A 55,849-nucleotide genomic window follows, 5' to 3' on the forward strand; every position below is an offset into this window, starting at 1 on the left:
AGAATCCTCACCAACCACACAACCAAAGCAGCATAACCGACGGGTTAGAAAAGGCTAAAGACACAGTATTCAGGTACTTAAGTAACTCATCTTTTGGGCCGTCGGGAAGCGAGCGGTGTTTATATTCTCCGACTACAGCGAGAAAATCTTCCTCACTGTTGATGTGCTGTCTTATCGGGAAGTGCCCTGGGAAGGGAGTGTTGCGGCGAAGGGCAGCCCCGCATTGTTTCGGTAGACTACTTCAATTAGCCAGCAACCAGGTCTTGGTACTCCGCGTGCTTATTCACGAAGTGCTCAACGGCGGAGCAAGTTGGAGTGATTGTAAGTCCCTCGGCGCGGGTATCGTCTAGCGCCGCTTTAATGAGCGGGCTGGAAAGACCCTGGCCGCGGAAGTTTTCTTTAATCACTGTGTGGTTGAAGTCGCGGTTGCCTGGCTGCGGATCATAAGCGGCGAAGCCTGCAGTTTTCCCGTCGATGGTGATGACGAAGCGGTTGTTTTCTGGTTCGTGCGTGATTGTAGGGGTCGTGGACACGATGTTTCTCCTTAAGTTTGTATTTTCCCACCAGGGTACCTGTTGGATCGTCATGCTGGGTTTTGCTTAGGTGGTCACTATTATTGGATGGGTATATCTCGGCGGGGTTTAGGCCCGTAACGAACAATGAGGGTTTATAAGCTTATGACCAAACACTTCGAACTCACCGATGAAACTTTGCTGGTTGATGGGGTGACTCTGCGCCGGATTCGGGCAACCCGGGATCTACCGCATAAACATCGCGTTGTTAGAGCCGGTGATCTTGGGGGTTGGGTGGAATCGGAAGACAATCTTTCGGAAAACGCCTGGATTTATGACGAGGCGAAGGTCTACGGGTTTGGTAATGCCACAGGTACCGCCTTGGTATTCGGTCACGCCGAAGTGAACGGGCACGCGCAGGTAAGCGGAACCGCCCAGGTATCCGGGCACGCGAAGGTTTTTGATTTCGGGCACGTGTGCGACGGCATGGTGTATGGGAATGCCCAGGTATATGGGCATTCGGAAATCACGGACAACGCAAAGGTGTACGACGACGCCATTGTTCATGGCTTCGCGCAGGTCGCCGGGCAAGCGTGCGTGTACGGTTCCGCTAAGGTGTACGGACATGCGAGCGTCGAAAAGCAGGCAGAAGTATACGACAACGCTGAGGTTTTCGACTTCGTCAGCGTCTCCGGCTCCGCGCGGATTTGCAACAACGCGCGGGTGTTCGGGCATGTCGTGATAACCAATTGCGGCGGTGTGCGCGATGAAGCGGAAGTGTTCGGCTACGCCGAGGTGGACACCCGCATGCCTATCGGCGGAAAAGCGCTGGTATCGGGGCATGTGAGCATACCGGTAGCCGCCGTGATCGCAGGCGATGCGCGTATTTCCGGGCCACATCATGTTCGGGTCGCGCGGGTCGACGCGGGGCCGTGGGTGACCACGTATCGCACCGCGAACGGCCACCACATTCGACACGACTTGTGGGCGGGAACGTTGCCGCAGTTACGCGCGGCAACCGGGGCGGAGCTGGGCTGGGCTGCGGAATGCGACGCTATCGAAAAACTTATTGCCAGCTGGGACGAAGAATAGTGGCGTATTTCGAGCTCACCGACGAAACCTTGCAACTAGGTGCAAGGGTGCTCCATCGCATCCGCGCCACCACCGACATAGCTGGCCACATCCGGCGCGGCGAGCTCGGAGGCTGGGTGGAATCACCGCAAAACCTCACTGGCGCGGCATGGGTTGCGGAGGAAGCAAAGGTGTACGGCAATGCCTGGGTCACCGACGAAGCGCGCGTATCGGGTACCGCTGAGGTCTTCGGCTCCGCCAATATCTGCGGTTTAGCGCAGGTCGGCGGGAACGCCCGGGTTTTCGGAAGCGCGCGGATGTTCGACCAAACCTCGATCTCCGGCGCTGCCCAGCTATGCGGCAACGCCGAACTGCTTGTGGATTCTTGTGTCTCCGGCAATGCGAAGGTGTGCGAAACCGCCGTGCTCACCGATTCCGCACATGCCACCGACGACTGCCAGGTGGGTGGTTACGCCTGCTTACGCGGGGCAAGTGTCGTGGGCGGTAGCGCCACGATTTCCGGGCAGGTATCGCTTTTCGACGCCCCCACCGTCGGCGGTAACGCAACCATGTCCGGTTCCATCATCGTTTGCGGCGGGCCCACAATCGCAACCACCGCGCATATCACCGCCCCGGAAGACGTGCTCAGCATGGTCGTGGCGGCGGCCTCCGGCGAAACCATCACCGCCTATCGGTGCCGCACCGGGCACCGGATTCACTATGGCGATTGGGACGGCGGCCTTGACGAGTTCCGCGCCGAGATTTCCCGGCGCGCTGAAACAGAATGGCCGAAAGCACACGCTCATGCGGCGACACTGGATCGGTGGCGTTACGAATTCGACCAAATACTAAACCTGCTGGCCAGCCGGGTGGAATTCTGGGATAACTAAGACTAACACCCCAACACCAGTGATGATGTTGGGGTGTTAAAAGTGTGGCACGGACCAGGATCGAACTGGTGACCTTCCACTTTTCAGGCGGACGCTCTACCGACTGAGCTATCTGGCCAGAGTGCTACAACACACTCAGCGACCCTGACGGGGCTCGAACCCGCGACCTCCGCCGTGACAGGGCGGCGCGCTAACCAACTGCGCCACAGGGCCAAAATTGTGAAAGAAGGTTTCCCTTCAACGTTTGATAACAATACACAGCATCATCAAGACTAATCAAATCCGCAGGTAAAAGGCAATCTAGCCACTGTTCAAATTAGTGAAATACCACGCGAATTCCACACCCCTCAGCCGAGGCGGAGTACGGAGACCGCCACTCTTTTCAAACCGATTAAAAAGGATACGCGCTTTCGTTGTATTGGCCGCATTGGTTCGGAAGCGTTCCGGCACAGCAATCCAGCCTAAAAGCATTGTAATTAAGGGTCGCCTACCCTAAACTTTGACGAAACAAGAGGAGGCTCGCCATGAGTAAAGGAATTCAAGGAGCAGTACTCCGCGCCCTTGGTGCCAAGGAACATCTGGCAACCGTCACTGGCTCGTCATGGATTACCCCGCATGTGGTACGGGTTGATTTCCACTCCGCAGATCTACTTGATCCGGCAGGCGAGTCCCCCAGCTCCTGGGTACGCGGCTGGTTTCCGGATCCTGATGGCAAAAGCACGCTCCACCAGCGTGGATACACCTTCCTCGACTCTGATTCAGCGACTGGCACCTTTTCCATCGCATTCCTGATCCATGAGCCTGCCGGGCCCGCCTCTACCTGGGCGGTGAAGGCACAACCAGGCGATGTGGTGGTGTTTCAACGCTACGGTAGCGAGGGCTTTAGCCCATCTGACCCGCCTCCGGCTGGGTATCTATTGGTTGGCGACGCGGCTTCTTGGCCGGGAATTCGCTCTATCGTCGCATCGCTTCCCACCGGTGTCCCGATCAAGGTGATCATGGAACAGCATCATGAAGCCGATAACGAACTCCCCTTCCCCGAACACCCGGATCTCAGCGTTACGTGGGTTCCAACCAGTGGAGATTCCCGCACGTTGGTTAACGAGCTCAGTGGCGATGATTACCACGGTTGGCGCACGTGGGTTGCCGCAGAAACCGTAGCGACCCGGTTGGTGCGGCAGGCCCTTCAGATCGACCATGGCCAGAACAAGGGAACCATGCATGCCCAAGCCTACTGGGTGCGCGGTAAAGCGATGGGTAAAAAAGTCGAGGTGGAAACCACCGCGGAACAATCCACAGACCAGGAGGCACGGCCTGGCTCAACCGTCGAAAAGGCAGAACCCACCACTTCTATTCTGCGGCCAGCCCGAACTGTCCTCATCGCCAGCGGTATCGCGCAGGGCTTGTTGTCGCTACTGGAAGTCGCCCCGCTGATTCTGTTCGCGGAGCTTGCGCGTCGGTTGCTTACTAGCGCCGACCGTGACGTTTTGGTCTCCCTCGGCGTAACTGGAACGATCATTATGCTTTCTGGCGCTGCGGGAACCGCGTTGATGCTTTTGCTATTGCATCTTTACGACGTACGTTTCAGCGCTGCGTTACGGGAGCGGGTGTTGCGAAAACTAACGCGGGTGCCGTTGGGGTGGTTCCGACGGCGGCGCACCGCTGAGGTGAAGAAGCTCGTCCAGGACGACATCACCGCCCTGCACTACCTGGTCACGCACGCTGTACCGGATCTGGTTGCGGCGGCGGTGACTCCGCTGGCCATCATCATTTACCTGTTCGCCGTCGATTGGCGACTCGGCTTCGTGCTGCTGATACCAGTGATTATCTACATCGTCGTAATGCTACGGATGGCAACCGCAGACAAGCCACGAATGCGCCAGATGCTGCAATACAACGCCACGCTCTCGGGTGACGCAGAGCGGTTCATCTCTGGACAACCCGCAGCACGTATCTTCGGCGACGATGCCACCATCAATCTGCCCCGTCGGCTGTCCGAGCTGCGTGCATTCCTCACCGCGTGGCAATTGGAAACCATCAACGCTAAATCCGCAAGCATACAACTTAATCGCCCACTCACGGTGATGGTGTTGCTCAGTGTTGCCGGAACCGCGTTGATTACCACCGGGCTGATGCCTGCGGCTGACCTGCTACCGTTCCTTGTGCTTGGCACAAGCTTTGGCAATCGGCTCCTCTCAATTTCCTACGCCGCGAACGGGTTACAGGCTGGAATGACTGCCAAAACCGCACTGGAGTTAATGCTCGCTTCCCCGGAGCTCGCTACGCCGCCACCCGGCGCGCCTTCGATCCCCCATCACACCGGGCCTGCTGACATCCGGCTTCACGACGTCACCTTCGGCTACACTCCTGGGCAGCCGATTTTAGAGCACATCAGTCTTGCGGTGCCGCCTGGCAAAGTCACCGCGATTGTGGGCCCCTCGGGGGCCGGTAAGTCCACGGTCGCGGCATTGGTGGCGAGGTTTTGGGACCCGGATTCCGGCACCATCACCTTAGACGGCACTGACCTCACAGGCATTTCGGAGACACAGTTACACAGTCACATTGCGGCCGTGCTTCAAGATGTTCAGCTTATCCGTGGCACCATTCACGACAACATCGCTTTGGGATATCCTCATGCAACTCGTGCGCAGGTGGTAGCGGCCGCTGAGGCTGCCTTTGTCGATCAGGTTATCCGGCGCTTACCCGCAGGCTATGACACTCTGGTGGATCGGGACAGTCTTTCTGGTGGTCAGCGGCAGCGCATCGCTATCGCCCGGGCGCTATTGGGGAATCCTCGCGCGGTGATTTTGGATGAGGCCACCGCTGCGGCTGATCCGGACTCGGAGTGGGCAATCCGCCAGGGGCTTAATCGACTTCTTGAGGGCCGCACTGTGCTAATCATCGCGCATCGACTGCATACCATCGCGGATGCGGACACGATTGTCGTTCTTGACAAAGGTCGTGTCGTCGAACAAGGCACGGATAGTGCCCTGCGGAAACGGGGCGGTTTGTACGCCACTTTGACTGATAATGCCCGGAAGGCTCTCCAATGATGCTTAAAGATTTCACCGTAATCACCAGCACCGCTGGAAGCCGCTACCGGAAGGTTTTTATCGGCCTGACGCTTCTGTCAGCTGCGCTACAGGCGGCTGCTGTCATGATGCTCGTTCCTGTTCTTTCTGCGCTATTCAGCTCCAGTCCGGCTTCCGCTTGGCCGTGGCTTTCCGTGCAGGTGGTTGTCGTCGCTGCCGTGTGGGTCATTGATGGCCTAGCTATGCGGGCGGGTCTGCGGCTGGGGTTGATGATCATGCAGGAGATAGAAGATGCGGGTGTGGATGCCATTCGGCATCTTGACCCAAGTGACTTGCATGGTACCCGCGCGTCGAAGATACGCGACTTGGTGTCCACAGGCGGCAGCGAGTCCGTTTCCGCGGTGGTGTTGTTGATTGCTCCGATTGTGCATTCGCTTGTCTTCGTTCCGCTACTGAGTCTTATGCTGCTGACTGTTGCTTGGCAGCTGGCGGCGGTGGCCGTGCTCGGTGGCCTGTTGCTTGCCACCGCGTTTGTTCTCAGCAGACGTGCCATCGGCCGGGCAGATCGCGCTTATGCCGATTCTTCCCGGGAGCTTGACGATCACGCCCTTGACTTTGCATGGGCTCAGCCGACGCTGCGCTCCACCGGCGTTGCTGGTAGTGCCCTCGATAACGTTCTTCGCACGTCCCGCAAGCGCGGGCTTCAACTGCTTATGTGGCAAATTCCTGGCGATACGCTCTTTAGTATCGCCTTGCAGTTGATCCTCTTGGGATTCGGCGGAGTTACCGGCTGGCTTTATCTCAACGGGGCACTTAGTGGCGCTGCAGCCGCCGCAATGGTTGTTGTTTTGCTTCGCGTCGTCGAAACCGTCGGCTCCTTGTCGCTACTGGCCACGCCTATGGCGTCGATAAGCAGGCGTCTTGGCGAAGTACGAACACTGGTGGAGCAACGAAACGCGCGCGACGGATCCCAAAAACCACCGACAACCAACAATGACGAGCCACCCGCCGTCGGCGTTAACGGGGTAAGTTTTAGCTATCCGGACGGCACTCGCGCCCTTGACGAGGTGGATCTAACAGTGCCCGCTGGCAGCTTCACGGTGATCGTGGGCGGCTCCGGCTCCGGCAAGTCCACCCTCTTAGACATCCTCGCCGGCCTGCGCGAACCCACCGTCGGCGAGGTCCGGTGGAACGACGTTCCAACCCCGGCGGCCCAGCGGCGTGCGGGCACTTCCATGATGTTCCAAACCACGGACCTGCGGCCGGGCACACTGCGCGACAATGTTATGCCTAGTTCCGGTCCCGATGAGGCACCGCTTCTTGCCAGCATCGCGAAACAAGCACAGCTCAACGAGGTGCTGGCGGGGCTTCCGGATGGCTGGGATTCCCGCATCGGTGAGGGCGGCGGCACCCTATCCGGCGGCGAACGTCAGCGAGTCGGGCTCGCCCGCGCCTTGGCCAAACCCGCCGGGTTATTGCTTGTCGACGAGGCCACCTCGGCGCTTGACGCCATTACCGAACGTTCAGCCGTGGATGCATTAGGGGCGCTCCGGGGCAAACGCACCATCATCGCAGTGACCCACCGCCCCGCAATGATCCGGCTAGCAGACACAGTGGTGGTACTTGACGATGCCACGGTCGCGGAGCACGGTTCAGCCGATGAATTACTCGCCCGGCGTGGCGTATTCGCCGATCTGTGGGCCCGGTGGCGGGCCGTCGAAAAGTGGCAAGTTCACTCTTAGCCGCACTCCCCTGCCCAGCATTGTCCACACCGAAAAACCACGTGTGGGGTGAGAAGAACTTTCATTCTTCTCACCCCACACGTGTGAAAATGCGACCCTGACGGGGCTCGAACCCGCGACCTCCGCCGTGACAGGGCGGCGCGCTAACCAACTGCGCCACAGGGCCATATTCATTTAAAAACACCCTTATTAAATAAGGGTGTTAGTACTCCCAACGGGATTCGAACCCGTGTTGCCGCCGTGAAAGGGCGGAGTCCTAGGCCCCTAGACGATGGGAGCAAGCAGATAGTGCCGCACCAAGTTTTACCCCAGTGCTTTCCTAAGCAGCTGGAAGAAAACTATACTTCAGACACAACACTTTGGCAAAACCGCAGTTAAACCCACCAAAACCACCTTATTTAATAAGCCCCTGCAACACCTGGATCGCCACCGCCACAACAATCGCGTTATAGAAAAACGCCACGATGCTATGCAGCAACACCACCCGCCTACCCGACGGCCGCACCACCGTCGGATCCGATGTGGCAAAAGACGAACCAATGGTGAAGGCGAAATACAGATAGTCCATTAGTTCCGCCCGGCGCACATCGTCATCACCGGGAAACTGAAACACTCCACGTTTCTCGGACGCATCAATCATTTCATAAATCTGGGCGAACCCAATCTGCATCAACATCCAGGAAAGCACCACCCCAATAGCTGCAACCATTGCATCCACCGAGGAATCAGCATGAACCTCCTGCTTGGCAATCAGCGCTATAACCGCTGAGTTAATACCCGTAAGGCTCGCAAGCTGCGTAAACCACGAGGACATCCGCAAGATTCGCTTTCGATCTACTGGAAGCACATCCGGGGCTTCAATTCCACCCCAGGCCGCAACAAAAACCAGAACCACGTAGACGGCCGCGAGCAGTTCCCAGCCAACCAAGACCGCAAATTCGTCAACAATCAAGTAGGAAATGCTTGAGATGATAATAATCGTCTCGACAACGAGTTTTATCCACCAAAAATGATTGCGAAAGATTGTTTCCATGCATTTCACTGTGGCATGAAGCGGGGGCGGGTTCAAGGGTTTTTGATGGGGCACGAGACAGGAAAAACTGTCATCACTGTTGTATCACGCAGTTCGATCTGGAAAAATGAGCGTGATAAAATCGCAGTTTTTCAAGCTATAAAAAGCGGATGCGGAGTGTTTGATGACAATTCCAGTAACACCCCGGACGAACCGAAAGAGTCAGGTGATCGCGCACTCACGCGACGGTCGGGTAATTCGGACAGCCCGAATTCACGATCCGATGGAGAACGTGGAGAAGGGTTGGCAGCGAACCGGAAAGGCTATTCGGGAAGCAATGGACAGTTACAGAGTGACGAAGTATTAGAAGCAGAATTACTCGATCAATCCCCGGAACAGGTACACCAGATGATGAGGGTAACTCGAGTCGGACCTATTCCAGATCCCCGCGAGCTTAAAGAATATGAAGCAATTCAAGAAGGACTCGCGGACAGAATTGTACGAATGGCAGAAAAATCTTCGGAAGCCGCCAACTATGCAACATGTTCAAATGCTGAAGTAAACAACGCTTTAGCAGATTCGATTCGCGCTAAAGGGCGTTCAATAGCAAGGGGACAATGGATCTCATTCGCAGTTGCCATTGCGTTCTTAATTTGCGCTGTTGTTGTCCACCTTTTTGGAAAAACGCAGGCTTCCTACAACTGGATGAGCGCTCTAATGAGTATCTTTAGTGCCTTGAGTTTTATCGGGGCTATTTTAATCCCCAAATTGGGTACAGACTGGATGCCTGCAAGCAATGAAGATGCTGAAAAATAAGGCGAAAAAGCACTGCTAGCTGGGTTATCGTACGGGGATTGAGCGCAGTCTCAATCCCCGATCACACACAAATTATCCCTTCTCAAATCCTGAATTTTCAAATTTGAGTGCGTTGGAGTTTTCCTTGATCGTGCGTATTTCAGCTTCGTTGAAACCTTCCGGTTTTTCCGCCTGAATGTCAAGACTGATTGTGAGTTTCGCGCCAGCACCCACCAACCTGTCGATTATTTCTCGGGTTATTTGGCCCAAGTCGCGGCTGTACCGTTCTGGATCGATCTTCACCGATCCAAAGTAACGAACAATCGTGTCCCGAATTACAGCTTCAACCTGCGAACTGTCGGACGCTATCGAAACCTCACCGCCACCTAGGACTGGCGGAATAACACCAACTTTTTCGCTATCGGTCTCCGCCCCAGTCAATACATCAGCATTCAGACTCGCGGTTAACAGAGTTTCTTTTTCCCGCGCGATTCGATCTTCCTCTTGTTGGGCTACCGCTTTCTCCCATTTCACAATGAGGGTGCTATCAGTCACGTCTAGTAGTTGTGCATCACTAGTTGGCGGGACTATCAGGCCACGGTATCTCCCCGTTTCCTCGTCATAGCCACTTGCGAGCGCAAAGCGTTCATGGGACGCCATAATTGCGGTCGCTGCCTGCTGGATTGTTTCATCCAATACTGCCCTTCGCACAAGACGCGGCAAATAGATATACCTGGTGAAGTATTTCCAGAGTTCACCCACATAAACGTGATCCTGATTAGCCCACCACTTGCCCAGCGCAGCATGCAGGTTCATCGCAAGAATGTCTGGAGCAAAAACAGACACTATGATGTCGTCGCGTTTGAGTTTGTCACTCACCCGAACGGCAAGTGTCCCGCTTCCAGAATCGGCGATTTTTTCGCAATCGATTTCAAATGTTGAAGCAGGATCAAACTGCTCCGGAATTAACACTCGTGTGTACGCGCTACGAATGCGGTCACCAACGGTTTGATCACATTTCTTTACCCAGCCTTCAGCTTGGCGACGTTGCTGAGCTGTGAGGTTGAGCTCTTCAGCACCATCATGTACAACTTTCCACCCTAGATAGCTACGAGCTGCTGCTTCCAGCCCACTTAGTTCAGCGTCATCTACGGATAGAAAAATCAGAGCATTGCGGTGTACTCGTTGGCTCCCGCCTTTGTTTTCGATAGCCGAATATACCCAATCATAGGCGGTACTCCCAGCGCTAGTAGTTTTACCCCAGGTAAATTTGGGATGCATGATAACCAGGCGGGTTTCCTCAAAGTCGGGAATTTCACCACTATTAAGTGGCGCAATATGGACGCGATCGAATACTCCACGATTACTATCTTCCGACTGTAGTCGCCGAATGATTTCGTTCCACACGGCCTCAGGTTCTTCCCGAAGCCGTTCAGCATGATCCCGAGCGGTTTTGGACACGGAAGGTTGAGTATCAAACCAATAATGTCCTTGTTCCTCATAGAAGTAGGTGGATCGTTGCGAAAGATTTTCGATCGCACTGCTGAAATTGCCCAAGGCATCACCAGGAATGGCGGTTCCCAACCAGAGATACTGCTTATCTAAGCCTTTACGGTTGGTATTGTTCCGTGGTGCGGCACCAACGAAGATCGTGCGCGCTATCCGTTGTGTGATATGGCGTTTACCTAAGGCAGGTTTTTCTTTATCAATCCGACTCGCTGTGCAATCAGGACCGTCAATGTCAGAGTCAATGATTGGCTTCCATGCATCTTCTAAGTACTGCGTAAGGTCAGTATTTACGGATGAAGCTGATAACGGCACGTTGCCAGGTAGAATGAGCGGCGACGTATCATTTGATGCCCATAATTCGTGAATGATGGATGAAACCAGCTTGAGCACGCCCCGGGTGCGTTGGAAGCGCTCTAAAGTAGACCAGTCTTCATACAACCGATCTAATAGTTCTGGGTGAAGCGGGTAGGATGCGCGAATACGAGTTTCATATTCATTCGATGCGGTAACCGCATCACGTGGAAACGCGGACAAGTTTTCCCGATACATAGTAACAAAACTGCGTGAGACTGCAGCGATCATAGCCAAACTCTCAGCATCAGGAGTTTTAAATAGCCTGCGGCGCACAATTTCAAAGGATTCGTCGCGGGTTGAAGGGCGCCATTGATCCGCCACGCGTCGAATGACGTTTTGCAAACGTTCCAGTGCCCGTTGGCCTTTTTCGCCACCAATTTCAATATCAGTTCCTGCTTGTGCCGAACCGTCTGATGCGGGAATAGACACCACCAGCATGGTGCCCGGAATTGAACTGACCATTTCAGTTAGTGATTGTGCGAACGTAAATTGGGTATCAAATGACCCCGCTGGTAGCTCCTTGTCAGAAATAAGTTGCCGTGCGTAAGCGACCCATTCATCGACAAGGATCAAGGCGGGCCCATAAGTGCTCAGCAGCGTATGCAGCGCCTCACCAGGGTTCGTGCCCGTTTTATCTGCTTCGGCAACAATTTCGTACCCGGCACGGCCGCCCAGCTGCCAGGCTAATTCGCCCCACATGGTGCGTACTTCCGTGCCATCTTCTTTAATGCTGGGGGAACCGGCTTGAAGGTAGGTTCCAACCAGCGCGGCGCGGCGCACGCCGAGCTTTTCCAACTCTGTAACTCCGCTGACGTGGACCAGCTCTTGGACTTCTTGCGGAAAACGTTGCGCTGGCACACCACTGAATAAGTGATAGAGAGCCAGCATCGAGTGGGTTTTTCCGCCACCAAAATTGGTTTGCAAGTTCACCACTGGGCTAGCGTTCGCGTCACCGTTCAGCCTCCGTAGCGCCCGGCTTAATAAATCCCGCAAACCCTCGGTCAAGTACGTTCTGCTGAAAAATTCGACTGGATCGCCGTATTCAGGGCTTAGCGCCTGTTTCGTATGCACCAGATGCAAGTCGGCTGCAAACTCGGAAGCGGTAAACTCGCCTCGCGCGACGTCGTCATGGGGTTCGATAACTTCCCGCCAAGGTTTTAATCCCGCACCAGGTTCTAGCTTTACGACGTTCGCACGTTTTGCTTGGTGCCGAGCGCGATCCTCGTACACGTTGCGCTGAAGATCATCACGCAGCTTTAACACATCTTTCGCCGAATCTACCGAGTCGACTGCTTGCAGCAATCTTGCAATCGTATCGAGCGCGCGGAAAGCATCGTCTGAGCTAAAGGGTTCGTTATGTGCCCATAGGTTCCGCGTTTCTCGCAATTCAGAAGCGAAACCTTGTTGTGCCCGTGACAGTACTTCTTTAAACTCCCGACCATATTCAGTCAGTGCCCGAAGCTGTACTTGAACATCGCTTTTACTAATAGTCCGTTTCGAACTACCGTATTTTAAAGCATCTTTTTCCGCCCATTTGTCAGTCCACGAATTGGACTGAAATACCCGCGTCATTACCTCATCGACGACATCAAACAAGCCCTCTGCCAGAAGATCTAGCGCTTGCCCTACCCGATCCCGGTTACTGATTGCCACTTATTCCTCCTACCCGTTTTAAAACTCGAAAGCTTGTTGTTCCACTCGTGGTCGACTTGCATACTCGCGGGCTTGTTCGTTCAGTTCACCCCAGGAACTGACCAGTCCGTTAAACAAGACCGCGTCTTCGGTGTCTTTTTTCTTCTCCGCCTCATGGAACAGCAAGAAGCCCAATTCTTTGACCACCTCAAGACTCACTTTGTCCTGTACCGAAGGCAAAAGTTCCGCGACTTTATCTGCACCAATTTTGTCTAGCACCGCTGCCAATCGAACGGTAGCTTCCCACACGCTCACATGGTCATCCGTTAACGGGTCCCATTCGCCTTCAAGTTGGGTTGGCGATAACAATCGGGCTTTTCCACCCTTAGCTTCAAAAATACCGCCGCGTTCCAATGCCCCAATAGAGGTATCAGAACTACGCGCTAATTGGTCAGCGATACCGGCGCTGTCTGATTCCCAGCCGTACTGCCGGTACCATTTCACCGCAAATCGGGTATCAGAGTCGAAATCGGATTCTTGCTCGCCCAAGACTTCATCCAGTGTTGCGTTGATCAGTTGCAACGCATCTTTCACGCTCATATCCGCACCATTTGCTTCCCGCACCCGCGCAAACCGTGAGAACACCGAAATACCAGGGCCAATAGCCGCCTGCGCCAAATCCACCGGCGCAATCGCACCTTGCATCAACGTACGCAGTGATTCCGGTAATTCTGACTTCAGTAACCGCACAAAATCCCGGCGCGTAATCGTCCGCGCATCTTCTGAGCGGGGACGGCAAGCCAGCAGAATGGAAGATGCTAAGGCATTCGTTCCCACGCTCAGCATTCGACCACCACGTTCACTCCGAACAGGCCACGTAGCTGTAATTTCCCACCCAGCGTGAATCAAACCTTCTAATAATGTGTGCCAACCAGTCGAAGCTGTTCCGTCTTTTCCAGTATCTTGCTGTTTATAGGCGTAATACACAGTCATTGGCACAGATGAATTCACATCGTCTTCACGAATCCGATGAAATACCGTGTTGAATCCCTCAACGAAGAACTTTTCCGCACCCGCTTTTCCATTATGTCGATACGGATTAGCCACCAATTCATCCGCTTTCGGTGTCAGCATTGTCCCTACGGTTGCAGGTTGAATCTCCGAAAGACTCTTCCGTAGCCACACGTAAAAGTAATCGGAGAGATCCGAATACCCAATGTTGTCGTAATACGGCGGATCAGTTGAAATTACCAACTGACCATATGTGCGTTCAGTTGCACTTATTTGTTTTGCTTCGCCTATTGCCACAGCAGGTGTTTTAGCGATAGCTTTGCTCACCCATTCGATTTGTCCAAAGAAATTACCAGAAGAATCTGAAAAAGGATTCGCCTCTGCGAAGTCCCACACCATCGGAATAGCCTGTCGCGCAAAAACATTACGTAATCCATCACGGGCTGAATTCCAACTCGCTAGCGATGCGTTATAATCGGCAGATCGACTCACGCTTAATGCCAAATAGGTAGCAACTGCATCTGCATATGCTTCTGCACCTGTGCCGCCATCATCAAGGCGTTGACCAATGGGTAGACCCGCCGCGAGCGCGTCTTTGAGTACTTGTTCTCGGGCTTCTGAAACAAGATCGCTTAAAGTCGTGAGAGCTGTTAATTGGCGGGGAGTGAATAAATCCGAAAACTTTGTTAACCCATAAGCTGGTGGTGAAAACCAACGAGGATTTGAGGCAATTTCACCTTCGATTTCATCGCCTCCATAATTTACCTTTGCCGCTGCCACATGTTGTTCGTTCGGAGAAATATACAGTCTTCCCGGATTGCCTTCGGCAACTATCCCAATTAAGTGAGCACCGATTTCTCCACGATTGCCACATTCGCGAACGTAGTCATAGTTAAATGGAGTCCCATCTCCAACAGCTTTTCCACCTTTACCATGTTTAATTGTCCATTCTTCATCGCCTTTAGGACCATCAGCGTTGTGTTGGACTTCATAATGGACTTGTCCATCCTTGACTGTGGCTTGAACCCAGGCTTCTTTGCCTTTCTTTTTACTAAGCCACCAAGAATTAACGAGTGGGACTTCGATCGGGTTGGCTGGGTTGGGGCTTATAACTGTGCGTGCCCACTTCCAGGCGATGACTGTGTGTTCGGTTCCGCCAGGTGCTTTTACTTTCGGGTAAAGGTGACCGATTCGTTTCTCCGCTTCGTCACGCATCCACTCCCCATAATGGCGGACATCAGCGGCTAATCCTTCGGCACGATTCCAAGATGCTTGTTCACCAGCGGTTTTAGGAAATACAGGTTCTTGACCAGAAAACTTTGGCGGTATTTCGATGAGCGCTTTATTTATTAAAACAGCCAGCGGGTTCAGATCGCTAGCATGCGCTTCCAGCCCTAAGCGCTGAGCCTCGAGAGGAATCGACCCCCCCCCGCGAATGGATCAAGAACAGCGGGCATGGTGCCGTTATTGCTCTTTTTTATTTCCTCACGCGCCTGGACGAATAGGTTTTCATCGTTACTATTTTCCCACACAATGAGTTTTTCCATCAGGCTATGCAGCCGTGCGCGTTCCACGTCTTGCGCTTCCGGGGAGGGAAATTCTTCCGGGCGCGATGCGGGGTCGTCGACAAGCTGTGCAAAAAGCACGGCCCGCGCGGTTGCGAGCGGTTTTCTAGACCAATAAAGGTGCAGTGTGGAAGGATGACCATGTCGAATGGACTTCTCCCGCGCAGATGCCGCATTGATTGCTTCAAGGGGCAGAGACGTTTCGATCAGTTTCTTCTTCATGGTTACTTTCTATGATTGGGCTTGCGCTAGGAGTATGTAGCCTTTTTATGGCGTGTACATTTTTTACAAAATGCCTAGCCTAGTTTATTGCGGTGGGGTGCCCATATCCCAATACGCATCCCACTTCTCGGTGTAAGCGTGGGTAGTAATTGCGGATTCAATGTGGTCAAAGGCGTGGGTTATGTATCGCACTTGGTCATATTGGGGGCCATCAGGATGGACTTTAACCAAGGCCAGTATGTGGTGATCGCCTTGGGTTTGGGCGAAAGCCACCTCGTTTGCTGTGATGGTGAAAGAATCAGCCCCAGCGATCCGACCTTTCACCTCAATATAGAGGTTGCTTTGGGTGGGTGTAGTGGAACGAATATCAAAACCGGGATTATTATGCTGCATCTCCTCCGGGTTGCGGCCCAATTTGCGTTCAGCATTGAGGACGGCTTCGACGGCGCGGCGCTCTACTTCTTTCGTGTTGCGGGTTGGACTGGTTTCCAGCATTGCGCTGGGAATAACCAACGCAACGCCACGAATTTCCACTCGTTTGGGTACAAGTTTGGCGGATTCGTCCAATTCAGCCATGCGGTTTGTAAGCCGCTGTTCCAATTCCAGCACGCGGCTCTTGGCCGTCTCAGCGCGCAACCGGCCAGTTGTCCCTTGTTGCTCTAGCGCATAGAGGCGATTGTATTGTTCATCCCAGTGGTTGATTTCGGCATTGAGGCGTTCTAGAACCTGGGTGCGGGTACGTTCAATGTCAATATCCCGCCGAAATTTAACCTCAGCAAGGCGCGGCTGCATTCCGTATTGAAAACTCCACCCACGAACATCGCTATCGTGGTTAGTTTTCAGCCACGGTTGATTTAATATCTCTGTGATCTTGGTGTATTCCTGTTCCGTTGGTGGTTCGTAGTTCAAATACACAGGTGCAGAGGTATTGGTAATCTCACCAGATTCGGTCAGTTGTACGTAGTCGAAATGGTGGGATACCACATCCTCCTTAGCACCCGCCGTAATGCATTGTTCGAGGGTATAGAGCAATACCGGTTCGCTTAGCTGCTTATCACTTCGATCGACGAAAACCGTACCCTCACGTAAAACATCAGGAAGCCCAGCAATGGTTTGCTCAATAACCGCGTGAAGCAACGCATGACCCGGCGCAATCAAAGTCGCGTCAATTCGCGACGGGTGCTCAATGAACTTCGTATCGAAAGTCACTCGTTCATAGCGATCAGTTATGGGAGTTAGACCAGGAGTGTTGTGTACGGCTTGTTTCACTTGTGCAGGAACACGCGTTATTTCATAGCGTCCTTGTTCGCGTTTATGTATTGCTCCGCCTAACCTTTTGAACGCAGGGATGAAGAAAGCGCTAATAAAACCAGGTTGAAGTTTTCGCTCCCGGGCATTCTCCATTCGTTTACGCACTTCATCCAGGCAAAGGGGGTCAAACATGTCTTTATGTAGCGCTCGCTCAGTCATAATGTCCTCTAATCCCATGGAGACACTGGCATCAATGATGTGATCGAGTTTCTCTTTGGTTTGCGGTTTATCTCCGTATCGGATGGCCTCGATAAGCAAGTCCCGCAATGACCGGTTCTCAAATGCACCGTCTTCGCCTAGGACATTGAATAAGTTGCCATTGTAGGCTCGGTTCATATTGTCAATTTTGCTCAGCAACCGGCTAAATACTGCACCTTCGCGGGTATCTTCAGCCACGAGATTCCATAGGTGGCACACCTCCCGCTGTCCGATACGGTGAATCCGGCCAAACCGTTGCTCAATCCGATTAGGGTTCCACGGCAAGTCGTAATTCACCATCAAATGGGCACGTTGCAAGTTCAGCCCCTCCCCTGCCGCATCAGTAGCAAGTAACACTACCGCCTCTGGATCATGGGTGAACTTCTCTCGAACGCGGAGCCGTTCGTCCCTAGAAGTCGTGCCGTCAATGGTAAGAACAGCTTCTGCTCGGCCAAATTGCGTTCGGATCTTTTGTTCCAAGTAATTCAACGTATCCCGATGCTCCGTAAACACGATGATCTTGCGAGAATCACCGTCGTTTTTTGCTAGGAGTTGTTCATCAAGGATAGTGCGCAGTTCCACCCATTTTTTATCTTCATCGGTACTACGCACCTGACGTGCCAAACGAATAAGATTGCCGAGAACTGTAATTTCATATTCTAATTCTGGAATGGTCTTCGCAGCGGTAGAGCTTCCCACTAGGTCTTCAATAGCAAATTCCAATTGGACCTGTTCTTCAATACTGATATCAAATAGTGGAATATCTGCATCGAAAGCCCGGTCAACCGAATACACTACTGGTTTACCACCAGTTTGTCTCAGCTGCTTTAACTGCTCTGTGAGCTTCTCGCTACGACGCTCCAACGACCTCAAAATAGCTTCTGGGCTAGACGCTAACCTGCGCTGCAAAACCGTCAACGCAAAACCAACGTTATTTCCGCGCCTTCCATCACCAGATTGGATGATTTGGTCAGCCCGCCCCATTTCAGTGCGTACATAGTCAGAAACTTCTTCATAAAGTTTGCGTTCGCCGGGGCTGAGTTCATACGACACCGTGTAAGCGCGACGCTCTGGGAACAGCGGTTTGCCTTCAAAGGTTAATAATTCCTCTTTCACCATCCGTCGCATAAGCCCCTTAGTGTCCGTACGATGCACCCCATCCCGGAATTGGCCTTCAAACCTGTCCCTATCCAACAACGACATAAAAAGCTGAAAGTCTTCTTCCTTGCCCGCATGCGGAGTAGCTGTCATCAGCAAAAAGTGATGCGCGGTTTCCGACAGAAGTTGCCCTAGCTTGAAGCGTTTTGTTTGCTCAACATCCCCCGACCAGGTGGAATACCTAGCGGACATGCGGTGTGCCTCATCGACAATGGCAATATCCCACGTTACGGCGCGTAGCTGCGTTAGTAATTCTTCGTTACGTGACAGTTGATCCATCCGCACAATCAAGAACGGTTGATCCACAAACGGATTGGACATTTGTTCTTGGGCAAACTGCGGGTTGAAAATCTCGAACCGAACATCAAATTTCTGCGCCAGCTCGTCTCGCCATTGCTCCACCAGACCACCCGGCGCGACGATGATCGCGCGCTCGCAATCGGATCTCAAAATGAGCTCTTTGATATACAACCCAGCCATGATGGTTTTACCCGCGCCGGGGTCGTCGGCAAGCAAAAAGCGCAACGGGACTCGGGGCAATAACTCTTCATATACTGCGCGGATTTGATGTGGTAACGGGTCAACGTCTGAACTATTGACCGCAGCTATTGGGTCATATAACGCCGCGTATTTAATACGCAATGCTTCGGCGGCTAGGCGGAAATCATCTGGATCTCCTGTAAACTTCGGCGCGGCCTCAGCATCTGTAACAACAGAAATTTGGGCCAAGTCACTGCCCGTCACCATGCGGGCGTCAGTCTTTCCTTCACCGTCTTTGAACACTATTTCGGCAAGATCATCCGGCATTTCGATCACAGCGACCAGTTCCACGATCCCCTGCGAACTCACACCACGCAGCCGTTGCCCTGATTTCAAATCACTTATGCGCACTGGTTCGTCTCCTGGACGAGTGTGAAAATTGGCTTCCTGCATAGCATTTTCAAATACCTTAAGAGTGATAAATGGGAAAGTGCAGTTACTGCGGTTTTAGATTGCGTGTGCACCGCCGAAGCTCCCCATAAACCGTTATTGCACACAATAGAATACCGTAGCATTTAGCCGAATTTTAGGTTTTGGTAGCAGATGGTTACTTAAAATGCCTGCGGACACCACCCCATTACACAGGCCAGAGAAGCAATCCTGTGATGATGCTTTTATGACCTCCTATCCGGTTATTCCATGAAGTAGATCTGTAAAAACAAAGCTTTACAGTTATAAGTGAAACCCCTACGATGGTGATACATGCCTCTATGGGCTGGCAAAGGAATCAAAAATGGGGTGCATAACAACATGTCAATTACAGTTCACAACACTTGCTCCATACTGCTAGACGAAGACGAACAAAAGTCAATCGCTACGTTTATGGAAAAACTAAATGGCGATAGTTCATCAAAGGATGTCCGCGCAAGTAGCATCCCCCAAGAAGTTACAGCCTTGCTTTTAGACATCCGAGATGCTCTTGCACAAGGTGAAACCATCTCTATTTCCGCAATGCCTACGGAAGTGACAACCACGGCAGCCGCTTCCATGCTGAATGTTTCACGCCCTACGGTGATGAAGTTGATCCGCAGCGGCCGTTTGACTGCCCGAAAGGTGGGAAGCCACCATCGGCTTAACACCCACGAGGTATGTGCGCTTCGGGAGGAGATGAAGCACACAGAACGCGAAGCGATCTTTGAGCTGATCGACTTTGAGGAATCCTTAACGTAGAAATCCCTTGCTACATTGGGTGTCATGTCTTCGCAGCTGAATCGTCTTCTTAACTCCTTAGATGGCAAGGGATATGGTGCGTATAAAAGCATCAAAGGTTCTTATGATCTTCGGGTGGGGCGGTTATCGATTGATCGGGTACAAAGCGACCCTTATGCACCGCCGTCGTTGATGCAGGTGGCTATTCCCCGTGCGGCGGCTGGGATTTCTGACGAGCTCATCAGCGATGATGCTGGCCGGATTGCGGTCGCGGATTTCCTTATGCGCAGGGCTGCGGATAGAGCGGTGGATTCGGCGGTGAGTGTGGGGCGACCGATCCAAGCAGTGATGGAACGAACGAATGTTGTGATAACAAAGTCCGAGCTGATTATTCGCTGCACTGTGGCGCTTCCGGCGGCGGGGCGTCGGATTAAAGGCCGGTCGGCGGCACGATTGTTGTGCCACACGCTTCCAGACGTTATCGGCTATTGCCTTGATTTCGATACGGGCGAATTGGCGGCACATGTTGCGCTGGTAAGGGATCAGGAGTTCATTCGTGCGCAATTGGCCCGTCGGGGTTTGGTGGCTTTCGTGGGAAATGGTGCAATTTTGCCCCGGCGTTCCGGGGATAGTGACCTGCCGCTTAGCCTTGATGCGGTGCCGTTTGTTTCGCCGGAATCGTTGGCGGTATCGGTGACCGTTCCAAGTGGCGCAACGATTACGGGAATGGGAATCCCCGCTGGAGTTACGGTGATTGTTGGCGGCGGATACCACGGGAAATCCACGTTGCTGCGTTCCATTGAGCACGGGATATATAACCACATCCGTGGCGATGGTCGGGAATGGGTGATTAGCAGGGCGGATGCAACCGCTGTGCGTGCCGAAGATGGCCGCGCGGTGACGGGCGTTGATATCTCGCCGTTTATTTCCAATGTGCCGTCCGGGGTGGATACCAGGTGGTTTTCCACCGCGAATGCGTCGGGCTCAACGTCGCAGGCGGCGAATGTGGTGGAAGCTGTGTCCGCGGGTGCCACCACGTTGCTGATTGATGAGGATACTTCGGCGACGAATTTCATGATCCGCGACGCGTTGATGCAAGAGCTGATTCCGGCCAGCGACGAGCCAATCACCCCGTTTGTGCAGCGCGTTCGCCCGTTGTTTACTACATTGGGCGTATCCACAATCGTGGTTGCTGGTGGTTCCGGGGCGTTCTTTGAAAAGGCCGACGTGGTGATCGCCATGAATTCCTATGTTCCCCGCGACGTCACGGACCAGGCGCATGCAATCGCGGGTGGTTTGGTGGAGACGCAGGTGGCGTCGAAAAGCGATTTCGCCGCGCTCCCCCGAATTCCGGCGCGCGGCGGGTTGCAGGCTGCTGATAAGCGCAAACCGGCGAAGGCGTTGGGGCGCACTGAGATTCGGTACGGCAAGGACACGATCGACCTTTCGGGCTTGATTCAGCTCATTGATGCCTCGCAAACCACGGGTATCGCCCATGCGCTTGAGTGGGTGGCCGCGCGTACGGATGGAACTTTAAGTGTGACTGCCCTGGTAGATTCGCTTTTCGACGCCATTGCCGCCGATGGGCTTGCGGTTATCGCCCCTCATAACGGGCATCCGGGGTTATTTGCTAAGCCCCGTCGGCAGGACGTTATCGCAGCTGTAAATAGGTATCGAGGATTGAAGCTCGTGCGCTGAAAATAACCTGTTATTTACGCCTGTAATAGCTTTAATTTTTGTTAAAGTCTTGGGTATGCAGCCAGCTTTCCGGCGGGAAAATCCCGTCGCCGCCCGTTCCCGCGCGGCCCTTATCGCCGCAGCCGATACATTGTTAAGCCACTCGCCCGCCGCCGAGATTTCGGTTACGACCGTTGTGAGTACCGCTGGCATGAGTCGCCCCACGTTCTATCAGCATTTCACCGATTTAGGGTCTTTATTCGCTGCCGCAGGCAGCGCCAGGTTAGCTCAGGTTTTTGCCGCGATCTCCGGTGATTCCGGCGACCAGATTGCTGAGTTGATCGCAGCTGTTGAGAGCGATGCTCAGTTCTATTGGCATATTTACGATGGCCCCAGTGGGATGGAATTTCACGCCCATGCAGTAAAACTCACCGCCGGTTGGTTGTACAGCCGGTCGGGTGCTGTCGAATACGACGATAACCTGTGGGATTTTCTTGCCGCGGGTGTCGTATGGACGTTAACGAAACATGTGGCAGCTGTTGCTAATAATCCGCAGGCTCACATAGTAAGCCCCGCTGATGATCTTAACCGGATTCTTGACAGCGTTTCAGCATTTCCCGCCCACAACGTTTCCTAGAAGTTTTACAAAAGGAAAAAGTTTTACATCTGTTAAATTAGCATGCTGGCCCGCTCAGGGGTGCTCAGGCAGGCCAGCATGTGACGTGCGGCGGTGGTGCGTCGAAAAGCCCAAAACTTATGGACGACGCGGCCAGTTTTTACACACCTGCGCATCGCGGGCAGGAGCAGTGAACGTCTCGGTGTGGGTGGTACTAAACCACTGCACGGAGGAATTCTCCGGGAATATCGAACGAGTAATCGTCAGCGTCGCTTCGATTTCCCCAACACCAGTAAATATGTCATATCCTGAGATATTTCGGCCAACCGAATGAACGGTCTTCGTGCCTTCCTGCCCGGTAGCTTTGTTCTTCCAATGAACCGTCGCCGTGTTGTATGGCAGGATTTTATTGAGATCGAAATCGCCCGAACCGATCACCGGCGAATCATCGTCTTCGATGCTGAAGTACAGCGATTGCTCGAATGGCACATAGCCCTTGCCGCCGGGTGGCACACACTTAGTACCAGCTTCAAAATCGACTTCCCGTAACCCGATAAGCGGATACGGCATTAATACATCCCTAGCAATTGCCGCTGGTTGGCTGGCGAAAGCAAGGCCAACCGCCACCGCAACGGCTATTAGCTTACGTCCGAAAGACATGGTGTTCTCCTCCTTAACTCTGTTAAAAAATACGAAAACCAAAGCTGGCGCGACAAAACCGTCAAGCGGACGAATTAACGCCCCTTCTACAAACCGCACGCTGCGCGACTAGCAGCTGGCAATACGAACGTTTCGCTGTGCGTGCCCGACACAAACGGGACGGACGATCCTGGATGGAGTGTCGGAAGCAAGGAGCGCGTGAGCGTTACCGTCGTCTCAATCTCGCCGATACCGGTTTTGATATGCCCAGACATCGCGCTACTTCCCAGGGTGCGGCCTGTAAACGTGCCCTCCTGACCTGTGGTTCTATTCTTCCACTTCACGGTATACGAGTTATGCGTTAGAAAATGTGAACTAGCCGCATCGATGACGTTTTCGTGGAACTCATCCTTATCGTAGATGTAATGCGAGATCGATTGATCGATCGGTCCTTGCGGGTTGTTTTTGTCCCAATTGCAGATGGTCCCCATAACGAATCTCATCGTGTGTTCACCGCCACGTGGGTAAAACATCCGCACATTCCGCTCTTCTTGAGCCATCATTTTGTTAGCCTCATCCGCCTGCGCAATCCCCACTGCTGAACCAGCAAACACAACGCTAGCGGTTAGCACAGCTGCCATTATTCTGCGCCCTATAGACATGATGCTGTCTCCTTCCTGAAATTAACTTTTACTTATCGAAGTCCGTTACTTCATATTTTAATGCTGCCTCGCTGACCGGCACCGACAGCGTTAAAAACCATAAACAAAAGTGGCCCACCCCTTACCGAAGCAGGCCACTTTATGAACCCAAGGGAAATTCTGGCTGAATGTACAACAAACATTCCACCCAGCCATGACGACAATTAACCCGGAGCTTTCTCACACGCCACTGGATCAATAGCAGGCGCGGTGATGTTCTCCGTATGTGTTGCCGAGAACAATGGGAAAGAGGAGCTCGGGTTGAGGGTTGGGAATAGCGAACGAGTCACCGTGTAGGTTGCCTCAATCTCACCCACGCCAGTGTCGATGTCCCCGATCGCAATTTCCTTACCGATCGAACGAACAGTCTGCGAACCTTCCTTACCAGTAGTCTTGTTCTTCCAGTTCACTGTTGCTGAGTTGAATGGCAAGAAGTTACCGATATAGAAGATAATCTTGCCGTTGTTGTTCATGTCCTTGTCGTATGCACTGACGAAGAAGCGCTGTTGAACCGGACTGTTTCCCTTTCCGCCTGGCCAGTGGCAAACCGCGCCACCATGGAAATCAACAGTATGTACGCCACCGAGTGGGAACGGCATCTTGACATCCCTAGCCATTGCCGCTGGCTGACCTGCGATTGCAATTCCAGCTGCCATCGCGATTGCTGCGATCTTACGACCCAAAGCCATAGCAATATCCTTTCTTTGAGATTGCCTTTTCCTTTAATAAATCGCCAGAACCCAGCCTTGTGTTACTTCGCACTGCGTACAGCCGCATCGTCACTGACGGTTGTTGGTATCTCCGCCCGCTTTTCGACGCCCACCGAAACCAGTTACCTTTATTCAGGTCGGGTGGAAGCTTCTGTCAGATGACCTGTAAGTCCGTGTTTAATGGCGAGGCGTTTCGTAATCGCGCGGCTGATGATATTTGCAACCGTTATCACCAGCGCAATCAGCCCCATCGCCATAGCTCCCATCAGCGCGAAGGCATATCCGAAGTTCATGCCATTTTCACCAGAATCGATGGCCCGCAGAACCAAAGCAAGCACAACCAACCCAAGTGTTAAACCCCAGCTGACCAGCGTGGCTATAGTGATAGGCTTCATTTCCTGGCCCCTTTCGCGATAAAAATTTTTGTCCGTCGTGCCACGAAGCTCCATAAAGCACCAGTTTGTTTTGCCAAACATGGTTGCGCTTTTCATCGTAACCCGAATCGCGCAAGTGGTTAGCCGCCACGGTCGACTGCAACTGTCCACGAAACATCAACCAGACACACTTTTTGTCCCTTAAATCCCAACCCCCTGCCAAAAACCACAACCAGAAGAGCTAGTTTAGCTGTAGCCAGTCTGCTACAGACTTTTCAAGTTCTGCAATTAAGGCGTCGAGATGTTCTTCCAATATCTCCCAAACAATTTCCATATCCACCTCACCGTAACCATGGGAGATGATGTTGCGTAGACCAATGAGCTTATTCCAACTACCTGAATGTACTCGTTAGAAATAGTCGGGGAAATTTCGACGGATTTTCGACAGATTCTCGCCCATTTCCTGGAGCCGCATGCATACTGCGTCTTGAATAATTGGAGCAGCCAAAAATTTATCCAATGTAGCTGGTTTGTATGACGATGCTCGACGTCCCGCGTCTATCGTCATCATTAGATAAGGGGTAACGGACTTCACAGTGGCAGTTCCACAAGTTCGGGCTCAATATAGGGGCGAAAAACTTCTTTAATAGAAGTAAGGACGTCAAAACGCCTACCGGTGGCTACCTCTAACTCCTCAGAGAGAAGCAAAAGTTTGCCATAATCCACCTTTCCATCTAATTCAACGAGCAAATCAATGTCACTATTTGGCCCAAGCTCACCGCGCGCAGCGCTACCAAACAGCTGTGCCCGCACCACACCAAATCTGCGCAAAATAGCTAAAACGATCTGCTCTTTGGGCAGGTCATAGTTTTGCGTTGAGGTTGATGGAGTGATCATATGTTCGCATTATACCGCGCGAAAAACCGCAGGTGAATGACTAGATTAATGGCTCGCCCCGATGCACCTCTTCACCCCATCTTTTCCCAACGATCACGAGGTGAAGCTACACCAACACACCCAAAACCCTCATCACGAAAAAATCTCCATGATGAGGGTTCGAGTAAAACACTAATGGTGGGCCCTCCGGGGCTCGAACCCGGGACCTGCGGATTAAAAGTCCGTAGCTCTACCAGCTGAGCTAAAGGCCCATGGTTGAAATGAATGCAACCAACAGAGAGCTATTTTAGCGGTTTCTACGGAAGTTTGGAAATCGCAGTTTTACCTGCCCCGATACGTAACGTGGGCGGGTGCGTGGGGCGTCGAAAAGCAAAAGGCGTGGGACGCCGCGCTGCCGAAACTGACGACGCGACGCCTGACGCCTTTTATCTCATTTAGATTTCTGCTGCGCGCGGCGGCTGTGGTGCGCCTTCCGGCGGCAGAATCTTCGGATACGTGCTGGCGGCAACCGCAGGAGTTGCCGGGGCGTCTACCGGAGTTGCTGCTGCGGCATTAAGCGGAGTGATGGAAACGCCGTCGACGAATTTCTTCTGCACCGCGATGGCGCCGAACAGCACGATCGCGTAGACCACCAGCACCCCAATAACGCCCACGGCCAGGCCAGCGTGCGCAGAAGTACCGATAGCGATGCCGAACCAGCCGAAGTCGGCGTCGCCGAACGTGGTGTTCTCCCCGCCAAATTCGCCGAGCACACCGAGCAGGATCGACGGCAGGAACGTAATCAGCAGGCCGTTGACGAAAGCACCCAGCATGGCACCCCGACGGCCGCCGGTTGCGTTGCCGTAGACACCAGCCGCACCACCGGTGAAGAAGTGCGGCACCAGGCCAGGCAGGATCAACGCCAGGCCGAATGCTGGGTTGAGCCACACCGACAAGATGGCAAGGCCAGCCAAACCGCCTAAGAAGGAGAAGATGAAGCCGATGAGCACCGCATTCTGGGCGTACGGGAATACAATCGGGCAGTCAAGAGCCGGGATTGCGCCGGGCACCACCTTCTTGGCGATGCCTTGGAATGCAGGTACCAATTCGCCCAGCACGGTGCGCACACCGAACAGGATCACGGCGACGGCGACACCAAACTGCAAACCTTGGGTAAACGACTGCACCAGGTAGTTGCCGACGGAGCTAGCACCGTCTTCAAACGCGGTGAATGCCTCTTCGGTTCCAGCGCGCACCATGAACAGAATGGCGAGCACGATGTACATCAGCGCCATCGACAAGGCGGTGGAAACCATGGAGTCGCGCAAAAAGCGCAGACCCTCAGGCAGCTTCATGTCCTCAGTGGAGCGGCTGTTTTTGCCCACGGCCTTACCCACTGCGGCGGCGGCAACGTAACCTGCGGTGCCGAAGTGGCCAATAGCGATCGAATCATCCCCGGTGATCTTGCGGGTAAACGGGTGCGCAAATGCCGACAGCGACACCATAACGATAGCCAACCCCAGCGAACCGAGCAGGATCGCCAGCCACGAATCCCAACCGGCGGAGGCGAAAATGATGGTCACCATCGTGGCCATAAACAGAACGTGGTGGCCGGTGAGGAACACGTACCGTAGCGGAGTAAATCGGGCGAGCAGTAGTGAAATGGCAAAACCTGCGATCATGATCCAGGCAACTTGGGAGCCGAACTTCTCTTGGGCGATACCGACGATTGCTTCGTTGGTGGGCACCACACCCTGGGCACCAGTTGCACCGGTAATCATGGCGCCGAGCGGTTCCAGGGATGCCACGACCAGCGTCGCGCCAGCCCCGATGAGCAGGAAGCCCAGGGTGGCTTTGATAGCGCCGCCGATGATCTGCCCACCGGGTCGTTTCATGGCGGCGAGGCCAACGGCGGTGATGATGCCGATGAGGAAGGCCGGCACCGAGAGAATTTCATTGACGAGGAAACTAGGAATACTGGTAAGAAAGTCCATGATCTGCCCTTATTCGACAACGTAGAGGCTGCGCAGCGCAGCATCGATTTCGGAAAGCGACGTGAAGTCCTGAATGACCCGCACCGGAACCCCGACATCGCCAAGCGCCTGAGCGATAGCGCCGGAGGTGAGAATGGCGTCGGCTTCCTTCGCCTTGCCCTTCGCCGATATGGTGTCGGTGGCTTCCACCGACATGTATTTCGCCCAGCCCCAGCGCACTAGCAGCTCGTCGAGTGAGTTCTTCAGAAACAGTGAGGTTCCCAGCCCGTTTCCGCACACTGTGAGGATTTTGCCGGTCGATGGCACCGCATCACTCACGCTTGTCGACGCACTTGTCGGCGTCACCTCGCGTCCGCCCGTAGCCTGCGCCGTAGCCTGCGCTGTAGTCTGCGGCTTGGCCGTTGCTGACGCTGTCGGGGTGTCAAGAATTGCTAAGAATTCCTCCGGGGTGGCGGCGGTTTCCAATGCTTTTCGACGCTCCACGTCACCGATAACCCGCGCCATCTGCCCCATCGCCGCAAGGTGGGCGGAATGGTCGGTTGCGGCTAAGGCCAATACGATGCGCACCGGGTCGTTGGTTTCGTGCCCGAACTTCACCGGTTCCCGCAGCCGAACCACGGACATGCCGGTGGTTTTGACGGCTGTGCTGAACTGTGCGTGAGCGAATGCGAAACCAGGAGCAATTACGATGTAGGGGCCTTTGGTTTTTACCGTGTCGATCATTGCGTCGGTGTAGTCGGCCGTTGCTACGTCTTCGGTTTCTAGTAGATCTCCGGCAAGCCGGATCGCTGCCTGCCAGGTGCTGGCGGGGACGTCGAGCGTGATGCGCGACGGCGCCAGGAATTGTGAAATTGTGCTCATACCACTGCATAGTAGTTGAGTTTTTGGCCGTAAGTTACGTCAGATTAGCTGCGGTAATAGGCACACACCTATTTCTTATCAATAGGCTTAGTTATCACTGATAAAAGACAGAAAAGTGGTGGTGTGATGACCTCTTTCGTGGGTAATCACACCACCACTTTTAGTGGGATGAAGACTTACTTGATCTTCATGGAGCCCGTCTCAGCGAAGCGCTGGTGGAAGGAGAATGCGGTTGCCAAATCGTGTGGCGTCTGCAGGGTCTTGCGTTCCTTAGCAAGAGCCTCTGCGCGCTCGTAGTACTCTTCCAGCAGTGGCCGGTAATCCGGGTGGGCCAATGCAATCATCTTCTTCACACGCTCGCGTGGTGCCAGGCCGCGCAGGTCAGCGTAACCGTATTCGGTGATAACGACCTTGACGTCCTGCTCGGTGTGGTCCACATGGGACACGAATGGGACGATCGCGGAGATGTCGCCGTTCTTTGCATCCGATGGGGTGATGAAGGAGGAGATGTAGCCGTTTCGAGTGAAGTCAGCGGAACCACCTACACCGTTCATGATGCGGGAACCGATCACGTTGGTGGAGTTGACGTTGCCGTAGATGTCGGCCTCGATCAGGCCGTTGGTGCAGATCAGGCCGAGGCGGCGAACAACCTCAGGGTGGTTGGAGATCTGCTGCGGACGCAGGATGATCTGCTTGGAGTACTTGGAAGCCTCGTTATTCATCCGCTCTGCATATTCCGGAGAAAGCGAGAAGGACGTTGCCGAAGCGATGGTCATCTTGCCTGCGTCGATCAGGTCGACCATGCCGTCCTGGATAACTTCAGTGTAGGCGCGGATGTTCTCGAACTTGGAGTCCAACAGACCAGCCATCACGGCGTTTGGCACGTTGCCCACGCCGGACTGCATGATGTAGCCGTCGTAAGTGAGGCGGCCAGCTGCGACTTCACCCTCCAGGAAGTCGAGGAAGTGCCCTGCGATCTGCTTCGACTGATCGTCGATAGGCTTAAACGGTGCGTTGCGGTCTGGCAGATCGGTCTCGACAACAGCAACAACCTTATCCACATCAATGTCGATGGAGGTGGTGCCGATGCGCTGACCTGGATCGGTGATCGGAATTGGCTGGCGGTTTGGCAGCGGCTTGATGCGGTAGATGTCCGCCATGCCTTCGAGCTCCAGTGACTGCCAGGAGTTAACCTCAATGATGATCTTTTCTGCGGCATCAAGGTACTCAACGTTGTTACCAACGGAGGAGGATGGCACGATGTGGCCTTCTTCGGTGATGCGAACGGCCTCAACAATAGCGACGTTCATCTTGCCGAAGAAGCCCTGCTCAACGTACATGCCCGACTCGGACAGGTGGTAGTCAGCATAGAGGGATACACCCTCGTTGATCTTGTTACGCAGGATTGGGTCGGACTGGTATGGGGTACGGAAGCGAATTGCGTCGGCCTCGGCAAGCACACCATCGCAGTCAGGGGCGGTGGAAGCACCGGTGAACAGGTCGATCATGTATTCGTCGCCACGTGCGTGAGCCTCTTTTGCCCGCTCAGCAATCGCGGTGGGCAGCGCCTTTGGGTAGCCCGCGCCGGTGAAGCCAGAAATACCTACTTTATCGCCGTGATTGACGAATTGCGCGGCCTCCTCAGCGGACATGACCTTGCCAGCAAGCTTGGCGTTCGCAATGCGCTCAGACATTAATTTCCTCCTCGTTAACCCTCACACCAACCCCAATGGCCGATATAAGGAAAGCTGATGCTGTAACACCGCCTTTTAGACAGCCTCTTAAAATGTGAGACAACCCAATGGCAGCACAAATTAGTTACGGAGACCACAATAACGCATTAGGGCGACTTTAGCCCCCTGTTTAACCTAACTTCCCACAAACTACCAAAGCGAAATGCCAATATTCGCTGGTAACACGGCGGTTTACCCCGCAGAATTTCCCGCTACCTTTTGCCCCGCCCCTCCCCCATTTGTTCCCCACTTTTTCCACCTCGAACCAATAATCTCCACACCCGCTTGCCTCCCCAACGCCCAATTCCGCGTACCGGCGAGTTTCGGTTTGGGACTAATACGCATAGTTGGAACAATAAGAGGCGTGACTTTACGCATTGGCTCCATTGAACTCGCCTCACCGGTGGTCCTAGCACCCATGGCTGGGGTGACTAACGTCGCCTTCCGCACACTATGCCGCGAACAAGAACTGGAAAAAACCGGAACCGTTTCCGGTTTGTACGTCTGCGAGATGATTACCGCGCGCGCCTTGTACGAAGGCAATGAGAAAACAATGCATATGACGACGTTCGGCCCGGACGAATCACCGCGTTCGATGCAGCTGTACACCACCGACCCGGAGTACACCTACAAGGCGGCGAAAAAGATCGTTGATGAGGACCTCGCGGATCACATCGACATGAATTTCGGCTGCCCGGTTCCGAAAGTTACCCGGCGCGGCGGCGGCTCCGCCTTGCCTTATAAACGCCGCCTATTCGGCAATATCGTCGCAGCTGCCGTGAAAGCCACCGAGGGTACGGACATCCCAGTCACGGTGAAGTTTCGCATCGGCATTGACGATGAACACCACACGCATTTGGACGCGGGCCGAATTGCGGTGGCTGAAGGCGCAGCAGCCGTGGCATTGCATGCTCGTACCGCCGCCCAGCGGTATTCGGGCGCGGCGGATTGGTCGGAGATCGCCCGGTTGAAGGAGCATCTCGCCGACACGGGTATTCCGGTGCTGGGCAATGGCGATATTTTCAAGGCCACCGATGCGCAGAAGATGATGACGGAAACTGGTTGTGATGGCGTCGTCGTGGGACGGGGTTGTCTGGGCCGCCCGTGGCTTTTTGCCGAGTTATCTGCGGCGTTGCGGGGCACGGAGATTCCGCCGGAACCCACGTTGGGCGAGGTTACCCGGATCATCATTCGCCATGCGGAGCTTCTCATCGCCCACGATGGTGAGGAGAAGGGCTGCCGGGATTTACGCAAACACATGGGGTGGTATTTACGTGGCTTCCCGGTTGGCGGCGAGGTGCGTTCCCAGCTGTCCGCAATTTCCAGCCTTGATGATCTCCGCCGGGTGCTCGCACCGTGGGCGGATTCGACCGCGCTTGCCGACGACTCCGACGGCGCTCGGGGCCGGAAAGGCTCGCCCGCTAAAGTCATTTTGCCGGAGGGGTGGCTTGATGACCCAGAAGATGAAACCGTTCCGGAAGGCGCCGATATCATGCATTCCGGCGGCTAGCGAACTAGTTATATAGGACGTGCCGCTCGATGGTTGTGAAACCTAGCGCCTCGTAAGCTGCGACGGCTGGGGCGTTGTCGGATTCTACGTACAGGATGACCCGGCGCGCCCCTTCGTCGTAAAGGTGATTAATACCTGCGCTTAACAGGATTGCCCCCAGCCCGCGCCCGCGTCCGGCGTCGGCAAGCCCGATGACGTACACCTCGGCGTCGGCGCCTTCGCTAAGCTCGCCGTGCCGTTTCATCCAGTGGAAACCCAGCATGATGTCGTTATCCCACAACGTGAGCACATCTTCGGGTCGGTACCAGTCGGTGTTTCGGGCGGCATCGAGCCGGTTTTGATCCCAGTCCCCTTGCTCCGGGTGCCAATTAAATGCCTGGTTGTTCGCAATAAGCCATTGATTATCGAAGTGGCGCTGGCCGAAACGTTCGATCGCTTCCGGTGCATTGAGCAATGTCAACCCGGTGGGCAGGGGCGGCACTTCCTGCGGGGTGATATCGGCTGCCATGACCAGCAGTTCCCGGGCCGGTGTCAGCCCGAATGCCTCGGCGAATTGCTGTGCTTCGGGCAGATTTCCGTGCGCCCAGATCGGGGTGGTGGGGAATGCGGCTTTCAGCGCCGTTGCGCCTTTGCTGCGGCGGAAGTCGGGGTGGACGACCATTTCTAGGGTGTTTCCGTCGCTGGTTGCTATGCCGATGATATTGCCGAATTGGGCGGGTTCGGAGACAGTGTGACGAAACAGCAGTGCGTGGGTGTGGCCTCGGCTGGCGTCGGTGAGACCTATGAGGAATTGTTCGGACAGTGGCGGCACACCGTCGTGGTCGAGTGCGGCCCTAAGGAGCTTTTTGGTGGCGTCGTAAAGGGGTGGTGGAAGCTGCCCCATGTGCATCGTGACGTTCATGACTACCGAGAGTACTCATTTTCTGCTTTTCGACGCGGCTTGTAGTAACTATGGAGGGGTGAGTTCTAAAAAGCGCAGAATAAAACGGATTGTGGTTACCCTCACCACCCTCGCCGGGTTGCTGGCATCCGCCTGGGTGGTGGACACCTCCATTGCTGCGCGCAGTGAGAAACGCCTATCCGACCGGGTGGAAAGCATCGCCGAATTAGCCGCCGCCCCTGAGGTGTATTTAGGCGGTTTTCCGTTTTCCGCCGCGATGATAACCGGCACGCTGCCGGACATGTACGTTTCCATGACGGATGTATCCGTTGAACCATTCGGCCTCCTCCGCGCCCACACGTCGCTTACCGACGTCGACGTATCCAAGGAGCAGCTACTCGCTGGCGATATCGATGGCTCTAAAGCCGCATTGATTAGCCGCGGCGTGGCATTGGACGCGGTGGCATTGGGGTCCCAATTGGGCATTTCTGATCTTGATATTTCCCACCCCTACGACATTTCCCCTGCTGGCGGCGCGGTCGCTGAGGTTCGGTTGACGGGTACCGCCCCCGGCTGGCCGGGTCCAGTGGTGGTATTGGCGGAATTGCGGCTGGTGGGCAAAATGTTTCACCTGAATCCGGTGCAGCTTATCGACCGTGGTTTAGTACCCGAATCCGGCCCCAACAGCCATACAGAAGCCCAAATCTTGGATGCGTTTCGCTGGGAACTGAACACCCGCACCCTTCCGCTTGCCCGGCAAGCAAGCTACGTCGCTTCCAACGGCGGCACCATTTATTTCGAGTCCCAAGAACGCAATGTCGTAGTTCACACCGAGGATCTCATCCCAAAAGCCAGCGACTCCAACAACCCCAATTAACGCTTTAACCCCACCAGCTGTGTGCTGCGTTCCTATAAAATCCACCCCGCCAGAATCCCCTCAAATCCCAACTTCGCAGCACACCACTAACCGCAACTAATCAACGTCACACCACTACGAACGAACCTGGACCCGTCGACAAGCTGTGTGCTGCGTTCCTACAAAAATCACTCCGCCGGAACCCCCTCAAATCCCAACTTCGCAGCACACCACTTTACGCACCACAACCAGCCCAAACATGAGTGCTGCGAAAGCATGCGCGACGGGGCGTCAGCAACCCTTTAAATCTATGCTTCGCAGCACACCACTAACCGCAATCAATCAACGTCACACCACTACGAACGAATCTGGCCCCGTCGACAAGCTGTGTGCTGCGTTCCTACAAAAACCACCCTGACAGAATCCCCTCAAATCCCAACTTCGCAGCACACCACTTTACGCACCACAACCAGCACAAACATGAGTGCTGCGTTCCTGCAAAAACCACCCTGACAGAATCCCCTCAAATCCCAACTTCGCAGCACACCACTTTACGCACCACAACCAGCACAAACATGAGTGCTGCGAAAGTGTGCGCGACGGGGCGTCAGCAACCCTTTAAATCTACGCTTCGCAGCAAACAGGTGAGGCGAGTTAGAGCCGGATGTCGAAGAAGCTGAGCGCGAGGCGAACCCAGGACATGGGGGTGGGGGTTACCTTGTCGGCGGGGGCGTACACCTCGATTGCCTCGGGGATTGCGCCTAAGGTGACGGAGGTGAAGTCGCCAGCGTATTCGCCGTCAACCTGGAAGCGTTGAGTTTTTGCGCAGGTGAGGGTGGCTTCCATGGTGTCGTCGAAAACGAAGGTTCGTTCGTTGAGCCAGGAGGTGACAAACCGGGGCAAGTTCGCGCCCAGCATTTGCAGCATGGTGGTGGCACCCGCGATACCGTCGAGGCGGGTGACGCCGAACAGTCCTAGTCCCACGTCGAAGGAGTTGCGAGGGTTTGTGACCACCGGGAGCGGGCCGAAGAAGGACCACGGGTTGGTGTTGGATGCCATGCATACGGGGAGTTTTGCGATGTCGCGGCGTTCGCCGTCCCGGTTGACGGCGGAAACGCTGATATTGGGCGGGTATTTGCGCAGCCGACGCCACGCCCGGGCGGTGACGCGCAGGTAGCGCAGCGGGGTTGCGGAGAAGCCGCGTTGCCGTACCCGTTCCATGTTGGCGATCACGTCGGCGTCGATGCCGAATCCGGCGTTAACGGCGAACCATTTGTCGTTCCAGGTTCCCATGTCGATGGTGCGGGTGAGCCCGTGCCGCAGGGTGTGGGCGAGCGTCTCAGTAGCCTGGATGGGTTCCGGCGGGAAGCCCAGCGCGCGGGCGAATACGTTGGCAGAACCGGTGGGGATGGCGGCGAGTGCGGGAATGTCGTGGTAGCTTTTCGACGCTTCCCCGGCCGCAGGAACCGAGCCGAGCAGCCCATTGATAACCTCGTTGACTGTTCCGTCGCCGCCAACGGCGATGACGACGTCGTAGTCGGCGCGGGTGAGCCCCTCACATAGTGTGGTGGCGTGGCCAGCGTGGTGGGTAAATTGGGCGTGTAGATGCAACCCGGGTACGTTTCGCAGCACAGGAATCAGGTGGCGGAACAGCTCTGGTTGCTGTGTGGTGGAATTTGGGTTTGAGATCAACAATGCCTTCACGTCTCCCCACCCTAGCCGCAATCTGGGCTCAATAGGGAGACTATCACCGGTGTATTGTGGTTAATCATGACTGAACAATCACCTCATTCAATCCCCGATACCCCAGGCGATGCAGCCGCAAGCCAGGAGTCAACCTCACCTCAGGTGTCACTCTCCGGCAGCGCGGCCGTTGACCGTGCGGCGGAGGAATGGAAAGAATCCGCGCACCGTAATATCCCCGGTTTAGGTGACCTTCCGATCCCGGACGACACTGCGAACCTGCGGGAGGGCCCAAGTTTGCACGATGGCCTCCTGGCGTTATTGCCATTGGTTGGCGTGTGGCGGGGAACCGGCCAGAAACCGCTGGAAGATGACACTATTGCCAGCTTCGGCCAGCAGCTGATTATTGCCCACGATGGCGAGAATTACCTCACCTACGAGTCCCGCATTTGGAATCTTGATGAGGAAGGCAATGCCACGTTATTAGATCACCGCGAGACGGGTTTCTGGCGGATTAACGCCAAGGACGAAATCGAATTGGTCATCGCCTCCTCGCTGGGCGCGGTGGAGATCATGTACGGCCAGCCGTTGAATGAGCGCGCGTGGGAATTAGAATCCGCCTCCACGATGGTAACCGCCACCGGGCCGGAGTTTTTAGGCGCGGGCAAGCGACTCTACGGGCTGATGCCGAATAACAATTTAGGCTGGGTTGACGAGCGCATGATCGATGGGGAGCTTATCCCCCGCATGTCCGCTGAGCTGCGCCGCGTCATGGGTTAAGGGGCAGCCAACGCCGCTTCTATTAACTCCCGGATTTCCGCCTCATTGGCGGGCTTCGGGAGTTTTTTCTCATCCAATTGGGTCACCCGGGTGGCAATGCGCACCGAGCTTAAAAGCCATACGCTGTCGGCGCGGTGGAGGTCGTCGACAAGCAAATTCTTTTCTTTACACCGCCAGCCGTGGTCGGTGGCGTAGGCAAACAGTGCTGCGGCGGTGGTGCCGGGCAGAATCTCGCCGCCGGAGATTGGGGTGCGGATTTTATTGCCCCGTACCGTGACCACGGTTGAGGTAGCGCCCTCCAACACCTGGTCGCCGTCGGTGAAGATAACATCGTCGAAGCCTTGGGATTTCGCCCACCGCAGCGCCGCCATATTCGCCGCGTAATTCAGCGTTTTCGCCCCCACCACCAGCCACGGCGGGGTGGCAGCATCAGTATTTGCTTCATCGGCCGTGGCCTGAATGCTATAGCCGCGCGCGCCGGTCATGACTTTCACACCCGATTCGCGCTGTTCGACGGTTTTTTCGCCGACTTCTTTCACCACCAACCAGGCGCTGGGAATCCCGGTGCTTTCCCGTCCCCGCGTGTACGTCCAGACACAGGAGGCGTCCCGATCGGTCTGGGAAAACCACATCTGGGCGGCTAATTCGGTGGCTTTTTCCCACGCTTCGAGTGCTGGCTGCGGCAGGTCCAACAGCTGGGCGGAGGCGCAGAACCGATCAATGTGGCGCTGCACATTGCACGCCCGGCCGCCGCGCATGAGCAACGTCTCGAAGACGCCATCGCCGCGTGTGACCGCCGCATCATCCCAAAAAACCAATGGCAGATTGGGGTTATGGTTTCTAGCGGAACCGCCGAAAGGTTCCACCGCTAAGACGATTGGTGCGATGGGGGCGGACGGGGGCTGAACTCGGGAAGCCATATGTCTGATTATGCCTTGGATCGATGAACATATGACGCGCTACCATCGATTGCGTGACAAATTCTGAAAAAACTTCCCAAACCACCCCTGAATCGACGTATACCTCCCCGCTATTGGCGCTTCCCGGCGCGGCCGAATGCCAAGACTACGATTTCCCGAGCCTGCGGTCGGTCGCGTGGCATTACGGCAACCCGTTAGGCGAGCAACGCAATTTCGAAACGCGTGGGTTGGTTGATCGGTCCAACCGTCCGGTTTTTGCGGTCAGCGGCGCGGATTCCGCCACGTTTTTAAACAGCCTGCTTAGCCAGAAGCTCATCGACCAACCGGATGGGTTTTCTGCCCAGGCAATTAACCTTGACGGCCAGGGGCGCATTGAACAGCTAATTGATGTGAGCATTCACGATCGTAGTTTCTATCTCGACCTCGCCCCGGAACACGCTGCCAACCTCATCGACTACCTTAACTTGCGGGTTTTCTGGTCGGAGGTGGAGATCACGCCGACCGATCTGCGGATCATCAGCCTTATGTCTCCCACCGACGATGCTGTTTCGCTTCCCGACGCGGTCGCGTTTAGCCGGGTGGGCGCGTGGAGTGCCGGGGTGCGCCGGGATTGTTTCGTTCCAGAAAGTCAGCTTTCCGCTGTCGCCACGGAGCTTATCGACGCCGGGTGGGCACCCACCGGGTTGATGGCCTATACCGCCGAGCGGGTGAAAAACACGATCCCGGAGGCGGGGATTGATTTCGACGATAAGACCATTCCGCACGAGATTCCGCACCTGATTAACCGCGGGGATACTACAGGCGCGGTGGCGCTGAACAAGGGGTGTTACCGCGGCCAGGAAACCATCGCCCGGGTGGAGAACTTAGGCCGCTCCCCTCGGCTGCTGGTCATGGTGCACCTTGATGGTTCCGCGCCGCAGTTGCCGGAACCTGGTGCTCCGATTGAAGCTGCGGGGAAAGTCGTCGGCAGACTCGGCACCGTGGTTCATGATTGGGAATTAGGACCTATCGGATTAGCGCTTATTAAACGCAGCGTCGTCCACGCGGAGACACCTACAGTGCTGCACAGCGGCGATACCGCGATCAGCATTGATCCCGATTCCATCCCGGTTGAGGAGTCCAGCCAGGCGGGCCGGGCGGCGCTCAACCGGCTCAAAGGGCTGTCAAAGGACTGATGTAACCGAAAAAAGGGGGACTTGGTTTTTCTGGGTACTGGGATTTTGCACATTATTTGCCTAGGTCAGAGCCCCAGTGCGACAAACCGACCCATTTCACGCTATTGTGTCATACAGGAAAACATACTGTATTGATTGAAAGCCCACGGAGCATTCCAAATTCCCAGGGATGCTCCGCTTAGTACCAAGGGGGTCATGCCATGGGTCGCGGTCGCGCGAAGGCAAAGCAGACCAAGGTTGCACGCCAGCTGAAGTACAACACTCCAAATATGGATTTGGACTCTTTGCAACGTGAGCTAGCCGGACAGTCCCCAAGTCGTAACAACGATCGACACGACGATTACGATGACGACTACGACGATTATGCGGATGCATATTCTGAGTATGCCGACTGGGTTGAAGACGAAGAAGATGAGAAGAAGTAGCCACAGCCGTCATCGCCGACCGGTAGCTACACCCCTCACCTTAAGAAGTCTCATAGCACGCCTGCTTAACCGGTGGATGTACACCACAACAGTGGACATTCACCGGTTTCGTCATGCCTGGCTATTGACAGCCTGGCATGACGTTTGCGGATTTCTTCCCGCTTTCCTAACCACGTTCGCTGATTATGTCAACACCCGGCTGCGCCACTGCCCGATGCGGGTATTAAGCAGTGGGATAAGGGCGTCGACCTCGGCGTGGAGTCGGTCTTGGTCGAAATCTGACCGTTCGCCGGAACCGTGCCGGGGGTGCGAGATTTCAAACTGGAGGGATTCAATCGTGCCGCGCCACTTCCCCATGGCGATCACGTGATTGCTTACCCCTTGTTCATCGGTGCGAAATAGCGTGATGGTGTCTTTGACCAAGCCAGTTCGGTTGATGATTAACACGTCGTCGTAGTGGTCGATGCGGGCGGTCGAAGAAATTTGGGCACCGCCGGAGATCGCCACCTCACCTGTGATCACGGCGTGACCGCACACCACAGACTGGTTTGATAGTGCAACGCTGCCCGCGATATAGGATTCGCCGCAAACATGAGCCCCGCCGAAAACGGCGGCGTTGCCTGCGACGTGGGCGTGACCATAGATCTGGGCACCTTCGCTGATGGCGGCGTTTTCGGAAACCGTTGCCCAGCCGTACACGTGGGCGTGGTCGACCACTGAGCCCCGGCCTTGGACTTGGGCGCAGCCGTAGACCCGGGCGTAGTCCCGGATTTCGCCGCTGCCCTCCACGACAGCGCTGTCGCCAATGTGGGCGTGCCCAAAGACCGCGACGTTGCCGCGCACGATGGCGTCGCCGGTTACTTGGGCGCCTTGGTAGACGCAGGCGTCGTCGAAGACCCACGCGTTGTCGCGCAGGCTGTCGGTGGTTTCCACCCAGCCGCCGATGTCACCGGCGACCACACCGGCGTGCGGGATGTTGATGAGGGCTTTGATTTGGTGCAATGTATGTCCGGCGAAAACTTGGGTGGCGCCGGTGAAAGTGAAATGCGGCTGGGTTGTGCTGTTAACGTGCATTATTCGGCCTTCATTCGTTCTTGCAGGGCCCAGGTTTCCAACCGGGCGGTGAATGCGGGAACAAGGTTGGTAAATTCTTCTAACCAGCTTTGCTGCAATTCCCTGGAAACCCCGTCGTGGGACCACCAGTCGTCGAAAAGCGATTGCGCCTTGGCGGCAAGTTCAATGACCGAACCGCACCACGGTGGGGTGCCGTCGGAAAACCCGATAGCGACCATGTGGCCGCCGTGAATGGTGCGGTACATGGTGACGGTGTCTAGTGCGCGGCCCATCGGATACAAGGTGAAAATATGACTGGAATGGGTCACCTCCGCACTGGATAGAACGTGGGCGAAACCGGTGACGCGGGCGGTCCCGGAGACCTGGGCGTCGTCGTAGATCATTCCCTCAACCACCCGGGCGTGCCCCCATACCCGCGCGAAGTCTTTGACGTCAACATTGCCGCTGACGTGGGCGAAGCCGAAAACGCGGCTATTGCCGTAGACGCGCGCCCCGTCGGCGATGACCGCGTCGTCATAGGCTTCGGCGTTGTCGAATAATTGCGCGTGATGTTTCACCGTTGCCCGCCCGTGAACTTGGGCGTTGCCGCCGACGCGTCCCCCTTCGAGCACCTGCGACCAGCCGTGAATGCGGGCGTTATCGCCGACCACTGATTTATTGGCGATTAATACCTCATCTAATGCTTCTGCTTGTCCCCCGATGACCGCCCCTGTGGTTATTTGCGCCGCGCCGTACACTTTTGCATCATCTGTGACCCAGCCGGGGTTTATCCCATACGGAAGGTTGTGCGGTGATTCGATCCAGCCCCCAATGTCGTAAGCTTTTGCGCCTACGGCTGGAATGTCTTTTAGTGTCCTAATCCGGTGTAGGGTACGTCCTGCATGCTGGCACGTTTCCCCGGTGAATTCGTAATGTGTATCCATTAAGATCGTGCTCCATTCAGTCACCATCGAAGTGTACACATCACCTAAGTCGCTTCGCCGTTGTCGCAGGATAACCGAAAGCGACGGCCGGAAATCCGCAATTCCGCCGTCGCTTTTATCGTTAAATTCACACCCTTTGATAGCCAGAATAAATCACCGCTGGCTACCTAACACTGCACACCCCATACGTTCGCCCCGCGTCCCATGCCGCCGGGCGCAGCCGTAAGTCTGGCGTTAGTCTTAGTGGCCCGGGTGCGCACCCGACATGATGACCGATTCGGTATCAGCATCGGTTGCGGTACGCACGGTACCTAATTCCCACGCATTGATGTGCCGGGCGGTGAGCATAGCCAAGGCCCGGTCGCGGTCCTGCGGTGCTACGACCGCGACCATGCCCACCCCCATGTTGAAGGTCTTTTCCATCTCCGCCTGCGGCACCGTGCCCACGTTTTGGATCAGGCGGAAGATGGGGCCGGGGGTCCAGGTGGCGCGGTTTAGTTCCGCAACCAGGCCGTCCGGGATCACCCGCGCGAGGTTTCCAGCGAGTCCGCCGCCGGTGACGTGGCAGAACGTGTGCACTTCGCATTCGTCGGCAAGCGCTAAGCAGTCCTTGGCATAGATCCGGGTTGGCTCCAGCAGCTCTTCACCCAAGGTGCGGTCTAGCTCTTCGACGAAACCGTCCAGCGGCAAGCTCGCCTTTTCCAGCAGCACGTGGCGGGCCAGGGAATAACCATTGGAGTGCAGGCCGGAGGATGCCATGGCGATAACCACATCGCCATTGCGCACCCGGTCCGGGCCGAGTAATTCGTCGGCTTCCACAACACCCACCGCGGTGGCGGAAACGTCATAGTCGCCGGGTTCCATCACGCCGGGGTGTTCGGCGGTTTCGCCGCCTAGAAGCGCGCAGCCTGCCTGGATGCAGCCCTCCGCGATGCCGGAAACGATTTCGGCCACGTGCTCCGGCACCACTTTTCCGATAGCGATGTAGTCTTGCAAAAACAGCGGCTCCGCGCCGCAGACCACCAGATCATCCACGCACATGGCAACCAGGTCGATGCCGATGGTGTCGTGTTTATTCATCGCCTGCGCCACCGCAAGTTTGGTGCCTACCCCGTCCGAACCGGCGGCAAGCAGTGGTTCCCGATATTTGCCCAAGGCGAACAGCCCAGCGAAGCCGCCTAATCCGCCGCGTACTTCGGGGCGGGTTGCTTTCTTGGCCAGGGGTGCGAATAATTCGACGGCACGGTCGCCAGCTTCGATGTCAACACCTGCTGCGGCGTAGGACACGGCTTCGTCCGCGGCTTTTCCATCGTGCGCGTTGTTCGGGTTATCGGTCATTTCGGGTACCTATACGTCCTTAAAAAATAGTGGATGTTGTAAGTTAACACTAACGGTTACGGCTGGTTACTAGCGTGCTTTTCGACGCCAGGGCCCACCGCCAATACACGAGCTAGTCCACGCCGCCGCAGGAGCCGCGTTGCAGCGCTGATACCAGCTCCGCATTGGGGTTACCGGCAGGCAACCCCAAGGGGTATTCGCCGTCGAAGCAGGCACAGCACAGTTCTGAGCGTGGCTGTTCGGTGGCTGCCACCATGGACTCGGTGGAGACGAATCCCAACGAATCCGCACCGATGGCGGTACATACCGCCTGCACCATTTCTTCCTCATTATCCCCGGTCACCGCGTTGGCGATGAGCTCGCCTGGGCTCGCGAAGTCGATACCGTAGAAGCACGGCCATTTCACCGGAGGCGATGCGATACGCACGTGCACTTCCGCCGCACCGGCTTCCCGGAGCATCCGAATAAGTGCGCGCTGCGTGTTGCCCCGAACGATGGAATCGTCCACCACGATCAACCGCTTGCCGTGGAGCACTTCGCGTAGTGGGTTGAGCTTGAGCCGGATTCCCAATTGTCGAAGCGTCTGCGAGGGTTGGATGAAGGTACGTCCCACGTATGCGTTTTTCACCAGCCCTTGGCCAAACGGAATCCCGGACGCCTGGGCGAACCCCACCGCCGCCGGGACGCCGGATTCGGGAACCGGGATGACCAGATCACCGTCTGCCGGGAATTCTTTGGCCAGCCTGCGGCCGATTTCCAGGCGGGATTCGTTAACGCTGCGGCCTCGAATGACCGAGTCAGGGCGAGCGAGGTACACGTATTCAAAAACGCAGCCTTTGCGGCGTAGTACGGCGAATTTCTCCGACCGTACCCCCGCTTCGTCGATCGCAACTAATTCGCCTGGCTCGATTTCCCGGACAAAGGACGCGCCCACAATATCGAGAGCGCAGGTTTCGGAGGCGACCACCCACCCTTTTTCCAACCGACCCAGGCATAGTGGCCTGACCCCTTCCGGGTCGCGGGCGGCATAGAGGGTGTGTCCATCGGTGAAGGTTAAACAGAACGCGCCTTTGACCCGTGGCAGTAGTAGCCGGGCGGAGTCGATAACCTTCATGCCGGTGGTGATGCCGTGGGCAAGCAGTGCCGTCATGACGTGCGAGTCGGAGGGGTGCGTCTGGGCGTCGACAAGCTCAAGGGTGCTGGCTTCGTCGAGAAGCTCTAAGTAGTTGACCAGATTGCCGTTATGCGCCAACGCCACGTCGGTGCCGTCGGGCGCAACCTGGAACATGGGCTGGGAGTTTTCCCACGTCACACCACCCGCAGTGGAATAGCGGGTGTGGCCGATAGCCACGTCGCCCTTGAGGGACTCTAAAGTTTGCTCGTCGAAGATTTGGGATACCAACCCCAAGTCCTTGAACACAACCACTTGCTGGCCGTCCCCCACCGCGATGCCGGCAGCTTCTTGGCCTCGGTGCTGTAGGGCAAATAATCCGAAATAGGTGAGTTTTGAAACTTCCTCACCGGGAGCCCATACGCCAAAAACGCCACATTCTTCCCGTGGGGCTTGTTCCCCCTGGTCGTCAAACCCAGAAAGAGAAGAAGTGACCGAAACGCTTTCCAACTGTTCTACCGGCTGCTTAATCTGTGCCACTCAACCCATGCTAGACCATAACCTATAACACCTTCTAATGCGTATACCCGCACCGGCTGCGACTTGGCGCAGGCCAGGTCGCATCAACCAAGGACAACCACCCTCGGCGAATCCACCATCCAACTATTCGTTGACTTCCCACCCACCCCCTTTAAAGCTTCACAGTCGCAGCAACGGCAACCACTGGGCGACCTCCGGCGCGCGGGTACCCGACATGGTTACCTTCGGATTTCCTACGAGCGATTCCACTCCAGTTGCAACCCGAAGCCAGGTACGCGGATCCATTTCCACAACATTAGGTGGGGTGCCGCGATTGTGGGACGGACCGGCGATGCACTGCACCGCGGCAAAGGGCGGCACCCGCACCTCAACGCTGCCGCCTGGCGCGATCTCGCCGAGCGTGTGCACACTTAACCGCACCGCGGCGGCCAACGCCGCCCGACTGGGGGCGTTGTCACCCCCACCACCTGGCGTTTCGTCGCACGGGTGGGTGATCCATTCGGCTAGTTCCGTCACTGCGGCGCGCATCTGTTTGGGGTCGACTTTGCGTGGGGCCATTTTTTCATCTTAACCGGGCGGATTGTTCGGGGTGGGTTGTGGTTATTGGGGTGCTAGGTGTGGGATTTTTTGGGTATGGTGTGAACATGACTACTGGCAGCGCATCTACACATTCCGATCAGCAATCTGGTTCTTCTGTCCCTGACCATCAAACCCCGATTTCGGTTCCGCGTTCCCCGGAGTTGACGCTGCGGTTTATGGCAGCCCCGACGGACATCATCATGGCCGGTAACCACGGCGTTAACGGCGGCCGGGTTTTGGAGTGGATAGATAAGGCTGCTTATGCCTGCGCGGTCGGCTGGTCTGGCACCTATTGCGTGACCGCCTATGTAGGCCATATCCATTTCACCCGCCCTATCCCGAGCGGCCATATGGTGGAGGTGCGGTCCCGGATTGCTATGACTGGCCGTAGCTCCATGCACATTGTCAACGAGGTGTTATCCGCCGATCCGCGCGAGGGTGTGTTCACTCGGGCTTGCGATTGTTTGGTGATCTTCGTGGCTAAGGATCCGGAGACCGGCACCCCTACCCCGGTTCCGCCGTTTGAGCCGCGTAATGATGATGAGAAGCGGGTGCAGGATGCAGCTACGTCCCGCATTGGGTTGCGCAAAGCCATTGAGATGGAGATGGAAAAGCAAACCTACGACGGCCCTTCCGATGCGCCTCGGTTGATTACGCGGTTCTTGGCTAAGCCGACCGATGTGAACTGGGGCGGCAAGGTGCACGGTGGCACCGCCATGGAGTGGATTGATGAGGCCGGCGCTGCCTGCACGATGGAGTGGTCCGGGGAGCATACGGTTGCTGTGTATGCGGGCGGGATTCGGTTCTACCGACCGATTCAGATCGGTGATTTGATTGAGGTGGATGCCCGCCTGATGCGCACCGACGCCCGTTCCATGCAGGTCAGCGTGCATGTGCGTTCCGGCGCGCCTCGGGGCGGCCGGGAGAAATTGGAGACTGCTATCCACGCCACGGTGACCTACGTCGGGGTGGATATTGACGGCATTCCGCTTCCGGCCCGGCAGTTTAGGCCCCGCACTGAAGAGGACATCAGGTTGTGGGAGCACGCCGCCACGCTTCGGGAATTGCGCGCCGCCTACGCGCCGAAACCGCTGATGGCTCGCCCGAGCATAGAGCCGAAGGATTAATAGGCTCCGGTTTGGTTCACACCCGCGCCACCAGGATCCAGATTGCGACCATGTGCAAGATCGCGGCGATGATGGTGGCGGCGTGGAAGTGTTCGTGGTAGCCGATCAGGTGGGCGTTTCTCCCCGGCCAGCGCAGCGCGTACACGACTGCCCCTAGACTGTAGACGATTCCGCCTGCGGCCAGCAGGCTCACGACCGCCGGTCCCGCGTTGGCCAGGAGCGCGGGTAGAAGCGGCACGACCGCCCACCCCAGCACCAAGTAGACGATGACGTCCAGCCACCTGGGGTGACGGATAAAGGTAAGCCCAACGCTTGCGATTGCGGCTGCCCACACGACTAGAAGCAGCCAGAATGCGTCGTGGGGATTAAGACTTAGTACCGCGACCGGGGTGTAGGTGGCGGCGATGAAGATTGAGATCGTGGAGTGGTCGGCGATTTTCCAGGCGTGTACCGCCCGTTCGCTGCGCCACGGCCCCCGGTGGTAGGCGGCTGAAATTCCGAATAACGCCACGACCGCCACGGCATAGACGGTGGTGGCTAGCCCTACCGGCCACGGGGTGCGCAGCCAGGCGAACGTTACCAGCACCGCCCCGGAAATGCCCGCCAGATACGCGGCGATATGGTGGTATAGGCCACGGGCTTTGGGCCTGGGCCCTCGGTCTAGTCGACTGCGCGTGACTGAAACCATGCGGGGTGCTGGGGTTTCCGTCATAATGTAACGCCTACCTTTGATGTGCGGGGCCAGCAGATACACAAAACCTACTAAACCGTAACTTTTACACCGCACAGTGTACGCCGCCCACCCACGCGGCGCTAGCGTTCGCCTCCTGCCTGCGACTTTGCTTTTCGACGCCGCCACGCCAGCCGCAACTCCCAGCCGGTGACACCGATTACCACGCAGCTGATAATCGCCGCGTCTGCGATCATCCACCACGACCACCGGAACCACACCGTGGTTTCCTTATCCGCCCCCACCGGCGCGGGGTCTACCCGCTCGGCAAGCACCAACAACCGGTCGGTATTAATGCCATAGGGGGTGCAGGTTATCAACGTCAGCAAATCCCGATCATGGTGGTATTCCACCGCCGAATAATCCTCCGGCGCCACCACTTGCCGGGACACCACCTGGTAGTACAGTGACGTCCCCAGCACATCTATCCGAATGAGCGCCCCGTCTTTCACCCTGGGCAGATTGTCAAACATGCTAGCATCCACCATCCCCGTGTGCGCTGAGATCACAGCGTTCGTACCCATTCCCCCCACCGGCAGCGATGAACCGTACATGTGCCCCGCCCCCTCATACAGCACTGAGTTGTTGGTGGTGTGGCGCACCGGCAAATCCACCCCGATGCTCGGTATCCGAATCCGCGCCATCACGCCGAATGTTTCCGGCGGGTTCAGCGTCTCCATGTACCGATCAAACCCCGGGTCGGTCGGCACCGCCGGGCGGGCGTGGTGCCCCTGCTGGGCAAGCCACGAGTTATACGCGTGCGCCTGGAACCGGTAGTGCTCCAATTGTTCCGGCGGGTCGATCCGCGCCACTGATTTCCCATAGGTCGCCGCCTGCTGGTGAATCTTGTAGTCGTTATAGACGGTGGCCACCATCGGGTAAAGCAATACCAACACCCCAACAACCACCCAGAGCAAGCTGCGCCGCGACCGCTTTTTGCTTGTCGACGCCTCCGCTTCTCGACGCCCCATCACCAGCACCATTTCGCCTTACCCTTTCACCACACAATGCAAAAAGCCAGTTAGGCCAAGGCACACCGCCCACCCTAACTAGCTTTGCTTTTTAAAGTTACGCCACCTTGCGATCCCGGTAGCTGGTGTACAGACCCCGTGCCGTAAGCAGCAAGCCCAACAGCAGGATCAAACCAACACCCTTCGCACCCGTCGCAGGTAACTGACCAATGATACTGTCCTTGTAGTTCACAACATTCGCAGTGAGAACTCGACCAGCCTGGTCCACCTGAACTGGCTGCGGTTCCGGATTACGCATGTAGCCTTCTGGAGCCTTGGTCTGAATCACGCAGAACTTCAAATCACCATTAGAGTTCGAATATTTGGTTGGGACGTTGAAACCTAGCGCTTTAGACTCGCCCTGCTGGGCCCCGCCGAAGTCTTTAGACTCAATCTTGGTCAAGATTTGATTTCCTTGTGCGACTTCATTCATAGGGACTGGATCACCTTGGACACGCCATTTGTTATTGCCAGTGTCCTCACAGCGATAAAGCTCAAATTGCCCACCAGCAACGTTTTCGCCAGGCTGCGCGCCATCTGCAGTCAAGTTAACAGTCAAATCACCAAAGGTTGTGCTTGTCGGCTCCCCCTGAACCTTGGTGTCTAGCTGGAGCCCGTTCGGCAGCTCAACACTTGCAAAGTTGGTGATAATTCCAGTTCCCGGAACCGAGTTGACGGTGGCAGTGAAAGATACAACAACTTTCAGCTCTGGCTGTGCTTTACGCAACTCCATCAGTTTATTGAAGCCGTCCTGATTGAAGGTCAGGCTTAAATTCTGCCCCGCCGCTACTTGTTGATAGTAGTTTCCGTTGGTGAGGTCTTCATTCACGCCACCACCAGCAACAGCTTTGACACTCACAACGTTTGCAACACTCAGGTCTTGCACCAAGGTATCCAGAATCGTAAACCTGCTGATTTCTCCGGGTGGAACAGGAGCGCTGATCGTGTAGCTAAGAGTATTTCCGACCGTTGCGTTTATCGGCTCAACAGTTTTGGTTGGTTTTACTGGCTGGCCCTTTGGAATCACATCGCGAGAATAAACCCATTTTCCAGAGGCATCGGTTGTAGGAAGCACGACAAGGAACGGCTTTGCTACCGAATATTCACCACTTTGCAATTCGGTAACACGATAAACACCTGCAGTAAAACCTGGGTTGGTGGTTTGATCGACAGTGACTTCTCCATTACCGGTAGTCTTGACCCGAACAAGCTCCTGGACTTGTGAGTTACCCAGTTGCTCCGCCGTCATATCCTTAAGAAGCTGAAAAGCTTTGTCCGTATTCAGTGCAACATCTTGGCCTTGATCCCGAAGCGTGATCTTTTCGATCTTGAACTCCGCATCATTAATGCCTGGCAATAAAGCTGCCGCCTGAGCGTCATCTAACGGATCACCCTGACGCTTCTTAATCGTCAACGATACTGGCTGGTTTAGATCCATGGTGTGCGCCGCTGAGCGAGGCGCTGGATCATTCTGCTGGGCGCTGGCCAGTGGAAATACAACTGGATTAAATACGGTGCCTGAGAAGGCTACAACGGCTGCGGCGATTACTGCCGCGGTGCGGTTTCGCGCGTGGCGAGTCCTTGACATCACATTCCCTTGTCGTAGTAGAAACAACGACGCCCGAGATGGGCGATCGCAAACTTGTGCGTTCAGTTGTGGGCACTTTTCGGAAAACCCACCCAACTTTAAGCTTAAGTTTAGTATTTACTTAATATAATTAGCAAATGTTCGACATTTCAATCACACCCGTCGATAAGCACAGCGCAAATAACCAAATGAAATAGGGTATGTGCAGTCTTGCTTGTCGGGCAAGGTGATTGAAAATGTTAAGAATTTGCCAATTTTTCTGTTAGCTACACGTGCTTCCCGGCGCCCGGGAGGCGTCGAAAAGCAAGTGCATTAACTCACGGCCTCGCTGCGGGCGGAACGGATATACCGCACCACCGCGAAACCAAGAACCGCAAGCCCCAGCAACAGAATCAATACCAATGTGCGGACACCGGTATCCGGTAGTTGCCAGGCACCGCCAAGCGGAAGCCGAATGACAGTGGTCGATGCGGTAGCCGTCAACCGATTGTGAGTATCGGTGGCGGCGGCGGTCGCATGGCCCTCGTGTGTTTCCATCACACCCGGTTGAGCCAACGTCATGTCCTTGTAACACGTGTGGCTCGCGCCGGGGTTAAGATCCGGAACCGTGCACCCCGCAAGCGGACTGTTGTCCTCCGAGATCATGATCCCGCGCAATGGGGTCGCCCCATCATTGCGCACCGTATATTCCACGGTGGCGGTAGTCGCATCAGGCGGCAGCACGATCGCACCAAGAATGCCAGCACCGGCGATGCTGCGGGTCAGACTCAACTGCGGATAACTATTGCGGATGCCCATCCGCCACCGGTCGGTATCGGCAGAGGAGTCCCCCACTTCAGCGACAGGCTGCACCGTGACCAGTGCGGTTTCGTTCTGTGGCGGTTGTTGCGCCACAAGACCCGCGCCGAAATCCCAGTCGACGGTTGGGGTGCTGCCGTCACCGGTGCCGCCGTGCGTTTCGGTAATCGAACACGCCGAGCCGACAGGGACGTCCGTTACCCGCAAGTCCCGGCGCGGGCTCACGTCACCGGCGGAGACCGCGGTGCCGCAATCGACAGCTACCGGGAATTCCGTTTTTGGTGCAGTACCAGCGATCGTCTTACCGACGGTGACGTCCACTTTGTCGCGGATTAGTTGGGAAATCGCAAACAGTGGAACGGAGTCGACGTCGGTGAGCTCATCGACGGTGAAGGTGAAACTGTGCTTGTTCCAGGCCGCAAGGATTCCATCGTCGATGGAATAGTCGCCGAATTCGGCGACGTCACCGTCCGGCTGATTGCGCACCACCTTATCGCCCAGCGCGAAGACCGTCGGCGGAACGCGGTGCGCCGGCGAGCCCACTGCTTTGAGTTCCGGGCGCGGGTCGAGCGCCGAACCGCCCGCAGTCACCGTGCACTTGGCACCGATTGGCAGGTGATAGACCGGATTATCGGTGTCCATCGCAACACGGGACAGGTCGGTGAGCTGCAGGAGGTGCGGCTGCTTCGCCCCTGCCACCGTCACGGTTGGTACCGCAATGTCGACCTTGTGTCCATCGTGGACACAGTGGAATTGCAGCTGCGTGTCGCCGTGCCGCAGGGAGTCTTCGCCAGCGGTTGCAACGATCACCTCGTATGGAGTGGTTGCTCGGGTGACGTGGTTCGTCATTGTCAGCCGCTGCGGGGTGGCGTCGTCAAGCGATGCCGTGACCTGGGCGTCGGGCTGCGGCGTGATGCTAAAGCCCTGCGGCAGTTGCTGATCTTGGGATTCGGTGATCGTGCAGACCGATCCAATCGGCGCACGCATCTTGCCGACGGCTACCGCGTCCGTGCCGGTAAAGCGCGACAATGGCATGGTTGCTAACAGGCCGGAGGAATCCACGGCGGTGGCATCGGGGCTCGCGCAGGTAGCGGTGAAGGAAAACTCAAGGTCCCGCGCCGCGCGCTTTAAAGCATCGAGGTGATTGACAGCACCGGTGACCTTCTTGGCGAAATCCACTTGCCCCATCCGCCACTGGTAGCGGGCGGCGTAGCTGACCCGGTTGGCATTGCCGGTGCCGCCGTGATCGGTGACGGTGCGAAAGCTCGGCGAGGCATTGGTGGTTTCGTCGGCGGCGTCGCTGCCGGAAGCCTCAGATGTTTGCCCACCATCGGTGATGGTCCACCGGACCGCGGGATCTAAGTAGGCGGTACGCTGATCCTGCGCCCCGTCGACGGTGAACCCCACTTCAAGGGCGGCGTTGCGCGCTGCGACCTTACATTCAAGGCCAGCAGGCACGTCCGCTACCGGGTTATCCCCCGGTTGTAGATCCACCTGTCGGTTAAAGACCTCCCGGCCACCGTGGGTACACGTTACCGTCGCGGCAGCAGTCGCGGTTGCCGGGATAACGGTACCGCCGACGGCGGCATTATTGGGCACATCGAAGCTGGTAGCAACCGTTATTGAGGTTGCAGCCCGGTCGAAGGTATTGGTGAACCGAACCTCCTGGTTATCCTCAGTGGCGGCGAAGCCAATGGTGGAATCGCCAGTACGTTCCAAGGTGACTGAAGCTGTTTCCACCGTGACGGTGTCCGGCAGCTGTACCGCTCCTTGGCTGGCGTTGCACTGCGAGAACGCCGGAACGGTAATCTGCGCAGCGGCCGGGTCCCGCCCCATCGAAACCACATGCTGCTGTTCCGTCCCGTTAGGCAATTGGCAGGTGATCGACGCGTTGGGCTCGAAGTTCTGGGTCTCTGGATAATCCGCGAAGACCCCCAGTTCTGGGCGCTTTTCCACATTGGTCACGGCGAAACCGACCGTGCGCATGACGTACTCATAATCGGCCTGGATATTGATGACGGAGTTTTCGTCGGGAATCCGAATCCGATAAACCTCAAGCTTGCGGTTATCGGTGACGTTGGTATCCGCCAGGCCCGTTAGCCCAAGCGAACGTACGCTCAAGGCGCGACGCCCATCGAGGCTACGGTTGCCGGAGTCCTCCGCCATTGTCACCGCGCAGTCACTAGCCGCTGGAACTTCCTCCGGGGTAAATTGCACCCGCGGCGAGTCGGGGCTTAATTCAAACACTCGACTGAAAATGCCGATGATTCCCGGGCGGCTGCATACCACGGCGGTGGGAATTGGTTGCGCCAATTCTGGATTAGTACCAAATGTGGCGGCAACGGTCAGTCCTTCACCGAGATAGGTGTAATTAACCTCCGCGTTGACGGTGTTATCACCCTCCTGGATTTCCACGTTCGGCACGACCGGTACCTGTGCGCCAATTCCCGGCGGTAGCCATAATCGATCAACCGTCACTGAACATGTATTGCCAACAGGAATCTGCAACTCACCAGCGCCGTTTGTCACTAAATCTTTATGCTGCCCATTAAATCGCAATGCCGTCGGAACACCCGCTGCCACGGTGGTGGAACCAGCCAATACAATGGTGAGCGGACCATTCGGACCATCGAGCGTGGTGACGCCGCAATTGTATTGCAGCGGGTAGGCGGAGATAGTCGAATGGTGCGCGGCGGGACCAACATTGGTAATGGCTACCCGTAATGGTGCCGTTTTATGAATGTACTTGCTGGTTAACACCACTTTGTTTACACCCGGTTTCAACGGTTGGATGTGGTGTGGTGAATTCCGGATAGCTTGTTTTGCCTGGGAGTTTGTCAGAGTGTAGCGGGTACTACCGTCTACACGTTCCACGGTGGTTTCACCTTCTTGGACCACCCCGTTCGGCAAGGTTGGGTCCACTTCCCACACGAAACAGGTGGCATCGTATGGGATATGGGACGTTGTTTGCGGGTTCGCGGTGGCATTGATCCGGCCCTCCAGGGGGTGATCAATGCCAGGAATGTAGCACCGCCATTGAACCACGGAGGAAGTAGCAGTTAGTCGGCTTGCAGCCGGGCCGGTATTGATCTTGGAGATTTCCAGTACGTTGTTTTCTAGACGCAACCGGGGTTTAACCGTCATATTAATGACTGCGTCAGAGACAGTGCTGTCCGGCAGTCGAATATCAAAAGTGAAAACACCATCCTTTGGATTGCCTTGCAACACCCCAGGTATTTCTTGGTTGTTGTACTCCAGCGACACCGAATCAATATAACCAACCCGCTTTTCCTCCTGGCTGCGGTTTTGGTCATAGGTGATAATACATGTCTTGTTTATCGCCAATGCTTCATTAACCGGCAAAAAACGCGACATGTGGTGATAGGTCAACTCCGCAATATGTTCAGGCAAGTTTTCGCAACGAAAACTAATACGAGCATCATGATTGTCATGCCGTACAGATCTTGTTTCAGAATCAATATATGACAGCTCAGACTTCAATTGAACATTAATCTTGTCGTTCACAACCTCGGAATGAGATACCAATTGTGTGGTCGTTGTTCCAACAGCAATCGCTTCGTGCGGCGACACAACGGTATTGTTGACCCGATACGTCAATTTCTGGGTTGCTGGTCCACCAGTCTCGGTAACTGTACACCGGGCGCCAATTGGCAAATTAGTGATGTTGAAACTTCTACCAGCCTGCACCGTTCGACTACCAGATAAAAGGCGCGGAGCTACGAACTCATACCCCACCAGAAACTGAGGATCAGGAGGTTCGCAATTCCACTCAAACCGAAAATCCTCTTCTCGAACATTTGAGTGTTTTGTCTTAGAAACTCTAATTACCCCAGTGCGTGGATATCTCTCTCCCCAGATAACGGTGCACTCAACAATACCGTCTTCAGGAACATCAACAGACGCCGTTGTTTGTGGCCTATTTGATTCAGTCGTTATTTCTGCAGGTATTGGCACTTTTTCTGCACCGGGTCTTTGTTGCTTTGTGCAATGCCATTCGGGCCGGTACCGAGCTAGAACTTGCTCATCATTGCTAACGGTTTTAGACACAGTTGAGAAAAATTCAAGTTTTTGTCCGGCAGTCCCAATGAAGCTAGAACCTTTTTGCGCTGGATTGGTCCTACTCAATACCGTCTGAGTGCTCCCTAATGGTGACCGTACACCAGTTGTGGCATCAACAACCCGAGTTTCTATTCTAAAATCGGAATGTCTAATCTTACGCCCAGACGCATCCAAAACTTCATTTTCTGCTTGCCGCGTTACTTGGACGTTGGCACTGACTGTACGTACTTGTACAGCAAAAGCGACTCCCTGATTTTGAATACCACCAAGCGTTACTTCAAAGTCCTTAGGATTTTCAACTTTTGCAAAGAAAATACCACTACGCTGCGCACCACGGTGACCGGGACGGGCCGTACCACCCAAGCAGTACAAATCATACTGATAATCTATTGTCCTTCCGGCTTCTCTCTCCGATTGGGAAAAATCTGTTTTTATCCCACCACCGCAAGTTGGGGCAGCTGGTATTCCTGAATTTTGTGGAGCTTCGGCCGAAGGAAGCTGAGTAAATCTACCGCCTGCAAAGGATTTCAAACCGATAAATTCTGGAGCAGAATTAACCCGATCGTTTGTCGTCGATTCACCGTCTGCTACGATCAGTGAGAACTGTGGACGCTGCCCATCAATGTGCTCAAACCTAATATTCGAAAATCGAATCCTCGGATTAATCCCTGTTGACGTAGAACGCTGTCGCCTAGTGGTACCAAGCACGGGTTCATGATCGCTTCCGGATTCTGGAACAAAAAACCTATGATGCACACCATCAGCCTCGACTGTACGACCGAATAGAGCTTTATCCCAAGTAATTTTCGTGGCAGTATCCACATAACGATCACCGCTACGATTCCGGATACTAGAAGTCGTTGGATTAAAGGACTCGCTTCCCACAACTAGATCGCGCGCCTGCATAGATCTAATTTCTGAGCCTTTGTCAAGCACATTGACTTTGAACCGTAATACATATGGGTCTAGCCGAATTTCCATGTCCGACCCAACGGAGCGGGCTTGTTCGAAATCAAAGTCCTTGAAGTTGATCCAACATAATGATTCATTTAATTCGCTCGTCGCCCCCGTGAATTCGCGAAACTGACATTTGGCTGGGTCGAATGATTGTGTGTTTGACTGAGCACGCACTGTCGGTGCAAATACAACACTTTGTCCCATTAGCCCAAGCAGCACTACCGTAACAAAGATGGCAATATCAGCCAGAATGTGACGTATCCGCAACGTAAGAGTCGGCATGATCAATCTCCTTTTCTAGCCAATTAGCCTTAAACCGTATAAGAATTGCCGGGACGCTGACTCCGAATAATCCGCCATCCAAGAAACAGAAGAAGAGCGCCGAATCCAATAAACAGAGTTAACGCTGAACCAGTATTCGCCAAGGATAAGCGCTCGTTTTTCGCATGTATGGTATTGGAATTTCCACTTCCCGAGTTAATTCCCGCATCGGATTCCTCGAAAAGCGGTTCAAGATTTGGCCGGGTTCGCGTCACAATGACACGAACGACATTAGATTCCACTGCTTGGCTAAAGTTCGGGTCAGAATCGGGATTTCGTCCATCGGTATATAGATAAGCTTTATTGACCAAAACATGCCGCTCTGGATACCAATCATCAGTTTGCACGGTTAAGGTGGCTCGAACCGTAATTAGCGGGTTATGTATGCGTAACTGGGCTAGTGTTTCCAATCCAATTCGATCAAGTTCCACTTCCACCCGAGCACCGTTAACCCGGACCGCATGGCTTAGTAGTACTCCGGGTTCCGATCTGTCATTAAATTTTGCATCCGAAGTGCTCAAAGACACAGCCTGATACGCATGCACGTTGACCCCCACAAGCTCTTGCCCGTCTACTAGTTCATCAATAAATAAGAACCGATGCAGCCGATTGTTAGCGTCGGGTAACGGAACGTTTGCATCTAGCGCGTAGCGGAGAGTCCCGCTAGAAGAAACGACCTCGCGGTCCGCATGTTTAATGAGAATTTGCGGTTGGTGTTTTGTATGAATTTCTACCACATCTGAAAAAGCATCGGTCGGTACAGATACTACAAATGGTTCTGTAACTGAATAAGCTATATCGCCGCGCCTAAATGGCTGTTCCTCCACAACGTATACTCCTGCTGATAAACCCATAAAAGACGCCACGGCGTGACCATTTTTGTAAACTGTTCTTTCGAACCGATCAACACCAATCCGCGGTAACCGAATCGCTGCGCGTAAATCCAATTCCGACAGCTGTTTTTGGCCTTCTTCAGTGGTGGGGTCAATGTTGCTTACCTTGCGTAATCTGAAACTAACCCCTTCCTGCACAACACCCGGGTAACCAGATTCGCTGATTGTCTTATATACTTGAACGGAATACGGCCCAGCCAATTCGTTAGCTCTAGCGTTCACCGTTGAAACCATGACGAACAGGCCTACTAAAATTGCGCAACTTAACAACACATTGAGTTGCAATCCGACTGAAAAAATAGGCAGTTTCGTTTTCATCATAATTCCATCGCCCCAATTGTTGATGGTGCATTTTGTCGTCGTACACCAAAGCCCATCCACCAAGCCAAATACCCAAAGATGCATGCTGATAGTGCCACGGACAGCGTCATCCACCATTGCCACGGTAAAGTAGGTTGGTGCGACTGGTTGAAGTCATTAGGCACTTCCGTTCGTTGGCCACGTACCAACAACCGATGTGTATTAACTCCATACGGAGTGCAGGTGACCAAGGTGACGTAATCTTGATCTATTACCGGACGAATGTCCTCGATCTGATTTGGAAGAACCTTTTTATAGCGGTCTCATTTCAAAAGCTTAGGTTGTTTGGGTGTGTTGGTGGTGGGGT

Annotated in this window: 42 protein-coding genes, 5 tRNA genes and 3 pseudogenes; 15 read left to right on the forward strand and 35 right to left on the reverse strand. The window is 55.2% G+C overall.

The window, feature by feature from the left end:
• Positions 1-245: 245 nt before the first annotated feature.
• Positions 246-536, reverse strand: coding sequence for a GNAT family N-acetyltransferase (locus tag Q4D85_RS09530; protein ID WP_303200052.1), 291 nt, complete (start codon positions 534-536; stop codon positions 246-248).
• A 141-nt stretch (positions 537-677) separates the two neighbouring features.
• Here Q4D85_RS09530 and Q4D85_RS09535 point away from each other — a divergent pair, with 141 nt between their 5' ends.
• Both Q4D85_RS09535 and Q4D85_RS09540 read left to right on the forward strand, forming a co-directional pair.
• Complete coding sequence (locus tag Q4D85_RS09535) at positions 678-1,604, forward strand: hypothetical protein (RefSeq protein WP_303199982.1); 927 nt, start codon at positions 678-680, stop codon at positions 1,602-1,604.
• Positions 1,604-2,473, forward strand: coding sequence for a hypothetical protein (locus Q4D85_RS09540; RefSeq protein WP_303199983.1), 870 nt, complete (start codon positions 1,604-1,606; stop codon positions 2,471-2,473). The genes Q4D85_RS09535 and Q4D85_RS09540 overlap by 1 nt, the downstream gene beginning before the upstream one ends.
• 45 nt (positions 2,474-2,518) lie before the next feature.
• Here Q4D85_RS09540 and Q4D85_RS09545 read toward each other — a convergent pair.
• Both Q4D85_RS09545 and Q4D85_RS09550 read right to left on the reverse strand, forming a co-directional pair.
• Positions 2,519-2,583: transfer RNA gene (locus tag Q4D85_RS09545), tRNA-Phe, on the reverse strand.
• Between the two features lie 29 nt (positions 2,584-2,612).
• A tRNA-Asp gene (locus Q4D85_RS09550) sits at positions 2,613-2,686 on the reverse strand.
• 311 nt (positions 2,687-2,997) lie between these two features.
• Between Q4D85_RS09550 and Q4D85_RS09555 the strand changes: the two genes are divergently transcribed.
• Positions 2,998-5,526, forward strand: coding sequence for an ABC transporter ATP-binding protein/permease (locus tag Q4D85_RS09555; RefSeq protein ID WP_303199984.1), 2,529 nt, complete (start codon positions 2,998-3,000; stop codon positions 5,524-5,526).
• Positions 5,523-7,247, forward strand: coding sequence for an ABC transporter ATP-binding protein (locus tag Q4D85_RS09560; RefSeq protein ID WP_303199985.1), 1,725 nt, complete (start codon positions 5,523-5,525; stop codon positions 7,245-7,247). Before Q4D85_RS09555 ends, Q4D85_RS09560 begins: the two co-directional genes overlap by 4 nt.
• A 92-nt stretch (positions 7,248-7,339) precedes the next feature.
• Here the strand turns inward: Q4D85_RS09560 and Q4D85_RS09565 are convergent.
• The 3 genes from Q4D85_RS09565 to Q4D85_RS09575 form a co-directional block, all read right to left on the reverse strand.
• Positions 7,340-7,413, reverse strand: a tRNA-Asp gene (locus tag Q4D85_RS09565).
• 40 nt (positions 7,414-7,453) lie between these two features.
• Positions 7,454-7,526: transfer RNA gene (locus tag Q4D85_RS09570), tRNA-Glu, on the reverse strand.
• A gap of 115 nt (positions 7,527-7,641) precedes the next feature.
• Complete coding sequence (locus Q4D85_RS09575; protein ID WP_303199987.1) at positions 7,642-8,280, reverse strand: DUF1345 domain-containing protein; 639 nt, start codon at positions 8,278-8,280, stop codon at positions 7,642-7,644.
• Here Q4D85_RS09575 and Q4D85_RS09580 point away from each other — a divergent pair.
• The gene (locus Q4D85_RS09580) at positions 8,257-9,075 is read left to right on the forward strand and encodes a DUF2335 domain-containing protein (RefSeq protein ID WP_303199990.1); all 819 of its coding nucleotides are present in this window, start codon (positions 8,257-8,259) and stop codon (positions 9,073-9,075) included. The two genes, Q4D85_RS09575 and Q4D85_RS09580, sit on opposite strands and share 24 nt — an antisense overlap.
• A 72-nt stretch (positions 9,076-9,147) precedes the next feature.
• Here Q4D85_RS09580 and Q4D85_RS09585 read toward each other — a convergent pair whose 3' ends face one another.
• From Q4D85_RS09585 to Q4D85_RS09595, 4 genes are all read right to left on the reverse strand, one after another.
• Positions 9,148-12,570, reverse strand: coding sequence for a Swt1 family HEPN domain-containing protein (locus Q4D85_RS09585; RefSeq protein WP_303199991.1), 3,423 nt, complete (start codon positions 12,568-12,570; stop codon positions 9,148-9,150).
• A gap of 18 nt (positions 12,571-12,588) precedes the next feature.
• A complete protein-coding gene (locus Q4D85_RS09590) occupies positions 12,589-14,775 on the reverse strand; it encodes a DUF1156 domain-containing protein (protein ID WP_368502290.1) in 2,187 nt (728 codons plus the stop codon).
• Between the two features lie 179 nt (positions 14,776-14,954).
• The gene (locus Q4D85_RS14515) at positions 14,955-15,347 is read right to left on the reverse strand and encodes a DUF1156 domain-containing protein (RefSeq protein WP_368502291.1); all 393 of its coding nucleotides are present in this window, start codon (positions 15,345-15,347) and stop codon (positions 14,955-14,957) included.
• Positions 15,348-15,431: 84 nt separating this feature from the next.
• Positions 15,432-18,947 (reverse strand): helicase-related protein, encoded by a 3,516-nt coding sequence (locus Q4D85_RS09595; protein WP_303199992.1) that lies wholly within the window; start codon positions 18,945-18,947, stop codon positions 15,432-15,434.
• A 357-nt stretch (positions 18,948-19,304) separates the two neighbouring features.
• Between Q4D85_RS09595 and Q4D85_RS09600 the strand changes: the two genes are divergently transcribed.
• From Q4D85_RS09600 to Q4D85_RS09610, 3 genes are read left to right on the forward strand one after another with little or no spacing between them, the layout of a single operon-like run.
• Positions 19,305-19,724, forward strand: a complete 420-nt coding sequence (locus Q4D85_RS09600) for a helix-turn-helix domain-containing protein (protein ID WP_303199994.1) — start codon at positions 19,305-19,307, stop codon at positions 19,722-19,724.
• Between the two features lie 24 nt (positions 19,725-19,748).
• Entirely contained in the window at positions 19,749-21,401 is a 1,653-nt protein-coding gene (locus tag Q4D85_RS09605) for an ABC-ATPase domain-containing protein (RefSeq protein ID WP_303199995.1), read from the forward strand.
• 55 nt (positions 21,402-21,456) lie between these two features.
• The gene (locus Q4D85_RS09610; protein WP_303199997.1) at positions 21,457-22,017 is read left to right on the forward strand and encodes a TetR/AcrR family transcriptional regulator; all 561 of its coding nucleotides are present in this window, start codon (positions 21,457-21,459) and stop codon (positions 22,015-22,017) included.
• Positions 22,018-22,134: 117 nt separating this feature from the next.
• Here the strand turns inward: Q4D85_RS09610 and Q4D85_RS09615 are convergent, their stop codons facing one another.
• The 8 genes and pseudogenes from Q4D85_RS09615 to Q4D85_RS09645 form a co-directional block, all read right to left on the reverse strand.
• Positions 22,135-22,656, reverse strand: a complete 522-nt coding sequence (locus Q4D85_RS09615) for a hypothetical protein (RefSeq protein ID WP_303199999.1) — start codon at positions 22,654-22,656, stop codon at positions 22,135-22,137.
• Positions 22,657-22,742: 86 nt separating this feature from the next.
• Positions 22,743-23,297, reverse strand: a complete 555-nt coding sequence (locus Q4D85_RS09620; protein WP_303200001.1) for a hypothetical protein — start codon at positions 23,295-23,297, stop codon at positions 22,743-22,745.
• Positions 23,298-23,500: 203 nt separating this feature from the next.
• Positions 23,501-24,025 carry a hypothetical protein gene (locus Q4D85_RS09625; RefSeq protein WP_303200003.1) on the reverse strand — a complete coding sequence of 175 codons (525 nt, stop codon included), beginning with the start codon at positions 24,023-24,025 and terminating at the stop codon, positions 23,501-23,503.
• Positions 24,026-24,174: 149 nt separating this feature from the next.
• The gene (locus tag Q4D85_RS09630; protein WP_303200005.1) at positions 24,175-24,495 is read right to left on the reverse strand and encodes a hypothetical protein; all 321 of its coding nucleotides are present in this window, start codon (positions 24,493-24,495) and stop codon (positions 24,175-24,177) included.
• Positions 24,496-24,661: 166 nt separating this feature from the next.
• A pseudogene (locus Q4D85_RS14520) lies at positions 24,662-24,802 on the reverse strand (HepT-like ribonuclease domain-containing protein); the annotation flags it as partial.
• A 27-nt stretch (positions 24,803-24,829) separates the two neighbouring features.
• Positions 24,830-24,991: a hypothetical protein gene (locus tag Q4D85_RS09635; protein ID WP_303200007.1), complete on the reverse strand. Its 162-nt coding sequence runs from the start codon at positions 24,989-24,991 to the stop codon at positions 24,830-24,832.
• 20 nt (positions 24,992-25,011) lie between these two features.
• Complete coding sequence (locus Q4D85_RS09640) at positions 25,012-25,317, reverse strand: nucleotidyltransferase family protein (RefSeq protein WP_303200009.1); 306 nt, start codon at positions 25,315-25,317, stop codon at positions 25,012-25,014.
• 175 nt (positions 25,318-25,492) lie between these two features.
• Positions 25,493-25,568: transfer RNA gene (locus Q4D85_RS09645), tRNA-Lys, on the reverse strand.
• A gap of 13 nt (positions 25,569-25,581) precedes the next feature.
• Between Q4D85_RS09645 and Q4D85_RS09650 the strand changes: the two genes are divergently transcribed.
• Positions 25,582-25,755, forward strand: coding sequence for a hypothetical protein (locus tag Q4D85_RS09650; RefSeq protein ID WP_303200011.1), 174 nt, complete (start codon positions 25,582-25,584; stop codon positions 25,753-25,755).
• Here Q4D85_RS09650 and Q4D85_RS09655 read toward each other — a convergent pair.
• From Q4D85_RS09655 to Q4D85_RS09665, 3 genes are all read right to left on the reverse strand, one after another.
• A complete protein-coding gene (locus Q4D85_RS09655; protein WP_303200014.1) occupies positions 25,752-27,290 on the reverse strand; it encodes a PTS ascorbate transporter subunit IIC in 1,539 nt (512 codons plus the stop codon). The two genes, Q4D85_RS09650 and Q4D85_RS09655, sit on opposite strands and share 4 nt — an antisense overlap.
• Before the next feature lie 9 nt (positions 27,291-27,299).
• On the reverse strand, positions 27,300-28,151 hold the full coding sequence (locus Q4D85_RS09660) for a PTS sugar transporter subunit IIA (protein WP_303200016.1): 852 nt from the start codon (positions 28,149-28,151) through the stop codon (positions 27,300-27,302).
• Positions 28,152-28,327: 176 nt separating this feature from the next.
• Positions 28,328-29,845, reverse strand: a complete 1,518-nt coding sequence (locus Q4D85_RS09665) for an acetyl-CoA hydrolase/transferase family protein (protein WP_303200018.1) — start codon at positions 29,843-29,845, stop codon at positions 28,328-28,330.
• A 403-nt stretch (positions 29,846-30,248) separates the two neighbouring features.
• On the opposite strand from Q4D85_RS09665, the gene dusB reads away from it, so the two are divergent.
• On the forward strand, positions 30,249-31,394 hold the full coding sequence (gene dusB / locus Q4D85_RS09670; RefSeq protein ID WP_303200021.1) for a tRNA dihydrouridine synthase DusB: 1,146 nt from the start codon (positions 30,249-30,251) through the stop codon (positions 31,392-31,394).
• A 4-nt stretch (positions 31,395-31,398) separates the two neighbouring features.
• Here dusB and mshD read toward each other — a convergent pair whose 3' ends face one another.
• Entirely contained in the window at positions 31,399-32,295 is an 897-nt protein-coding gene (gene mshD / locus Q4D85_RS09675; protein WP_303200023.1) for a mycothiol synthase, read from the reverse strand.
• Between mshD and Q4D85_RS09680 the strand changes: the two genes are divergently transcribed.
• Positions 32,294-33,151 (forward strand): DUF2993 domain-containing protein, encoded by an 858-nt coding sequence (locus Q4D85_RS09680; RefSeq protein WP_303200026.1) that lies wholly within the window; start codon positions 32,294-32,296, stop codon positions 33,149-33,151. The genes mshD and Q4D85_RS09680 overlap by 2 nt on opposite strands.
• Before the next feature lie 633 nt (positions 33,152-33,784).
• On the opposite strand, the gene Q4D85_RS09685 is transcribed toward Q4D85_RS09680, so the two are convergent.
• Positions 33,785-34,834 carry a diacylglycerol kinase family protein gene (locus Q4D85_RS09685; RefSeq protein WP_303200028.1) on the reverse strand — a complete coding sequence of 350 codons (1,050 nt, stop codon included), beginning with the start codon at positions 34,832-34,834 and terminating at the stop codon, positions 33,785-33,787.
• A 66-nt stretch (positions 34,835-34,900) separates the two neighbouring features.
• Here Q4D85_RS09685 and Q4D85_RS09690 point away from each other — a divergent pair, with 66 nt between their 5' ends.
• Positions 34,901-35,593: an FABP family protein gene (locus Q4D85_RS09690; RefSeq protein ID WP_303200030.1), complete on the forward strand. Its 693-nt coding sequence runs from the start codon at positions 34,901-34,903 to the stop codon at positions 35,591-35,593.
• On the opposite strand, the gene Q4D85_RS09695 is transcribed toward Q4D85_RS09690, so the two are convergent.
• On the reverse strand, positions 35,590-36,513 hold the full coding sequence (locus Q4D85_RS09695; RefSeq protein WP_303200032.1) for an aminodeoxychorismate lyase: 924 nt from the start codon (positions 36,511-36,513) through the stop codon (positions 35,590-35,592). The genes Q4D85_RS09690 and Q4D85_RS09695 overlap by 4 nt on opposite strands.
• A gap of 53 nt (positions 36,514-36,566) precedes the next feature.
• On the opposite strand from Q4D85_RS09695, the gene Q4D85_RS09700 reads away from it, so the two are divergent.
• Entirely contained in the window at positions 36,567-37,688 is a 1,122-nt protein-coding gene (locus tag Q4D85_RS09700) for a folate-binding protein YgfZ (protein WP_303200034.1), read from the forward strand.
• A gap of 200 nt (positions 37,689-37,888) precedes the next feature.
• On the forward strand, positions 37,889-38,113 hold the full coding sequence (locus tag Q4D85_RS09705) for a DUF3073 domain-containing protein (protein ID WP_303200036.1): 225 nt from the start codon (positions 37,889-37,891) through the stop codon (positions 38,111-38,113).
• A 183-nt stretch (positions 38,114-38,296) separates the two neighbouring features.
• On the opposite strand, the gene Q4D85_RS09710 is transcribed toward Q4D85_RS09705, so the two are convergent.
• The 5 genes from Q4D85_RS09710 to Q4D85_RS09730 all read right to left on the reverse strand — a co-directional run bounded on the left by Q4D85_RS09710 (position 38,297) and on the right by Q4D85_RS09730 (position 43,657).
• Positions 38,297-39,187 carry a hypothetical protein gene (locus Q4D85_RS09710; protein ID WP_303200038.1) on the reverse strand — a complete coding sequence of 297 codons (891 nt, stop codon included), beginning with the start codon at positions 39,185-39,187 and terminating at the stop codon, positions 38,297-38,299.
• Positions 39,187-40,110, reverse strand: a complete 924-nt coding sequence (locus tag Q4D85_RS09715; RefSeq protein ID WP_303200040.1) for a hypothetical protein — start codon at positions 40,108-40,110, stop codon at positions 39,187-39,189. Before Q4D85_RS09715 ends, Q4D85_RS09710 begins: the two co-directional genes overlap by 1 nt.
• Positions 40,111-40,350: 240 nt before the next feature.
• Positions 40,351-41,448 (reverse strand): phosphoribosylformylglycinamidine cyclo-ligase, encoded by a 1,098-nt coding sequence (gene purM, locus Q4D85_RS09720; protein WP_303200042.1) that lies wholly within the window; start codon positions 41,446-41,448, stop codon positions 40,351-40,353.
• Positions 41,449-41,560: 112 nt separating this feature from the next.
• Positions 41,561-43,069, reverse strand: coding sequence for an amidophosphoribosyltransferase (purF, locus tag Q4D85_RS09725; protein WP_303200053.1), 1,509 nt, complete (start codon positions 43,067-43,069; stop codon positions 41,561-41,563).
• 189 nt (positions 43,070-43,258) lie between these two features.
• Positions 43,259-43,657: a sterol carrier family protein gene (locus tag Q4D85_RS09730; RefSeq protein WP_303200045.1), complete on the reverse strand. Its 399-nt coding sequence runs from the start codon at positions 43,655-43,657 to the stop codon at positions 43,259-43,261.
• Between the two features lie 197 nt (positions 43,658-43,854).
• Here Q4D85_RS09730 and Q4D85_RS09735 point away from each other — a divergent pair, with 197 nt between their 5' ends.
• On the forward strand, positions 43,855-44,805 hold the full coding sequence (locus Q4D85_RS09735) for an acyl-CoA thioesterase (RefSeq protein ID WP_303200054.1): 951 nt from the start codon (positions 43,855-43,857) through the stop codon (positions 44,803-44,805).
• A gap of 16 nt (positions 44,806-44,821) precedes the next feature.
• On the opposite strand, the gene Q4D85_RS09740 is transcribed toward Q4D85_RS09735, so the two are convergent.
• From Q4D85_RS09740 to Q4D85_RS09760, 6 genes and pseudogenes are all read right to left on the reverse strand, one after another.
• Positions 44,822-45,517, reverse strand: coding sequence for a hemolysin III family protein (locus Q4D85_RS09740; protein ID WP_303200048.1), 696 nt, complete (start codon positions 45,515-45,517; stop codon positions 44,822-44,824).
• A 101-nt stretch (positions 45,518-45,618) separates the two neighbouring features.
• On the reverse strand, positions 45,619-46,518 hold the full coding sequence (locus tag Q4D85_RS09745; protein ID WP_303200049.1) for a class C sortase: 900 nt from the start codon (positions 46,516-46,518) through the stop codon (positions 45,619-45,621).
• A gap of 85 nt (positions 46,519-46,603) precedes the next feature.
• Positions 46,604-48,133, reverse strand: a complete 1,530-nt coding sequence (locus tag Q4D85_RS09750) for a SpaH/EbpB family LPXTG-anchored major pilin (RefSeq protein WP_303200056.1) — start codon at positions 48,131-48,133, stop codon at positions 46,604-46,606.
• 312 nt (positions 48,134-48,445) lie between these two features.
• Positions 48,446-52,306: a DUF5979 domain-containing protein gene (locus Q4D85_RS09755; RefSeq protein ID WP_303200050.1), complete on the reverse strand. Its 3,861-nt coding sequence runs from the start codon at positions 52,304-52,306 to the stop codon at positions 48,446-48,448.
• A gap of 195 nt (positions 52,307-52,501) precedes the next feature.
• A pseudogene (locus Q4D85_RS14525) lies at positions 52,502-54,250 on the reverse strand (DUF5979 domain-containing protein); the annotation flags it as partial.
• A gap of 1,249 nt (positions 54,251-55,499) precedes the next feature.
• Positions 55,500-55,787, reverse strand: a pseudogene (locus Q4D85_RS09760) (hypothetical protein); the annotation flags it as partial.
• Positions 55,788-55,849: the final 62 nt, after the last annotated feature.

Origin of the sequence: Corynebacterium sp. (assembly GCF_030532965.1) — a bacterium.
Classification (GTDB): domain Bacteria; phylum Actinomycetota; class Actinomycetes; order Mycobacteriales; family Mycobacteriaceae; genus Corynebacterium.

Bases quoted from the DNA above. Each gene is read 5' to 3' on its own strand.
- Q4D85_RS09535 (WP_303199982.1), top strand. From the start codon at position 678: ATGACCAAACACTTCGAACTCACCGATGAAACTTTGCTGGTTGATGGG.
- Q4D85_RS09555 (WP_303199984.1), top strand. From the start codon at position 2,998: ATGAGTAAAGGAATTCAAGGAGCAGTACTCCGCGCCCTTGGTGCCAAG.
- Q4D85_RS09560 (WP_303199985.1), top strand. From the start codon at position 5,523: ATGATGCTTAAAGATTTCACCGTAATCACCAGCACCGCTGGAAGCCGC.
- Q4D85_RS09580 (WP_303199990.1), top strand. From the start codon at position 8,257: ATGATTGCGAAAGATTGTTTCCATGCATTTCACTGTGGCATGAAGCGG.
- Q4D85_RS09575 (WP_303199987.1), bottom strand. From the start codon at position 8,280: ATGGAAACAATCTTTCGCAATCATTTTTGGTGGATAAAACTCGTTGTC.
- Q4D85_RS09590 (WP_368502290.1), bottom strand. From the start codon at position 14,775: ATGCGTGACGAAGCGGAGAAACGAATCGGTCACCTTTACCCGAAAGTA.
- Q4D85_RS14515 (WP_368502291.1), bottom strand. From the start codon at position 15,347: ATGAAGAAGAAACTGATCGAAACGTCTCTGCCCCTTGAAGCAATCAAT.
- Q4D85_RS09595 (WP_303199992.1), bottom strand. From the start codon at position 18,947: ATGCAGGAAGCCAATTTTCACACTCGTCCAGGAGACGAACCAGTGCGC.
- Q4D85_RS09600 (WP_303199994.1), top strand. From the start codon at position 19,305: ATGTCAATTACAGTTCACAACACTTGCTCCATACTGCTAGACGAAGAC.
- Q4D85_RS09605 (WP_303199995.1), top strand. From the start codon at position 19,749: ATGTCTTCGCAGCTGAATCGTCTTCTTAACTCCTTAGATGGCAAGGGA.
- Q4D85_RS09610 (WP_303199997.1), top strand. From the start codon at position 21,457: ATGCAGCCAGCTTTCCGGCGGGAAAATCCCGTCGCCGCCCGTTCCCGC.
- Q4D85_RS09615 (WP_303199999.1), bottom strand. From the start codon at position 22,656: ATGTCTTTCGGACGTAAGCTAATAGCCGTTGCGGTGGCGGTTGGCCTT.
- Q4D85_RS09620 (WP_303200001.1), bottom strand. From the start codon at position 23,297: ATGTCTATAGGGCGCAGAATAATGGCAGCTGTGCTAACCGCTAGCGTT.
- Q4D85_RS09625 (WP_303200003.1), bottom strand. From the start codon at position 24,025: ATGGCTTTGGGTCGTAAGATCGCAGCAATCGCGATGGCAGCTGGAATT.
- Q4D85_RS09630 (WP_303200005.1), bottom strand. From the start codon at position 24,495: ATGGAGCTTCGTGGCACGACGGACAAAAATTTTTATCGCGAAAGGGGC.
- Q4D85_RS09635 (WP_303200007.1), bottom strand. From the start codon at position 24,991: ATGATGACGATAGACGCGGGACGTCGAGCATCGTCATACAAACCAGCT.
- Q4D85_RS09640 (WP_303200009.1), bottom strand. From the start codon at position 25,317: ATGATCACTCCATCAACCTCAACGCAAAACTATGACCTGCCCAAAGAG.
- Q4D85_RS09650 (WP_303200011.1), top strand. From the start codon at position 25,582: ATGCAACCAACAGAGAGCTATTTTAGCGGTTTCTACGGAAGTTTGGAA.
- Q4D85_RS09655 (WP_303200014.1), bottom strand. From the start codon at position 27,290: ATGGACTTTCTTACCAGTATTCCTAGTTTCCTCGTCAATGAAATTCTC.
- Q4D85_RS09660 (WP_303200016.1), bottom strand. From the start codon at position 28,151: ATGAGCACAATTTCACAATTCCTGGCGCCGTCGCGCATCACGCTCGAC.
- Q4D85_RS09665 (WP_303200018.1), bottom strand. From the start codon at position 29,845: ATGTCTGAGCGCATTGCGAACGCCAAGCTTGCTGGCAAGGTCATGTCC.
- Q4D85_RS09680 (WP_303200026.1), top strand. From the start codon at position 32,294: ATGACTACCGAGAGTACTCATTTTCTGCTTTTCGACGCGGCTTGTAGT.
- mshD (WP_303200023.1), bottom strand. From the start codon at position 32,295: ATGAACGTCACGATGCACATGGGGCAGCTTCCACCACCCCTTTACGAC.
- Q4D85_RS09690 (WP_303200030.1), top strand. From the start codon at position 34,901: ATGACTGAACAATCACCTCATTCAATCCCCGATACCCCAGGCGATGCA.
- Q4D85_RS09695 (WP_303200032.1), bottom strand. From the start codon at position 36,513: ATGGCTTCCCGAGTTCAGCCCCCGTCCGCCCCCATCGCACCAATCGTC.
- Q4D85_RS09705 (WP_303200036.1), top strand. From the start codon at position 37,889: ATGGGTCGCGGTCGCGCGAAGGCAAAGCAGACCAAGGTTGCACGCCAG.
- Q4D85_RS09710 (WP_303200038.1), bottom strand. From the start codon at position 39,187: ATGCACGTTAACAGCACAACCCAGCCGCATTTCACTTTCACCGGCGCC.
- Q4D85_RS09715 (WP_303200040.1), bottom strand. From the start codon at position 40,110: ATGGATACACATTACGAATTCACCGGGGAAACGTGCCAGCATGCAGGA.
- purM (WP_303200042.1), bottom strand. From the start codon at position 41,448: ATGACCGATAACCCGAACAACGCGCACGATGGAAAAGCCGCGGACGAA.
- Q4D85_RS09730 (WP_303200045.1), bottom strand. From the start codon at position 43,657: ATGGCCCCACGCAAAGTCGACCCCAAACAGATGCGCGCCGCAGTGACG.
- Q4D85_RS09735 (WP_303200054.1), top strand. From the start codon at position 43,855: ATGGCAGCCCCGACGGACATCATCATGGCCGGTAACCACGGCGTTAAC.
- Q4D85_RS09740 (WP_303200048.1), bottom strand. From the start codon at position 45,517: ATGACGGAAACCCCAGCACCCCGCATGGTTTCAGTCACGCGCAGTCGA.
- Q4D85_RS09745 (WP_303200049.1), bottom strand. From the start codon at position 46,518: ATGGTGCTGGTGATGGGGCGTCGAGAAGCGGAGGCGTCGACAAGCAAA.
- Q4D85_RS09750 (WP_303200056.1), bottom strand. From the start codon at position 48,133: ATGTCAAGGACTCGCCACGCGCGAAACCGCACCGCGGCAGTAATCGCC.
- Q4D85_RS09755 (WP_303200050.1), bottom strand. From the start codon at position 52,306: ATGTCGCGTTTTTTGCCGGTTAATGAAGCATTGGCGATAAACAAGACA.